50 protein-coding genes and 1 pseudogene (2 of these 51 running past the window's edge) are annotated in these 56,579 nt (G+C 72.0%); 33 read left to right on the top strand and 18 right to left on the bottom strand.

Annotated features, from left to right (window positions below; genetic code table 11):
- The 11 genes and pseudogenes from ABT034_RS12775 to ABT034_RS12725 form a co-directional block, all read left to right on the top strand.
- Positions 1-508: the 3' portion of an MlaE family ABC transporter permease gene (locus ABT034_RS12775; protein WP_189801008.1), read on the top strand. Its footprint begins 299 nt before the window's first position; only the last 508 of its 807 coding nucleotides appear in the window; its start codon lies beyond the left edge, outside the window; it ends in the stop codon at positions 506-508.
- 1 nt (position 509) lies between these two features.
- Positions 510-1,763, top strand: coding sequence for an MCE family protein (locus ABT034_RS12770; RefSeq protein ID WP_351214224.1), 1,254 nt, complete (start codon positions 510-512; stop codon positions 1,761-1,763).
- Positions 1,760-2,815, top strand: coding sequence for an MCE family protein (locus ABT034_RS12765; RefSeq protein ID WP_351214222.1), 1,056 nt, complete (start codon positions 1,760-1,762; stop codon positions 2,813-2,815). Before ABT034_RS12770 ends, ABT034_RS12765 begins: the two co-directional genes overlap by 4 nt.
- On the top strand, positions 2,812-3,870 hold the full coding sequence (locus ABT034_RS12760; protein WP_351214220.1) for an MCE family protein: 1,059 nt from the start codon (positions 2,812-2,814) through the stop codon (positions 3,868-3,870). The genes ABT034_RS12765 and ABT034_RS12760 overlap by 4 nt, the downstream gene beginning before the upstream one ends.
- The gene (locus tag ABT034_RS12755) at positions 3,867-4,895 is read left to right on the top strand and encodes an MCE family protein (protein WP_351214218.1); all 1,029 of its coding nucleotides are present in this window, start codon (positions 3,867-3,869) and stop codon (positions 4,893-4,895) included. Before ABT034_RS12760 ends, ABT034_RS12755 begins: the two co-directional genes overlap by 4 nt.
- On the top strand, positions 4,892-6,127 hold the full coding sequence (locus ABT034_RS12750) for an MCE family protein (RefSeq protein ID WP_351214216.1): 1,236 nt from the start codon (positions 4,892-4,894) through the stop codon (positions 6,125-6,127). Before ABT034_RS12755 ends, ABT034_RS12750 begins: the two co-directional genes overlap by 4 nt.
- Positions 6,124-7,398, top strand: coding sequence for an MCE family protein (locus ABT034_RS12745; protein ID WP_351214214.1), 1,275 nt, complete (start codon positions 6,124-6,126; stop codon positions 7,396-7,398). The genes ABT034_RS12750 and ABT034_RS12745 overlap by 4 nt, the downstream gene beginning before the upstream one ends.
- Positions 7,395-7,922: a hypothetical protein gene (locus ABT034_RS12740; protein ID WP_351214212.1), complete on the top strand. Its 528-nt coding sequence runs from the start codon at positions 7,395-7,397 to the stop codon at positions 7,920-7,922. Before ABT034_RS12745 ends, ABT034_RS12740 begins: the two co-directional genes overlap by 4 nt.
- A 317-nt stretch (positions 7,923-8,239) precedes the next feature.
- Positions 8,240-8,881 (top strand): annotated as a pseudogene (locus ABT034_RS12735) (hypothetical protein); the annotation flags it as partial.
- A gap of 26 nt (positions 8,882-8,907) precedes the next feature.
- Positions 8,908-9,462: an Rv1363c family protein gene (locus ABT034_RS12730; protein ID WP_351214210.1), complete on the top strand. Its 555-nt coding sequence runs from the start codon at positions 8,908-8,910 to the stop codon at positions 9,460-9,462.
- Between the two features lie 47 nt (positions 9,463-9,509).
- Positions 9,510-10,229: a hypothetical protein gene (locus tag ABT034_RS12725; RefSeq protein ID WP_351214208.1), complete on the top strand. Its 720-nt coding sequence runs from the start codon at positions 9,510-9,512 to the stop codon at positions 10,227-10,229.
- 52 nt (positions 10,230-10,281) lie between these two features.
- Here ABT034_RS12725 and ABT034_RS12720 read toward each other — a convergent pair whose 3' ends face one another.
- The 3 genes from ABT034_RS12720 to ABT034_RS12710 form a co-directional block, all read right to left on the bottom strand.
- On the bottom strand, positions 10,282-10,926 hold the full coding sequence (locus tag ABT034_RS12720) for a DNA alkylation repair protein (RefSeq protein ID WP_351214266.1): 645 nt from the start codon (positions 10,924-10,926) through the stop codon (positions 10,282-10,284).
- 104 nt (positions 10,927-11,030) lie between these two features.
- Positions 11,031-11,321, bottom strand: a complete 291-nt coding sequence (locus ABT034_RS12715) for a hypothetical protein (RefSeq protein WP_351214206.1) — start codon at positions 11,319-11,321, stop codon at positions 11,031-11,033.
- Positions 11,322-11,423: 102 nt separating this feature from the next.
- Complete coding sequence (locus ABT034_RS12710) at positions 11,424-12,323, bottom strand: NAD(P)-dependent oxidoreductase (protein WP_351214204.1); 900 nt, start codon at positions 12,321-12,323, stop codon at positions 11,424-11,426.
- 63 nt (positions 12,324-12,386) lie between these two features.
- Between ABT034_RS12710 and ABT034_RS12705 the strand changes: the two genes are divergently transcribed.
- Complete coding sequence (locus tag ABT034_RS12705) at positions 12,387-12,737, top strand: winged helix-turn-helix transcriptional regulator (RefSeq protein ID WP_351214202.1); 351 nt, start codon at positions 12,387-12,389, stop codon at positions 12,735-12,737.
- A 117-nt stretch (positions 12,738-12,854) separates the two neighbouring features.
- On the opposite strand, the gene meaB is transcribed toward ABT034_RS12705, so the two are convergent.
- The 3 genes from meaB to ABT034_RS12690 are packed head-to-tail and all read right to left on the bottom strand — an operon-like array spanning position 12,855 to position 17,820.
- Positions 12,855-13,838, bottom strand: a complete 984-nt coding sequence (meaB, locus tag ABT034_RS12700) for a methylmalonyl Co-A mutase-associated GTPase MeaB (RefSeq protein WP_351214200.1) — start codon at positions 13,836-13,838, stop codon at positions 12,855-12,857.
- On the bottom strand, positions 13,835-16,009 hold the full coding sequence (gene scpA, locus ABT034_RS12695; protein WP_351214199.1) for a methylmalonyl-CoA mutase: 2,175 nt from the start codon (positions 16,007-16,009) through the stop codon (positions 13,835-13,837). Before scpA ends, meaB begins: the two co-directional genes overlap by 4 nt.
- Positions 16,009-17,820 carry a methylmalonyl-CoA mutase family protein gene (locus tag ABT034_RS12690; RefSeq protein WP_351214197.1) on the bottom strand — a complete coding sequence of 604 codons (1,812 nt, stop codon included), beginning with the start codon at positions 17,818-17,820 and terminating at the stop codon, positions 16,009-16,011. The genes scpA and ABT034_RS12690 overlap by 1 nt, the downstream gene beginning before the upstream one ends.
- A 141-nt stretch (positions 17,821-17,961) precedes the next feature.
- Between ABT034_RS12690 and ABT034_RS12685 the strand changes: the two genes are divergently transcribed.
- Positions 17,962-18,237: a hypothetical protein gene (locus tag ABT034_RS12685; protein ID WP_351214264.1), complete on the top strand. Its 276-nt coding sequence runs from the start codon at positions 17,962-17,964 to the stop codon at positions 18,235-18,237.
- Positions 18,238-18,243: 6 nt separating this feature from the next.
- Here the strand turns inward: ABT034_RS12685 and ABT034_RS12680 are convergent, their stop codons facing one another.
- Both ABT034_RS12680 and ABT034_RS12675 read right to left on the bottom strand, forming a co-directional pair.
- On the bottom strand, positions 18,244-18,711 hold the full coding sequence (locus tag ABT034_RS12680) for a hypothetical protein (RefSeq protein WP_351214195.1): 468 nt from the start codon (positions 18,709-18,711) through the stop codon (positions 18,244-18,246).
- Between the two features lie 92 nt (positions 18,712-18,803).
- Positions 18,804-20,135, bottom strand: a complete 1,332-nt coding sequence (locus ABT034_RS12675; RefSeq protein ID WP_351214193.1) for a phage baseplate protein — start codon at positions 20,133-20,135, stop codon at positions 18,804-18,806.
- Between the two features lie 177 nt (positions 20,136-20,312).
- On the opposite strand from ABT034_RS12675, the gene ABT034_RS12670 reads away from it, so the two are divergent.
- From ABT034_RS12670 to ABT034_RS12655, 4 genes are read left to right on the top strand one after another with little or no spacing between them, the layout of a single operon-like run.
- Positions 20,313-21,017, top strand: coding sequence for a DUF2470 domain-containing protein (locus ABT034_RS12670; protein ID WP_351214191.1), 705 nt, complete (start codon positions 20,313-20,315; stop codon positions 21,015-21,017).
- 32 nt (positions 21,018-21,049) lie between these two features.
- Positions 21,050-21,553 carry an HD domain-containing protein gene (locus ABT034_RS12665; protein ID WP_351214189.1) on the top strand — a complete coding sequence of 168 codons (504 nt, stop codon included), beginning with the start codon at positions 21,050-21,052 and terminating at the stop codon, positions 21,551-21,553.
- 45 nt (positions 21,554-21,598) lie between these two features.
- Positions 21,599-22,306: an RNA polymerase sigma factor gene (locus tag ABT034_RS12660; protein ID WP_351214187.1), complete on the top strand. Its 708-nt coding sequence runs from the start codon at positions 21,599-21,601 to the stop codon at positions 22,304-22,306.
- A complete protein-coding gene (locus tag ABT034_RS12655; RefSeq protein ID WP_351214185.1) occupies positions 22,303-23,361 on the top strand; it encodes a CU044_5270 family protein in 1,059 nt (352 codons plus the stop codon). The genes ABT034_RS12660 and ABT034_RS12655 overlap by 4 nt, the downstream gene beginning before the upstream one ends.
- A gap of 19 nt (positions 23,362-23,380) precedes the next feature.
- Here the strand turns inward: ABT034_RS12655 and ABT034_RS12650 are convergent, their stop codons facing one another.
- Entirely contained in the window at positions 23,381-24,328 is a 948-nt protein-coding gene (locus ABT034_RS12650) for a glycerophosphodiester phosphodiesterase (protein WP_351214183.1), read from the bottom strand.
- A 215-nt stretch (positions 24,329-24,543) separates the two neighbouring features.
- On the opposite strand from ABT034_RS12650, the gene ABT034_RS12645 reads away from it, so the two are divergent.
- Positions 24,544-25,209 (top strand): IclR family transcriptional regulator, encoded by a 666-nt coding sequence (locus ABT034_RS12645; protein ID WP_351214181.1) that lies wholly within the window; start codon positions 24,544-24,546, stop codon positions 25,207-25,209.
- A gap of 166 nt (positions 25,210-25,375) precedes the next feature.
- On the top strand, positions 25,376-25,846 hold the full coding sequence (locus ABT034_RS12640; protein ID WP_351214179.1) for a hypothetical protein: 471 nt from the start codon (positions 25,376-25,378) through the stop codon (positions 25,844-25,846).
- Positions 25,847-25,920: 74 nt separating this feature from the next.
- Here the strand turns inward: ABT034_RS12640 and ABT034_RS12635 are convergent, their stop codons facing one another.
- From ABT034_RS12635 to ABT034_RS12620, 4 genes are all read right to left on the bottom strand, one after another.
- The gene (locus tag ABT034_RS12635) at positions 25,921-27,354 is read right to left on the bottom strand and encodes a GH1 family beta-glucosidase (RefSeq protein WP_351214177.1); all 1,434 of its coding nucleotides are present in this window, start codon (positions 27,352-27,354) and stop codon (positions 25,921-25,923) included.
- Positions 27,355-27,422: 68 nt separating this feature from the next.
- Positions 27,423-28,349: a carbohydrate ABC transporter permease gene (locus tag ABT034_RS12630; protein ID WP_351214175.1), complete on the bottom strand. Its 927-nt coding sequence runs from the start codon at positions 28,347-28,349 to the stop codon at positions 27,423-27,425.
- A 4-nt stretch (positions 28,350-28,353) separates the two neighbouring features.
- On the bottom strand, positions 28,354-29,358 hold the full coding sequence (locus tag ABT034_RS12625) for a carbohydrate ABC transporter permease (protein ID WP_351214173.1): 1,005 nt from the start codon (positions 29,356-29,358) through the stop codon (positions 28,354-28,356).
- Positions 29,359-29,457: 99 nt separating this feature from the next.
- Positions 29,458-30,807, bottom strand: a complete 1,350-nt coding sequence (locus ABT034_RS12620) for an ABC transporter substrate-binding protein (protein ID WP_351214171.1) — start codon at positions 30,805-30,807, stop codon at positions 29,458-29,460.
- A 368-nt stretch (positions 30,808-31,175) separates the two neighbouring features.
- On the opposite strand from ABT034_RS12620, the gene ABT034_RS12615 reads away from it, so the two are divergent.
- Positions 31,176-32,216 (top strand): LacI family DNA-binding transcriptional regulator, encoded by a 1,041-nt coding sequence (locus ABT034_RS12615; protein ID WP_351214169.1) that lies wholly within the window; start codon positions 31,176-31,178, stop codon positions 32,214-32,216.
- A gap of 113 nt (positions 32,217-32,329) precedes the next feature.
- Here the strand turns inward: ABT034_RS12615 and ABT034_RS12610 are convergent, their stop codons facing one another.
- From ABT034_RS12610 to ABT034_RS12600, 3 genes are all read right to left on the bottom strand, one after another.
- Complete coding sequence (locus ABT034_RS12610) at positions 32,330-33,079, bottom strand: D-Ala-D-Ala carboxypeptidase family metallohydrolase (RefSeq protein WP_351214262.1); 750 nt, start codon at positions 33,077-33,079, stop codon at positions 32,330-32,332.
- A 191-nt stretch (positions 33,080-33,270) separates the two neighbouring features.
- Positions 33,271-35,019: a glycoside hydrolase family 6 protein gene (locus ABT034_RS12605; protein ID WP_351214167.1), complete on the bottom strand. Its 1,749-nt coding sequence runs from the start codon at positions 35,017-35,019 to the stop codon at positions 33,271-33,273.
- 17 nt (positions 35,020-35,036) lie between these two features.
- Complete coding sequence (locus ABT034_RS12600) at positions 35,037-36,602, bottom strand: cellulase family glycosylhydrolase (protein WP_351214165.1); 1,566 nt, start codon at positions 36,600-36,602, stop codon at positions 35,037-35,039.
- Positions 36,603-36,878: 276 nt separating this feature from the next.
- On the opposite strand from ABT034_RS12600, the gene ABT034_RS12595 reads away from it, so the two are divergent.
- The 9 genes from ABT034_RS12595 (at position 36,879) to ABT034_RS12555 (ending at position 50,330) form a co-directional block, all read left to right on the top strand.
- Positions 36,879-39,803 (top strand): glycoside hydrolase family 48 protein, encoded by a 2,925-nt coding sequence (locus tag ABT034_RS12595; protein ID WP_351214163.1) that lies wholly within the window; start codon positions 36,879-36,881, stop codon positions 39,801-39,803.
- 253 nt (positions 39,804-40,056) lie between these two features.
- The gene (gene arfA / locus ABT034_RS12590; RefSeq protein ID WP_351214161.1) at positions 40,057-41,580 is read left to right on the top strand and encodes an arabinosylfuranosidase ArfA; all 1,524 of its coding nucleotides are present in this window, start codon (positions 40,057-40,059) and stop codon (positions 41,578-41,580) included.
- Between the two features lie 171 nt (positions 41,581-41,751).
- Positions 41,752-43,035, top strand: coding sequence for an ABC transporter substrate-binding protein (locus ABT034_RS12585; RefSeq protein WP_351214159.1), 1,284 nt, complete (start codon positions 41,752-41,754; stop codon positions 43,033-43,035).
- A complete protein-coding gene (locus ABT034_RS12580) occupies positions 43,035-44,048 on the top strand; it encodes a carbohydrate ABC transporter permease (protein WP_351214157.1) in 1,014 nt (337 codons plus the stop codon). The genes ABT034_RS12585 and ABT034_RS12580 overlap by 1 nt, the downstream gene beginning before the upstream one ends.
- Positions 44,045-44,914, top strand: a complete 870-nt coding sequence (locus ABT034_RS12575; protein ID WP_351214155.1) for a carbohydrate ABC transporter permease — start codon at positions 44,045-44,047, stop codon at positions 44,912-44,914. Before ABT034_RS12580 ends, ABT034_RS12575 begins: the two co-directional genes overlap by 4 nt.
- A complete protein-coding gene (locus ABT034_RS12570) occupies positions 44,911-45,498 on the top strand; it encodes a hypothetical protein (protein WP_351214153.1) in 588 nt (195 codons plus the stop codon). Before ABT034_RS12575 ends, ABT034_RS12570 begins: the two co-directional genes overlap by 4 nt.
- Positions 45,499-45,797: 299 nt before the next feature.
- Positions 45,798-48,527, top strand: coding sequence for an exo-rhamnogalacturonan lyase family protein (locus ABT034_RS12565; RefSeq protein ID WP_351214151.1), 2,730 nt, complete (start codon positions 45,798-45,800; stop codon positions 48,525-48,527).
- A gap of 17 nt (positions 48,528-48,544) precedes the next feature.
- Entirely contained in the window at positions 48,545-49,612 is a 1,068-nt protein-coding gene (locus tag ABT034_RS12560) for a rhamnogalacturonan acetylesterase (protein WP_351214149.1), read from the top strand.
- Between the two features lie 118 nt (positions 49,613-49,730).
- Positions 49,731-50,330 (top strand): DUF4328 domain-containing protein, encoded by a 600-nt coding sequence (locus tag ABT034_RS12555; protein WP_351214147.1) that lies wholly within the window; start codon positions 49,731-49,733, stop codon positions 50,328-50,330.
- 35 nt (positions 50,331-50,365) lie between these two features.
- Here ABT034_RS12555 and ABT034_RS12550 read toward each other — a convergent pair whose 3' ends face one another.
- On the bottom strand, positions 50,366-53,239 hold the full coding sequence (locus tag ABT034_RS12550; protein ID WP_351214145.1) for a glycoside hydrolase family 2 TIM barrel-domain containing protein: 2,874 nt from the start codon (positions 53,237-53,239) through the stop codon (positions 50,366-50,368).
- A 246-nt stretch (positions 53,240-53,485) separates the two neighbouring features.
- On the opposite strand from ABT034_RS12550, the gene ABT034_RS12545 reads away from it, so the two are divergent.
- Genes ABT034_RS12545 through ABT034_RS12535 form a run of 3 tightly spaced genes read left to right on the top strand, consistent with a single transcriptional unit; the run spans position 53,486 to position 55,756 of the window.
- Entirely contained in the window at positions 53,486-54,568 is a 1,083-nt protein-coding gene (locus ABT034_RS12545) for a LacI family DNA-binding transcriptional regulator (protein WP_351214143.1), read from the top strand.
- Positions 54,549-55,088 carry a SigE family RNA polymerase sigma factor gene (locus ABT034_RS12540; protein WP_351214141.1) on the top strand — a complete coding sequence of 180 codons (540 nt, stop codon included), beginning with the start codon at positions 54,549-54,551 and terminating at the stop codon, positions 55,086-55,088. Before ABT034_RS12545 ends, ABT034_RS12540 begins: the two co-directional genes overlap by 20 nt.
- Positions 55,088-55,756 (top strand): hypothetical protein, encoded by a 669-nt coding sequence (locus ABT034_RS12535; protein ID WP_351214139.1) that lies wholly within the window; start codon positions 55,088-55,090, stop codon positions 55,754-55,756. The genes ABT034_RS12540 and ABT034_RS12535 overlap by 1 nt, the downstream gene beginning before the upstream one ends.
- Positions 55,757-55,781: 25 nt before the next feature.
- On the opposite strand, the gene ABT034_RS12530 is transcribed toward ABT034_RS12535, so the two are convergent.
- Positions 55,782-56,261 carry a DUF2786 domain-containing protein gene (locus tag ABT034_RS12530; RefSeq protein ID WP_351214137.1) on the bottom strand — a complete coding sequence of 160 codons (480 nt, stop codon included), beginning with the start codon at positions 56,259-56,261 and terminating at the stop codon, positions 55,782-55,784.
- A 98-nt stretch (positions 56,262-56,359) separates the two neighbouring features.
- On the opposite strand from ABT034_RS12530, the gene ABT034_RS12525 reads away from it, so the two are divergent.
- On the top strand, positions 56,360-56,579 hold the 5' portion of the coding sequence (locus ABT034_RS12525) for a PadR family transcriptional regulator (protein ID WP_351214135.1). Its footprint extends 125 nt past the window's final position; 220 of the gene's 345 nt are visible here — the first part of the coding sequence; the start codon lies at positions 56,360-56,362; its stop codon lies beyond the right edge, outside the window.

Here is a 56,579-nt window from a genome sequence, read left to right as displayed (position 1 = left end):
CGCCCCGCTCGTCGCCGGACTCGCCCTCTCCGCGACCGTCGGCGCCGGCTTCACCGCCCAGCTCGGCGCCATGCGCATCAACGAGGAGGTCGACGCCCTCGAAGGCATGGGCATCCGCTCCATGCCGTACCTGGTCACCACCCGCATCATCGCGGGCGTCGTCGCCATCGTCCCGCTCTACGCGATCGGCCTGCTCTCCTCCTACCTGGCCTCCCGCTACGTGACGGTCCTCTTCAACGGCCAGTCCCAGGGGACGTACGACCACTACTTCAACCTCTTCCTGTCACCGACGGACGTCCTCCTGTCGGTGCTGAAAGTGCTGATCTTCAGCGTGATGGTGATCATCGCCCACTGCTACTACGGCTTCCGGGCCTCCGGCGGCCCCGCGGGCGTCGGCATCGCCGTCGGCCGTTCCGTACGCAACGCCATCGTGCTGATCAGCGTCACCGACTTCTTCCTGTCGCTTGCCCTCTGGGGCGCGACCACGACCGTGAAGGTGGCGGGGTGAGATGAGCGACCCAACGGCCGAGACCCTGCGCCGCCGGTCCGCCGGCGTCGTGTTCCTCCTTGTGCCCGCCCTGCTCGCCTGGCTGGCGGTCGCCGTCTACGACAAGCGCTTCACCGACTCCGACCCGGTCGTCGTCGAGACCGGCAGCATCGGCAACGAGATGCACCTCGGAGCCGAGGTGAAACTGCGCGGGGTCGTCATCGGCGAGGTCCGCGCCATCGACGCCACCGACGGCGGAGCCCGGCTCACCCTCGCCATGCGGCCCGGCACCCTGCGCCACGTCCCCTCCGACGTCCGCGCGCAGATGCTGCCCACGACGCTCTTCGGCGAACGGTTCGTCGCCCTCGTCCCGCCCGGCAACGCCTCGGCGCGGCCCCTCGGCCCCGGCGCCGTCATCCCCGAGGACCGGTCGAGCAACGCCGTCGAACTCCAGCAGGTCCTCGACAACGTCCTGCCGATGCTCACCGCCGTCCAGCCGCAGAAGCTGTCGGCGACCCTGTCGGCCGTCTCCCAGGCCCTCGAAGGACGCGGCGACAAGCTCGGCGAGACCCTCGCCCGGCTCGACGCCCACCTGCGGAAGTTCAACCCCCAACTGCCCACCCTCAACCGCGACCTGAAAGAACTCGTGAAGGTCAGCCACCTCTACGCCGACGCCGCCCCGGACATCGTCACGGCGCTCACCGACTTCACCACCACCAGCGGCACCCTCGCCGAGAAGGAGGGCGAGCTGGCCGGCACCCTCGGCGTCACCACCCGCACGGCCGAGGACCTGACCGCCTTCCTGCGGCAGAACAAGGACAACATCATCCGGCTCAGCGCCGCCGGCAGGCCCACCCTGGAACTGCTCGCCGCGTACTCCCCGTCCTTCCCCTGCACCCTGCGCACCCTGGCCCAGTTCGTCCCCGCCATGGACAAGGCACTCGGCAAGGGCACCGACCGGCCAGGACTGCACGTGAACGTGACCACCGTGCCCGCGCGCGGTGCTTACGTCCCCGGCCGCGACACCCCCTCCTACGGCTCCGGCGGCGGCCCGCGCTGCTACCCGGTGCCCTACCCCGGCGTCCCGGCCGCACCCGCCGCCCGGGCGTCCGCCGCCGCCGACCAGCACCTCGGACCCGCCAACTCCCCCCAGGAGAACGACCTCGTCAACGAACTCCTCGCCCCCGCCGCGAAGAAGCTGCCCGGCGACCTGCCGGACTGGAGCAGCCTCCTCGCGGGACCCGCGTTCCGCGGCGCGGAGGTGACCCTCCGATGACGACCCGACCCACCCACACGCGACGACGCGGCCTGACCGGGACCCTGCTCAAGTCCTTCGCGTTCGTCCTGGTCACCGCCCTCGCCACCACCGTGCTCGGCTTCAGCATCGCCAACACCGGCGTCGGCTCCGCCACCCGCACCTACAAGGCCCTCTTCACCGACGTCACCGGGCTCGTCAACGGCGACTCCGTGCGCATCGCCGGAGTGAAGGTGGGCGAGGTGACCGACGTACGCGTCGTCGAACGGCGCACCGCGCAGGTCACCTTCACCGTCCGCGAGGACCGCTCCCTGCCCCGGTCGGCCACCGCCGCCGTCAAGTACCTCAACATGGTCGGGCAGCGCTACGTCTCCCTCGGCCGGGGCAGCGGCGACCTCACCGGCACCCTGGGCGCCGGGGAGACCATCCCGCTCGACCGCACCACCCCCGCCCTCGACCTGACCCTGCTCTTCAACGGGTTCAAGCCGCTCTTCGAAGGCCTCTCGCCCGGCGACGTCAACGATCTCGCCGGCTCGCTCGTCCAGGTCCTCCAGGGCGAGAGCGGAACGGTCGACAGCCTCATGCGGCACATCGGCTCCCTCACGAAGACCGTGGCCGCCAAGGACGAGGTCATCGGCCAGGTCGTCACCCACCTCAACACCGTCCTCACCACCCTCAACAACCGCGAGGCCGCGTTCGGCGACCTCGTCGTCACCCTCCAGAAACTCGTCACCGGCTTCAACACCGACCGCAAGCCCCTCGGCGAGGCCGTCAAGGCCATCGGTGACCTCACCACGACGACCGCCGGGCTCTTCCAGGAAGGCCGCGCCCCCCTCAAGAAGGACATCCGCGAACTGGGCCGGCTCTCCGGGACCCTCGGCGACCACACCCCCGCCATCGAGAGGTTCCTCGCCAACACCCCCGCCAAGATGACGGCCCTCGCCCGGCTCTCCTCGTACGGCTCGTGGTTCAACCTCTACCTCTGCGAGGCGCGCGTGAGCGGCGTGGAAAACTCCGACGGCTCCAAGCCGCCGACCGGCATCGCCGTGACCGAACCGAGGTGCCGAGGATGAGCGCCCGCCCCGGCTCCCGCCCCCGGATCAAGCCGGTCAAGGAACGCAACCCCGTCGCCGTCGCCGTCGTCGGACTCATGGTCCTCGCCCTCCTCGCCGCCCTCGCGTACAACGTGGAACGGCTCCCCCTCGTCGGCGGCGACACCGCCTACAGCGCCGACTTCACCGAGGCCGCCGGGCTCGACGCCGGCGACGAGGTACGCATCGCCGGGGTCAAGGTCGGCAAGGTCACCGACGTCACCCTCGACGGACCCAAGGTCAAGGTGACGTTCGAGGTCGGCGACGCCTGGATCGGAGACCGGTCGACCGCCGCCATCGCCATCAAGACCCTCCTCGGCGAGAAGTACCTCGCGCTCGACCCGCTGGGCTCCGCCCCGCAGGACCCCGGAGCCCGCATCCCGCAGTCCCGCACCACCTCCCCGTACGACGTGACGCAGGCCTTCCAGGACCTCAGCGGCACCGTCGACGCCCTCGACACCGGGAAACTCGCGGAGAGCTTCCGGACGATCTCCGACACCTTCAAGAACTCGCCGCCGCACGTGCGCAACGCCGCCACCGGCCTCTCCGAACTGTCCAAATCCGTCTCCAAACGCGACACCGAACTCGCCAGACTCCTGCGGAACAGCGACAAGTTCACCAAGACCCTGGAGAACAAGAAGTCCAGCTTCGAGACGCTCATCGAGGACGGCGGCTCCCTGCTCGGCGAGCTGAAGAAGCGCCGCGACGCCATCCGCGCCCTGCTCAAGGGCAGCCGCGACCTCGGCACCCAGCTCAGCGGCCTCGTCGGCGACAACGACCGGCAGCTCGGCCCCACCCTGAAGGCCCTCAGCCGGGTCACCGGCGTCCTGGAGAAGAACAGCGGCCAACTCGACAAGACGCTCGCGCTCATCGGCCCGTACTACCGGCTCGTCGGCAACACCCTCGGCACCGGCCGCTGGTTCGACAGCTACCTGTGCGGCGTCGTACCCCGTACCTATCTGCCCGAGGCCTCGCAGCCCAAGACCGGATGCCAGCCGCCGAAACAGAAGGCGACGGCCAAGGGGAGCGGTGAATGAAGACCAGGACCAGAAAACCCCTCGTCGCCGGCCTCGCCCTCGCGGTGCTCGCCGCCTGCGGCCTCGTCGCCGTACGCGTCCTCGACACCGGAGGCATCCGCGTCACCGCCTACTTCGACCGCGCGGTCGGCATCTACGCCGGATCCGACCTGCGCGTCCTCGGGGTCAGGATCGGAGAGGTCGAGTCCGTGGAGCCGCAGGGCACCCGCGTACGCGTCGGACTCCGCCTCGACGAGGGCGTACGCGTCCCCGCCGACGCGCGGGCCCTCGTCGTCGCCCCGAGCATCGTCGCCGACCGGTACGTGCAGCTCAGCCCCGCCTACACCACAGGACCCGCCCTCGCCGACGGCGCCCAGCTGCCCGCCTCCCGCAACCGCACCCCCGTCGAGATCGACCAGCTCTACGCCTCCATCACCGACCTGAGCCGCGCACTCGGCCCCGAAGGCGCCAACGCGACCGGAGCCCTCTCCGAACTCCTCGACACCGGCGCGAAGAACCTCAAGGGCAACGGCACGGCCATCGGCACCTCCATCGCGGAGTTCGGCAAGGCCGCCAAGACCCTCGACGGCAGCAGCGACCACCTGTTCGCGACCCTCACCCAGCTCCAGACCTTCACCACCATGCTCAAGAACAAGGACGGCGACGTCCGCACCGCGCAGGAACGCCTCGACGAGGTCGTCGGCTACTTCGCCGAGAACAGGGACGACCTCGCCGGCGCGCTCAAGGAACTCGGCAAGGCCCTCGCCCAGGTCAAGACGTTCATCAAGGACAACCGCGGCGAACTGAAGAAGAACATCGACCGGCTCGTGCCCCTCACCCAGAGCCTCGTCGACCAGCGCGCCTCCCTCGCCGAAGCGCTCGACGTCGCCCCGCTCGCCGCGGGCAACCTCGTCGACGCGTACGACAAGGACAGCCGCACCATCCACGGCCGCGCCAACCTCAACGAGATCAGCATGGGCGGACCGCTCCTCCCGCTGCCGGTGACCGGAGGCTCCGCGGCGGGCACCGGAAAGGAGGAGCGGTGAGACGCGGAACCCTGCCCTCGGGGAAGGCCGTCGGCGCGGGCGCCACCGGACTGGTCGCGCTCGGCCTCGGCCTCGCCGTCGTCCTCGGCGCCCTCCCCGCCGTCCCCGTCCGGTTCGACGGCATCGAGGACCTGCCGCTGCCCGGCGGCGCCGACCTCGGCGCCAACCCCTACACGGTCACCGCCGAACTCGACGACGTCCTCAGCCTCGTGCCGCAGTCCGCGGTCAAGGTCAACGACGTCGCCGTCGGCCGCGTCACCGCCATCGAGCTCGGCACCGGCACCTGGTCCGCCCGCGTCACCCTGGAGATCAACGGCGACGTCCGGCTGCCCGCCGACGCCGGCGCCCGCCTGGAACAGTCGAGCCTCCTCGGCGAGAAGTACATCCAGCTCGTCGCCCCACGGAAGGACAGCGGCACCCGGCTCACCGAAGGCAGCGTCATCCCCCTGGCCCGCACCAGCCGCAACACCGAGGTCGAGGAGGTGTTCGGCGCGCTGTCCCTGCTGCTCAACGGCGGCGGCGTCAACCAGCTCAAGACCATCACCCGGGAACTCAACTCGGCGCTCGGCGGACGCGAGCCCGAGGTCCGCTCCATGCTGAAGCGCGTCAACACGCTCGTGGCGAACCTGGACGCCCACCGCGGCGACATCACCCGCGCCCTCGACGGCGTCAACCGGCTCGCCGCCACCCTCGCCGGCCGCAAGAAGGACGTCGACACCGTCCTCACCGGCCTCTCGCCCGGCCTGAAGACGTTGGAGAACCAGCGAGGCTCCCTCCTGACCATGCTGCGCGCCCTGGACACCCTGTCCGGTGTCGCCGTCAGCACCATCGACGCCAGCAAGAAGGACATGGTCGCCGACCTCAAGGCCCTCGCGCCGACCCTGACGGCACTCGCGGACGCCGGCGCCGACCTCCCCGCATCGCTCCAGGTCCTCCTCACGTATCCCTTCACCGACGAGGTGATGCGGGGCATCAAGGGCGACTACCTCAACACCTATCTGCACCTCGCCGCCGCCCCGGGGACCCAGGTGATCCCGCCCCTGATCCCCAAGGCCGAACCGACGCCCACCCCTTCCGCCACGACCCCGACCCCGGACCCGGCCGCCCGTGAGCGCGCGGGGACGAGCGGCGCCGCCCGGAGCCCGGACACGGCCCTGCCGCTGCCACCCGTCCCGACGGCCACCCGGCCGGCGCCCGCCCTCACACCGAAGGACGGAGGCGAGAACCGGTGATCACCCGCACCGTACGGCTGAAGAACCTCGCGTTCCTCGTCATCGCCGTGCTCGTCCTCGGCTTCGTCGGCGTCCGCTACGCCGACCTCGGCCGCTACGCAGGCGTCGCCGACCACTACACCGTCCGGGTCCAACTCGCCCGAACCGGCGGCCTGTTCACCCACTCCGACGTCACCTACCGGGGCGTCTCCGTGGGACGCGTCGGAGACATCGACCTCACCGCCGACGGGGTCGTGGCCGAACTGCGCATCAAGAAGTCCGCCCCCCGCATCCCCGCCGACGCGCGGGCCGTCGTCGCCGGACTCTCCGCCGTCGGCGAGCAGTACATCGACCTGCGCCCCGAGAGCGACGGCGGCCCCTACCTCGCCGACGGCTCCCGCATCGAACAGTCCGACACCCAGGTACCGGCACCCGTCACCGACGTGCTCGCCGGCATGAACGACCTCGCGGGCTCCGTACCCCTGGAGTCCCTGCGCACGGTCGTCGACGAACTCGGCAAGGCCTTCGAGGGACACGGTGACGACCTCCAGGTCCTCCTCGACCACGGCAGCGGCTTCGTCGAGGCGGCCGACAGGTCGCTGCCCGCCACCACCCGGCTCATCCGCGACGGAGAGGTCGTCCTGCGCACCCAGGCCGAAGAGAGCCGCGCCATCCGGGACTTCGCCACCGGCGCGCGCGACCTCGCCGCCACCCTCAAGGGCTCCGACGCCGACCTGCGCCGGCTCCTAGCCGTCACCCCCGACGCCGCCGGACAGGTCAGCGGCCTCCTGCGCGACCTCGACCCCAGCCTGAGCGTCGTCCTCGCCAACCTCCTCACCACGTCGGAGCTCGCCGTCACCCGGCAGCGCGGCACCGAGGAACTCCTCGTGAAACTCCCCGCGGCCGTCTCCGCGGGAGCCACCGCCGTCGACGGAGGACGCGTGAACATCGGCCTCGCCGTCACCTTCTTCAAGCCGCTGCCCTGCACCTCCGGATACGGCGGTACGCGCTACCGCAACGGACTCGACCTCGGGACCGCGCCCGCCCTCAACACCGGAGCAGCCTGTACGGGCTCCGCCGCGGCCGGCGTCAACGTACGCGGCTCGGCCCACGCCCCGAAGGGCGGCCCCCTGCCCGCACCCGCCAAGCCCGGCTCCCTGCCCTCGGGCGGCGCGCGCCCCGCGACCGGACCGCAGGTGGCACTGCCCGGCGCGCTCGCGCTGCCGTCCCCGCCCGGCGGGCCGACGGACATGGCCGGACTGCTCGGCCTGAACCCCGGGAGCGCACGGTGAGGCGGGCGAGGATCCTCGGCACCGCCGCCCTCGTCGTCGCCCTCGGTTTCTGCGGCACCGGCGCGTGGACCTACGCGCAGGCCCGCACCGACCAGGAGCTCGCCTTCAGCCGTGAACGGGACACCGCGCTCGCCGAGGGCCGGCAGGGCCTCACCGTCCTGCACACCCTCGACGCCTCGACCCGCGAGCGCGCCGAAGCGGGCATCCGGGCCTGGCGCGACGCGTCCACCGGACCGCTCCGCACCGAACTCGGGCGCACCGAACCCGCGGTGGGCGCCTCGGCGCGCGCCACGGTCACCGAGGCCGCGCTCACCGCGCTCGACGCGAGAGCCGGTACGGCGAAACTCATCGCGACCGTCCGCGTCGACGTCACCCCGCGCGGGACCGGCACGGCGACCACCGACCGCAAGCGCCTGGAAGCCGTCCTGACGCGCACCGGCGAGAACACCTGGAGGGTCGCGGCCCTGAGCGCGGTCCCCGTAGCGGGAGCCGAGAAGACCGAGAGCGAGGGCGGGGGCGAGTGACGCGACTGCTGCGCAAGGCGACCGACCGGGCACCCGAACCGGACGAGGCGGGCCCGGCCGAGCCCCCGGCCGGAACGGCCCGGGACGCGGTCCGGCTCACGGAGGACGCGCGGGAGACCACGGCCAAGGACAAGGGCGGGGCGAGTCCCGCCGCCGGCGACCGGGCAGAGCCCGCGCGCGGCGGCGGGGCAGAGGCCGCCGACGGCGAAGGGCCGGGGCCCGCCGACGATGACGGGCCAGGTCTCGCCGACGGTGATGGGTCGGGGCCCGCCGACGGTGATGGGTCGGGGCCCGCCGACGGTGATGGGTCGGGGCCCGCCGACGGTGAAGGGTCGGGGCCCACCGACGGTGACGGGTCGGGACCCGCCGACGGCGAAGGGTCGGGGCCCGCCGACGGCGACGGGCCAGGGCTCGCCGACGACGGGACGGAGTCCCCGCCTCGCGGCGGAGGCCGTTCGCTCGTCCGCTGGCGCAGGGGCGTCCTCGCCGCTGCCGTCGTCGCGCTGCTCGTCGGCGGGGGCGGGTTCTTCCACGGGGCCCACCAGCTCCGGACCACCCCCACCGCGCGCAACCAGGCCCTCACCGACACCGCCGCCACCACCCGCGTCAGCGGCGACGTCGCCGAAGGGCTCGCCCGGATCTTCTCGTACGCCCCCGCCGGCGCCGACGCCGCCGAACGCTCCGCCCGCACGGTGCTCGCCGGGCGCGCCGCCCGCCAGTACGACGACCTCTTCGCCCAGGTCCGCGCGAGTCTCGTCGAGCAGCGGATCACGCTCACCACCCAGGCCGTCCGCACCGGAGTGATCGAGCTCGACGGGGACAGCGCGCGCCTCCTCGTCTTCCTCGACCAGACCTCGCGGCGGGACAGGGCCGCCGCCACCTCCGCCGCCGCCCAGCTCACCGTCACCGCGAAGTTCGAGGGCGACCGGTGGCTGATCGTCGACATCAAGGCCCGCTGACCATGAGCGGGAGACGGGAGCACCCCATGACACGCCTGGTCCGCACCCCGGTCCGCACCCCGGCGGGCATCCGGCCGGCCCTGGCCGTGGCCCTCGTACTCACCCTCGTCGCGGGCGCCTTCGCGGCCTGGGCCGGCCGGGACTGGTACGCCGCGGCGCACGACGACTCCGCCGCGTACGCCGTGCAGCGTGACCGGGCGCTCGCGGCGGGGGAGCAGGCCGTGCAGAACCTCAACACGCTCGACCACCGGCGCGTGGAGCAGGGGCTCGACCTCTGGGAATCCTCCACGACCGGTGACCTGCACAAGCAACTCACCGAGGGCCGCGAGGAGTTCACCAGTCAGGTGCGGACCGCGAAGACGGTGACCACGGCCCGCGTGCTGTCCGGCGCCGTCACCGAACTCGACGACCGGGCGGGCCGCGCCCGGGTGCTCGTCGCCCTGCGCATCACGGTCACGACGCCCGACAGCAAGAGCACGGACAAGGACAGCCGCATGCTCGGCGAACTCACCCGCGCCGACGGCCACTGGAAGCTCAGTGCGCTGGGGCAGGCCCCCGTGGGCGGCACGGCGGCCGGCTGACCGGGCCGTACCCGCGACAGCCGCCCGCACCCGAAAGGACACGCACGATGCCGACCACCCGCCACCACCTCAACCGCCAGCGCCGCCGCCAGGCCCTCGCGGGCCCGCCGGCCGAGCCCGCCGCCGTAGGGACCAGGCAGCGACCGGCGGCGACGCCCGTACGGGAGACGGCCGCGGCGCCGAAGCGGGAAGCCGCCGCCGGGGAGCCGGCACGGCAGCCGCGCCACCTCGTCCCGCTCGTGGTCCTGTGCGTCCTGACGCTCCTCCTCGGCGGCTTCGCGGGGTGGGCGTACGGCAGGGCGGGGGAGCTCCGTGACGATCCCGCGCGCGGCAACACGGCCCTCACCGACCTCGCCCGTACCAGTGAGATCAAGGGGCAGACCGCGGCGGCCGTCGCCGCGCTCTTCTCCTACGACCACGCCGACACGGCACCCTTCGAGCAGGCGGGGAAGACCCTCCTCACGGGCAAGGCCGTCGCCCAGCACCGGACGCTGCTCGGCGGGGTGCTCGCGCAGGCCGCCCAGCAGAAGACGGTGATCACCACGACGGTCACCGAGAGCGCGGTCGAGCGGATCGACGGCGACCGCGCCCGGGTCCTGGTCTACGCCGACCAGAGCAGCGTCAGCACGGCCGGCGCCGGCGGCAAGCAGAAGACGAAGGCCCAGGCCCAGGACCAGGGGGTCTACGCGGGCGCCATGTTCGCCGTGGACGTCGTGCACCGCGACGGGCGCTGGATCGTCGAGAACCTCGACACCTTCGGCCGCTGAACCCGCTGAACCCGCTGAACCCGCTGAGCCCGCCGGGCCCCCTCCGGCAGCCTTACGAAGCCTGCTGCCTGCGCACCATCTCGTTGATCCACACCGGCGCGAACGGAGACGTGCAGCCCGGGGACGTCGGATAGTCCTTGAGCACCTCGAGGCGCTCGCCGATGTCCAGGGCGCGGGCGCGGTGCTCGGCGTGCTCGATCCCGATCTGCGCCAGGCAGTGGTTCATCGCCCACTGGAGGCGGTCCGGGGCGTCCTTCATCTCCGCCTCGACCACGTCGAGCAGCCCCGCGAGGTCCAGGCCCTCGGGCTTCTTCGCCACGCGCTCCGTGGTCAGCGCCCAGCCGGCGCTCGCGACCACCGGATCCGGGTCCGCGGACCAGGCCAGGCGGAGCTCCTCGGCGTGCGGGCTCTTCTTCACCACGTAGTTCACGAGCCAGTCGTGGACCTTGGGCGTGCGGGCCTCGCGCACCATGGCGTCCAGCTCGTCACGGCCGAAGGCCTTGGGACGGCAGACCAGGAGCGCGAGGAGCCGGGCCGCGGTGTCGCCCGTCTCCCAGAGCCGGTGCGCGAGGTCCTGCTGCGTCTTCAGCCGTTTCGCGAGCGCCCGCAGCTTGCCGAGGTTCACCCCGTGGTCGTCACCGTGCCGCTCGTTCACCTCGCGGGCCTTCGGGTCCTCCAGCGCGGCCAGCTCGGCCATCACCTCGGCCACCGTCGGCACTGCCACCGTCGATCCCGCCGCCGTCGCCTCGGCCACCCAGGCCTCCTCCTCCGTCGCGTACGGGCTTCAGCCTACGGCTGCCGTCAGCCGCCGAGCCCTGGGACCCAGTGGTTGTGCACCTGAAGGACACGCGGTTGGCCCGGTGTCTCCGGCCAGCCGAGTTCGGTCGCGACCGGCATCATGCGTTCGGCGAACGCCTCCATCTTCTGCTGGGACTCCCAGACGTCGAGGATCTCCAGACCGTCGTCCGTCACGGCGCACGCGTGGGACACACAGCCGTCGAAGATGTCGGGCGTCTCCTGGAGTCTGGCGTTGAGGGCGTCGTACTGCTCGGTGGTGATACCCGAGAGGACGGCGTGGACGAAGATCGCCATGGCGGACTCCTCCTGATGAGGTGGGGCATCCCCCTACCCGCCAGCACATCACGCCCGGCCGGGGACGGCATCCGAGGAGCCCGTCCCCGGCCGGGCTGCGGATCAGCGCCGTCCCAGGACCTCGGAGACCCGGGTGAAGCCCTCCGCGCCGTGGCCGAGGCCCACCGTGCGGCGGGCCAGGCCCTCGGCGGCCCGCATCACGCTCGCGTCGATGCCGTGTGCCTCGGACGCGTGCACGATGTGCGCCATCGTCGAGACCGCCGAGGTGAGCGGATTCCCCTCGCCGGAGTACGCGCCGCTCTCGATGTCCTCGGCCAGCTCCTCGAACAGCGGCGGCAGGATCGCGCCGATGCCCTGGGCGAAGGGCGCCAGCTCACGGGGGGTGATCCCCTCGGCGCGCGCCACCGCGACGGCGTGCGCGTAGCCTGCCATCGAGGTCCAGAAGATGTCGAGCAGCGCGATGTCGTACGCCGCCGCCCGGCTGATCTCCTCCCCGAGGTGGGTGTGGGTGCCGCCGAGGGCGTCCAGCACCGGGCGGTGCTCGGCGTAGAGGGCCTCGGGGCCGCTGTGGAGGAACACGGCGTCGGGCTTCCCGATGGTCGGGGTCGGGGTCATGATGGCGCCGTCGAGGTAGCCGATGCCGTGCTCGCCGGCCCAGCGCCCGGTGTCCCTGGCCCGCTCGGGGGTGTCGGCGCTCAGGTTCACGACCGTCCGCCCCTTCAGCGCACGCGTCACGGCGTCCTGCCGCAGGACGGAGTCGGTGGCGTCGTAGTTGACCAGGCAGACCACGGTCAGCGGGCTCGCCGCGACCGCCTCCTCGGCGCTCACGGCCGGGACTGCACCGCCGGCGACGAGTTCCCCGTCCCGGCCGGGCGTGCGGTTCCACACGGTGGTGCGTACCCCCGCCTCCACGAACGCGGTGGCCAGCGCCCGGCCCATGGGACCGAGACCGAGAACCGTGACAGCACGCTGCCCGGACGAGGGCAGGGGGGAAGAAGACATGGGTGAACTCCCTTGTAGACATACGAGAGAAGGAAACGCCGGAGGAGAAGGAGAAGGACGCGGATGAATCGCGCCCGGGCCCAGGACACCAACGTCTGCGGAGTGAGTGCCGCGATCGTGGTCATCGAGGGCAAATGGAAGACGGCGTTGCTGTGGCTGCTTGAGACCGGCCCGCACCGCCCCGGTGAAATGCGCCGGAAGCTCCCCGAGATCAGCGAGAGGGTGCTGACCCAGGCGCTGCGCGAGATGGAGGACGACGGCCTCGTGCACCGCGAGGTGTACGACGTCGTGCCCCCGAAGACCGTCTACTCGCTGACCGGCTTCGGACTCGAACTCTGCGAGGCCCTCGCCCCGTTGGGCGCCTGGGGATACCGGCGCCTGGACCGGCTCACGGCCGTGTCCACCGCTTCCTGAGGCCCCGTCCTGCTTCCTGCTCCCTTCCTCCGGGCCGCTCTCAGCTTCGCCCGGGGGGCGCACCCCCGTCGAGTACGCACAAAAAAGTGGGTATGCGGGGGTGCGCCGGGGGAGTGGTCAGTCGCTCCGCTCGCCGAAGGCGTGCAGGATGCGCTCGGCGGCCAGGGTCGCCGTCAGCTCCCCGGCGCGGACCCGCCGCTCCAGGGCGGGCGCGAGGTCCCGTACCGCCGGGTCCGTGTGGAGGCGGCGCAGGAGTTCGTCGCGGACCATGACCCAGGTCCAGTCGACCTGCTGGTCCTGGCGCTTGGCCGTGAGACGGCCGGTGGAGTCGAGCAGGGCGCGGTGCTGCTCGAGCCGCCCCCAGACCTCGTCGAGGCCGGCCGACTCCCGGGCGCTGCAGCTGAGGACCGGCGGCGTCCAGAAGGAGTCGGCGCCGTGCATCAGCCGCAGGGCGCCCGCGAGTTCACGGGCCGCGGCGCGGGCGTCGCGCTCGTGCGGGCCGTCGGCCTTGTTGACCGCGACGACGTCGGCGAGTTCGAGGACGCCCTTCTTGATGCCCTGGAGCTGGTCGCCGGTGCGGGCCAGGGTGAGCAGCAGGAAGGAGTCGACCATGTCGGCGACGGCGGTCTCGGACTGCCCGACGCCCACCGTCTCGACGAGTACCACGTCGTAGCCGGCGGCCTCCATGACGACGATCGACTCCCGGGTCGCCTTCGCGACGCCGCCGAGCGTGCCGGCGGTGGGGGAGGGGCGCACGAAGGCGGCGGGGTCGACGGCGAGGCGTTCCATCCGGGTCTTGTCACCGAGGATGGAGCCGCCCGTACGGTTCGACGAGGGGTCGACGGCGAGGACCGCGACCCGGTGGCCGAGCCCCGTCAGCATCGTCCCGAACGCGTCGATGAACGTCGACTTGCCGACACCGGGCACACCGCTGATCCCGATCCGCACGGCGTTCCCGCTGTGCGGAAGGAGTTCCGTCAGGAGCTCCTGGGCGAGTGCCCGGTGCTGCGGGCGGGTCGACTCGACGAGGGTGATCGCGCGGGCGACGAGCGCCCGCTTCCCCTCGCGTACACCCCGTACGTACGTGTCGAGATCGATCACCGCTCGTGCCCGAGGTCGGCGGACAGGCGCGTCACCAGGTCGTGGGCCGCGTCGGGGATCACCGTGCCCGGCGGGAACACGGCCGCCGCGCCCATCTCCAGGAGCGTCGCCACGTCCTGCGGAGGAATCACCCCGCCGACCACGATCATGATGTCCTCGCGGCCCTCGGCGGCCAGTTCCTCGCGGAGCGCCGGGACGAGGGTGAGGTGCCCGGCGGCGAGCGACGAGACCCCGACGATGTGCACGTCCGCCTCGACGGCCTGGCGGGCCACCTCGGCCGGGGTCTGGAACAGCGGGCCGACGTCGACGTCGAAGCCCAGGTCGGCGAAGGCGGTGGCGATGACCTTCTGGCCGCGGTCGTGGCCGTCCTGGCCCATCTTGGCGACCAGGATGCGCGGCCGGCGCCCCTCGGCCTCACCGAAGGCGTCGACCAGGGCCCGGGTGCGGTCCACGGAGGGGGACTCGCCGGCTTCGTTGCGGTACACACCGGAGATCGTACGGATCTGCCCCGCGTGCCGGCCGTACACCTTCTCCAGGGCGTCGGAGATCTCGCCGACCGTCGCCATCGCGCGGGCGGCGTTCACGGCGAGCTCCAGGAGGTTGCCGTCACCACCGGCGGCCCGGGTGAGCGCGTCGAGCGCGTCCTGGCAGGCCTGCCCGTCGCGCTCCTCGCGCAGCCGCTTCAGCTTGGCGATCTGCTGGGCGCGCACGGAGGAGTTGTCGACCTTGAGGACGTCGATCTGCTCGTCGGTCGCCACCCGGTACTTGTTGACACCGATCACCGGCTGCCGTCCGGAGTCGATCCGGGCCTGGGTACGGGCCGCCGCCTCCTCCACCCGCAGCTTGGGGATGCCGGCGTCGATCGCCTTCGCCATGCCGCCGGCCTGCTCGACCTCCTGGATGTGCTTCCAGGCGCGGCGCGCGAGGTCGTGGGTGAGGCGCTCCACGTACGCGCTGCCGCCCCACGGGTCGATGGTCCGGCAGGTGCCCGACTCCTGCTGGATGAGCAGCTGGGTGTTGCGGGCGATCCGGGCCGAGAAGTCGGTGGGCAGGGCGAGCGCCTCGTCGAGGGCGTTGGTGTGCAGCGACTGCGTGTGTCCCTGGGTGGCGGCCATCGCCTCGACGCAGGTGCGGGTGACGTTGTTGAACACGTCCTGCGCGGTGAGCGACCAGCCGGAGGTCTGCGAATGGGTCCGCAGGGAGAGGGACTTGGCGTTCTGCGGGTCGAACTGCTTGACCAGCTTGGCCCAGAGCAGCCGGGCGGCGCGCAGTTTCGCGATCTCCATGAAGAAGTTCATGCCGATCGCCCAGAAGAACGACAGGCGCGGCGCGAACGCGTCGACGTCGAGCCCGGCCTCCCGGCCCGCGCGGATGTACTCCACCCCGTCGGCGAGGGTGTACGCCAGCTCCAGATCGGCCGTCGCACCCGCCTCCTGGATGTGGTAGCCGGAGATGGAGATGGAGTTGTAGCGCGGCATCCGCTGCGAGGTGTAGGCGAAGATGTCGGAGATGATCCGCATCGACGGCCCCGGCGGATAGATGTACGTGTTGCGGACCATGAACTCCTTGAGGATGTCGTTCTGGATGGTCCCGGCCAGCTTCTCGGGCGGTACGCCCTGCTCCTCGGCCGCCACGATGTACAGCGCGAGCACCGGGAGCACGGCGCCGTTCATCGTCATCGACACCGACATCCGGTCCAGCGGGATGCCGTCGAACAACTGCCGCATGTCGTAGATCGAGTCGATGGCCACGCCGGCCATGCCGACGTCACCGGTGACGCGCGGGTGGTCGCTGTCGTAGCCGCGGTGGGTCGGCAGGTCGAAGGCGACCGACAGACCCTTCTGCCCCGCGGCCAGGTTGCGCCGGTAGAAGGCGTTCGACTCCTCGGCGGTGGAGAAGCCCGCGTACTGCCGGATCGTCCACGGCTGGTTGACGTACATCGTCGGGTACGGGCCGCGCAGGTACGGGGCGACGCCGGGGTACGTGCCCAGGAAGTCCAGGCCCTCCAGGTCCTGCCCGGTGTAGAGCGGCTTGACGCCGATGCCCTCCGGGGTCTCCCAGAGCGGTTCGTCCCCGCCCGTCGCCTTCTTGACCGCCGTACGCCAGGCGTCGGGGTCGCCGTCGGCGGTCGGCGTCCCGAGCTCGATCCCGGAGAAGTCGGGGATGGACATCAGGAGACTCCCATGCGGTCGAGGGTGGTGGAGAGCAGGGTCACGGCGTCGCAGCCGGCGAAGGCGTACGTGTCGACACCGGCGTACGACCCGGGGCGGCCGGCGAGGAACACATGCCGCGCGCCCGCAGCCCGCAGGTCCCGGGCGGTGTCCTCGGCCCGCTCCTCGTACACCGTGTCACTGGAGCACAGGCACACCTCCTGGGCGCCGCTCTCCTCGAACCCGCCGCCGGTGACCGGCTCGATGCCGCCCGTCCGGAACAGGTTGTCGGCGAAGGCGAGACGCGCCGAGTGCGCGGCCGCGGGGCCGAGCGCCGCCAGATAGACACGGGGTCGCGCGCCGGTCGCCGCCAGGTGGGCGTCGGAGCGGGCGCGGAGCGCCTCGAAGGCCTCGTCGCGCCGGACCCGGGGGAGACCGCCGGTCGGCGGCTCGGGCGCCGGGGCGCGGTCGACGGGCTTCTCGTCGAGGTGCGGGAACTCGCTGACGCCGGTGATCGGTTCGCGGCGGGTGGCGAGCTTCGCGCTGCGCGCCGACCAGGTCTCGGCGAGGCGTTCGCCGACGGTCCCGGACCGCAGCGCGGCCTGCTGGCCGCCCGCCCGCTCGATGCCCTGGAAGAACTCCCAGGCCGCGTGCGCCAGTTCGTCGGTCAGCCGCTCCACGTACCAGGAGCCGCCCGCAGGGTCGATCACCCGGGAGAGGTGCGACTCCTCGATGAGGACGGTGGAGGTGTTGCGGGCGATCCGGCGGGCGAACGCGTCCGGCAGACCGAGCGCCTCGTCGAAGGGCAGCACGGTGACGCTGTCGGCGCCGCCCACCCCGGCGGCGAGCGTCGCCACCGTGGTGCGCAGCATGTTCACCCACGGGTCGCGGCGCGTCATCATCACCGGCGAGGTCACCGCGTGCTGCCGCTGCGCGCCCGCGTCGCGGGCGCCGCAGACCTCGGCCACCCGGGCCCACAGCCGGCGGGCCGCGCGAAGCTTCGCGATCGTCAGGAACTGGTCGGCGGTCGCCGCGTACCGGAACTCCAGCTGCGCGCACGCCTCGGCGGTGCTCAGCCCGGCCTCGGTCAGACCGCGCAGATAGGCCACGCCCGTCGCGAGCGAACAGCCCAGCTCCTGCGCCGCCGAGCCACCGGCCTCGTGGTACGGCAGCGCGTCGACGGTCAGGGCGCGCAGGCCCGGGTACCGGTCGGCGCAGCGCCGCGCGAGACCGGCGACGGACGCGAGGTCGTACGCCGGGCGGCCGGTGCGGGCCTCGTGGCCCAGGGGGTCCGCGCCCAGGTTGCCCAGGGCCGCGTCGGCGGCGACGCCCCGCTCCTCGTACAGCCGGAGGAGCCGCTCGGCGGCCGGCTGCGTCTCGTCGCCCGCGTCGAGGACGACGGGCGCGAGGTCGAGGTAGACGCCGTCGAGGACCTTGTCCAGGGAGGCGACCGGGATGCCGGTGCCGCCGACGCCGAGCCACAGGGACGTGACGCCGTTCTCCAGGTCGGAGAGGACGGCGTCGCCGTCGGCCGAGAGGTGGCGCTGGCGTACGTCCCAGCCGCCGGAGGTGTTGCCCTCGGCGCGGCCGCCGCGCACGAAGGGTGCGAAGCCGGGGAGTCCGGCGTCGGGGGCGGTATCGCGCGCCGTGTACAGGGGCCGGGTGTCGAGGCCGTCCTCCAGGAGCGTGGACAGGGCGTCCTCGGCGGCGTCGCCGGTGACCTCCTTGCCGGACTTGCGCAGGACACCTGCCACGAGGTGTTGCCACTGCTCGTGTGGCGCGTCGGGGAATTCGGACGCCAGGGGGAGCCCGTCGTCAGGCAGGACCGTCATGCTCGGATGCTAGGGGAGATCGTCAAAGGAGCAGGAGGGCGTACGACTGTGACCTTCTTCTCGTCGACCTGCGGCGTTCCGTGTGGTGGGGGGTCTTCCACGGCGTTGTCAGTGGTGGCTGGGACGCTGGTCCTCATGGACATGGACAGGGACGAGGAGCTGTTGAGAGGCCGGGTCTACGGCCAGGACCACGACGACCCGAGACCGGGCCCGCGGCCCGGCCGGGTCTACGCCGAGCTGGTCGGCGGGCCGCTCGACGGTCTGCTCCTCGACGTCACCGACCGGCCGCCGGCCGCGGTGCCCGAGGGTGTCTCCCTGGAGACGGAGCTCGGCCGGTACGGGGCCGACGGCCGGTCGCTCTACGACCCGCGTCCGGGTGACGCGGGTCGCTACGACTGGTCGGGCGACGCGCCCTGACCGGTCTCAGCCGAGGACGGAGGAGAAGTTGTCCAGCTGGATCCAGGTCACCTTGTTCGTCGCCTGCGGACCGAAGACGTTGACCGCGCCGGCCGTGTTGGCCTCGATGCGGATCGCGTTGATGCCCTGGCTGTTGTTGCGGGGGCAGACGCCACGGGTCAGCTTGGGCGGACGGATGGTGGCGGGCAGCGTGCCGAGCCGGCCGTCGGCGGTGAACGCGCAGGTGAGCGTGCCGCGCAGCTGGAGGAACTCCGTTCCGGCCAGCCGTATGACACGGGCCTCGGCGGGCGCGCCGGCCACGTTCTCCACGGCCGGGTCCAGGATGATCGCCGTCCAGTCGACGACGGTCTGGCAGCCGTCCACGGGGTTGGCGGCGGCCGGGGTGGCCGTGAGCAGCGGGGCGCCGACGGCGACGGCGGGGGCGGCGAGCGCCGCGGCGAGCAGGGAGCGGCGGCTGGTGGTGTGCTGGGTCATGCTCGATCCTCCGGATCGGGTGGTGCGGGACGGTGGGGGGACGGACTCGGCGGCTCCGGGGCGGCCGGTGATCACGGGCGCCGGGAGGTCGTTCATCGCCAGGCGACGGTGACGCCGTCGAGGTCGATCCAGGTGGTGGCGTTGTCGCTGGTGGCGCCGTACGCCCACAGCGCGCCGGTGACGTCCGCCTCGATCCGGCAGACGCAGCGGCCGGTGTTGTTGTTGCGGGGCACGTTCTGGCGGGTCGGGTGGGTCGGGCGCAGCCGGTGCGGGAGGGTTCCGATCCTGCTGTCGGCGGTCAGGCCGGGGGAGCAGGTGACGGTGCCGCGCAGCTGGAGGTAGGTGGTGCCGGCGAGGGCGATGAGCCGGCCGCGCGGGGGCTGGGCGCCGGGGGAGACGCCGGCTTCGAGGGCGAGGTCCTCCCAGTCGGCGAGCACCTTGATGCCGTCCACCGCGGGCTTCGTCGGGTACCAGCCGATGGTGACGTCACGCGAACCCGTGGTGCCGGGGACGGTGTTGCTGAAGCCGAAGAGGAGACGGGCCTCCGTGGTCGCGGGGTCGACCTCGACGGCGACGCCCTCGGGCTCGCGCCAGGTGAGGCCGTCGGCGTTGGTGACGACCTGCCGGTCCAGGCGCGCGCCGGTCGTCCACGAGTACGAGGTGAGGAAGGCGATCCCCGGGTACGCGCTGGGGATCGTCGGGTGGTTGACCTTGTCGTACGGCGCCCACTGGTACGCGTAGAGGACGTCCCCGAGCACGGTGTAGCCCTGGGAGACGAGCGTCTTCTCGAGCGGATAGGGCGACGGCACGTCGGGAGTGACGTCCTCACCGGACGGCATGACGAAGGTGGTGCCCACCGGGATCCAGGAGCCCGCGGCGGCCTCGGCCGGGTCGTAACGGTCGAAGTGGCGCTTGCCGTCCTTGTGGTACATGACGCCGAGCAGGTTGTTCACCGGGTCGAGGAAGGGACCGGTGCCCGAAGTGCTGCCGGGCGGCGTGAACTTCCGCTGCTGCGGGATGAGGTTCCCGTCGAGGACCGTGCCGGACTCGAACCGGAACCGGGTGACGGCCTTGCCGAAGGTGGCCTTGACCTCGCCGTCCTTCATGGTGGTGTGCAGCGGGCCGACCTCGGTCCAGAGGTAGGTGTCGGTGCCGACGGGCTCGGCGCCCATCGAGAGCCCGTGCCCGAAGCCCTTCAACTGCATCGAGCCGGTGACCTTTCCGGTCAGGCGGTCGATGCGGTTGAGGTACATGTTGCCCTGGGGAATGGTCGCCGCGCTCTCCACCTGGAGTACGAAGACATGCCCGTTGACCGTGTCGGTGGCGATGGCCTGGGGTGCCGGGTTCTTCACCAGGTCGACCGTCTGGATGAGCCTGCCGGTGACGCCGGACAGGTCGACGCCGTTGGCGTCCGTGTAAGCCATGTTCTCTCCCCGTGGATCCGCGAGGGATCCATTTGATGAAGAGCAGATCATCACATGGAGTGTCGGACGCCGTGTCAGGCGGTGGCCCCGCCTTCCGTACCCGTGCGGGATAAGTTAGCTTAGGCTTACCTAAGTAGCTGGCCAATAGTCACCGCCACCTGTCCCGGGAGAACTCGGATGCGACCCTTCAGCCCCCGCGCCACGCGGCCCACCCCCGCCGAGCGCGTGCGATCGATCCTCGCGGCCGCCCACTCGATGACCGTCGTCTCCGACGGGGTCCACCAGGAGGTCCACCTCCTCGACGGGACCGGGCCGATGGGCCACATCCACCTGCACGACCCGTCCGAGGAGAGCCACGCCGGACAGTCGGCGCGGATCCCCGTACGCCTGGAGTTCACGGACATCGCCCCCACTCCCGTACGCGAACGGCTGCGGGCGCGCGTCACCCTGACCGGACTCCTCGCCGCGCCCTACGAACCGGAGGCGAGCGCCAGCATCTGCATGGAGTTCGGCCAGGCCCTCCTGGAGGACGCCGAGGGCCGGACGTACATCACCCTCGAAGCGCTCCACGCGACCGACATCGACCCGATGGCCTCCTGCGAGGCGTCCATGCTGACCCACCTCGTCGACGGCCACGCCGAACTCGTACCCCTGCTACTGCGCCTCGTCCGGCCCCGCCCCGAACGGGACATGGTCCGCGCCCTCCCCGTCGCCCTGGACCGGTACGGCATCACCCTGCGGCTCGAACACCCCGAAGGGCACCAGGACGTCCGGCTGCCCTTCCCCACCCCCGTCACCGACATCGACCAGGCCGGCCCCCGGATCCACGCCCTCCTCGCCGCGGCCCGCCGCTCCTCCCACCCCAACCGGCTCCTGACCTGACCCCGGCGGCCGCGCCCCGCGATGATGGGGCGATGAAGACTCTCGCCGAGGTGGACGCGCTCGCCGACCGGGCGCACGCCGGACAGACCGACAAGATCGGTGTCCCGTACGTCGAGCACGTCCGCGCGGTCGCCGCGGGCCTGGAACCGTTCGGCCCGCACCTGGCCATGGCCGGGCTGCTCCACGACGTCATCGAGGACACCGGGTGGACCGCGGACGGCCTGCGCGCCGCCGGGGTCCCCGACCGCGTCGTCGCCGTCGTCGAGGCCGTCACCCACCGGTCCGGCACCTCCTACGAGGAGATGGTCCGCCGCATCACGGAGGACCCCGACGCCACCCTCGTGAAGATCGCCGACAACGCGCACAACAGCCGGCAGGACCGGGCCGCCGGGCTGCCGCCCGAACGGCGGACGCGGCTCGCCGCCAAGTACCGGGCGGCACGAGAGGTGTTGTGGGCGGCGGCCGACCCCGAACACGTCGCGACGATCCTGCGCGTGGTCAATCCCGACCTCCTGGACGAGCTCGCCCCGGAGTGACCGGGGTCACAGGAACCCGCCCCGGGGGCCGGACAGACCAGAGACGTGAACACTGACACGCGCACACGCATCCGGGACGGAGACCCTTCGGCCTTCGCCGAACTCTTCGACTCCTACGCCCGGAGCGTCTACAACCACGCCTTCCGGCTGACCGGCGACTGGTCGGTCGCCGAGGACGTGATGGCGGCCACCTTCCTGGAGGCCTGGCGGCTGCGCCGGAAGGTGGATCCCGAAGGGGGCTCGCTCCGGCCCTGGCTGCTCGGCGTCGCCACCAACGTCGCCCGCAACCACTGCCGGGGCAACCGCCGCTACCGGGCGGCCGCCGCCGCGTACGCCGAAGCCGGCCCGGCCGGGGCCTCGGTACCCGACCACGCCGCCGAGGTCGCCGGACGGATCGACGACCGCCGCCGCATCGCGGCCACCCTCCGGGCACTCGGCACGCTCCGCCGCACCGAACGCGAAGTCCTCGTGCTCTGCCTCTGGGAGGGCCTCGCCTACACCGAGGTCGCCCAGGCCCTGCGTGTCCCCGTCGGCACCGTCCGCTCCCGGCTCTCCCGCGCCCGCGCCAGGCTCCGCACCGGCGCCGAAGCCGAACTCGCCCGCGACGCCCGGGATCCCGCCCGCGACGCCCGGGACCCCACCCGCGACGCACGGGAACTCGTGCGGGAAAAACGGGAACCCGCCCCCCGCACCCGACAGACAACAGGTGATCGCGTGAACGCGGTCCGGCCCGCGCAGGAAGGAATCCGATGAACCCCGACCCGAACCAGCCCCGTACGGCGAACCGGCACGAGAGCGGAGACCTCCCGGCGACCGAGGAGCACGACCTTCCTCCGGGCCGCCACCAGTTCCACAAGGAGCGCCTGATGAGCCAGATCCACGACGACCGCCGCACCGCCTCCGCCCGCAACCCCTTCCTGCGGAAGGCGTTCCTCCTGCCGGCCGCGACCGCGCTCGCCGGCGCCCTCGCCGCCGGTGTCCTCGTCCTCACCCCCGGCGGGGCCCAGGACGGCCCTCGCGAACTCGCCACGGGACCCGCCCTCACCACCGCCATCGGCACCGTCGACGCCCACGGCGCACCCCGCCTCCTCGACCGGATCTCGCTGGCCGCGGCCGGGGCGGACGCCCCGAAGGGCCGCGCCGGCCAGTACGTCTACATCGAGTCGCGGACCGCGACCACGTACGTGAAGACCGTCGACGGCGTGAGCAGCCTCGTCAGCCGGCCCCTGCACACCCGGCAGTCATGGCGGTCGCCCGACGGCCTGAGGGGCTGGCTGATCGAGCCCGGCACCACCGGCCCCGAGGGCATCACCCTCGAAGGCACCGACGAGAAGGGCCAGGTGCCGAAGCCGCACCTCGGCGCGCCCTCGCACGACTACCTCGCCGCCCTCCCCACGGACCCCGACGCACTGCTGCGGAAGATCTACGAGGAGACCGAGGGGCAGGGCAACGGCAAGGACCAGCAGGCCTTCACCACCATCGGGGACCTGCTGACCGAGAGCTGGCCGACCCCCCGGCTCACGGCGGCGCTCTACCGGGCCGCCGCGAAGATCCCCGGCGTCGTCCTGGTGGACAGCGCCACCGACGCCGCCGGCCGCAAGGGCGTCGCGGTCGCCCGGCTCGACGAGACCAGCGGCACGCGCACCGAATGGATCTTCGACAGCAAGACCCTCGCCTTCCTGGGGGAGCGCACCGTCCAGGTGAAGGGCAGCGGCGGCGAGGGCGGCCTCATCAAGCCCGGCACCGTCGTCTTCACCCACGCGATCATGGCCAGGGCCTTCGTCGACGACATCAAGGTCACGCCGTAGGGGCACGGCCGAGGGCCGCTCAGGCCGTGCGTCCCGCCGACCAGCCGCCGAGCTCGGTGGGGCGGTTGGTGATGATGCCGTCCACACCGAGGTCGTCCAGGACCTTCCAGCGGGCCGGCCTGTCCACCGTCCAGACGTGGACGGCCACACCCGCCGCGTGCAGTTCGGGGACAAGCTCCGGACGGGTGGACAGCGCCTTGTCCGAGACGTTGTACGAGGTGAGGTCCAGCTCCTCCGCGACCGCGACCGGGTCCGCGTCCAGGGTGTCGCGCAGCAGGCCCAGCGGCAGTTCGGGGGCGAGCTCACGGGTGTACCGCAGCGAGGAGACGTCGAAGCTCTGGACGAAGACCCGGTCCGTCATGTCCTGGTCCCGGACCTCCTGGACGATCCTGGCCACCTCGGCCCGGCCGTGCTGGCCCTTGATCTCCAGGAGCAGGTTCCCGCCGCGCTCCCGGAGGTCCGCCAGCTGGGCGGCCAGGGTCGGGACCCGCGTCCCCGCGTAGGCGGGGGCGAACCACGAGCCGGCGTCCAGGACGTCCAGCTGCGCGGACGTCAGGGAACGGATCGGGCCCGTGCCGTCGGTCGTACGGTCCACGGTCCGGTCGTGGAGGACGTACGGCACACCGTCCTTGCTGGGCTGCACGTCGTTCTCGATCCATACGGCTCCACCCCGCCGGGCCACCTCGCCGGCGATCAGGGTGTTCTCGGGGGCGGCCGAGGACGCGCCCCGGTGGGCGATCACCGTCGGCGGCGCTCCCGGCGCGCGCAGCCAGGGGCTCGCCGCCACCGCGGCCTCCGGAGCCGGGCGGGGCGCGGACCAGGAGGGCGGGGCGGCGGCCGCGGTCGCCTGGGGGGCGGCGGCGACCACGGTCGTGAGGCCCGCCACGGCGGTGGTCAGTGCGACGGCGACCAGGCCGGCGGTCCTGCGCCGACGGGGCCGGGAGGCGAGCGGCTGAGGGTCTCTCATATCCCGACACGATAGGGGGCCTTGCCCCCGCGACACGACGGCCGACGCGAGCCCTTCGCCGGAATCGTCCCCTCTGCTGCATGGTGGGGGTCGTGCCCGGAGCCGTGCCGTCGGGGCCCGCGGCCGGGCGTGCGGAGTCGGGGGGACTCATGGAAACCGGTAAGGGACGAGGACCTGGCAGAGACGGCGGCGACGATCTCGGCCGGGAGCGGGCCGTGCGCGGTCGCGGTGTGCTCGAAGGGGCGTTCGCGCTGCTCGACGCCCTGCGCCGGAGCGGTGACGAAGCCGGGGTGACCGAACTGGCGCTGGTCTGCGGGGTCCCCAAGGGCAGCGTCCACCGGCTCCTCGACCAGCTCGTCACACTCGGCGCCGTCGAACGCAAGGGCAACCGCTACCGGGTCGGACCCCAGCTGTACCGCCTCGGCCAGGCCTGGGAGCCGCACCCCGGCCTGAGGCCCGCCGCCCGGCTGCCGCTCCAGCGGCTCCGGGCCGCCACCGGCGCGAGCGTGGTCCTCGCCGTGCTGCGCGAGGACATGGCGATCACGATCGGTTCGGTGCCGGGAGACCTGGAACCGCTGTTCCCGGTACGGGACGGCCTCGCGTTCCGGCTCGACACCGCCGCAGGAAAGGCCCTGCGGGGGCCGCTCCGGGGCGGTGCGGTCCTCGACCGGGAGGACGTGATGGACGGGGTGTGCTGCGCCTCGCTGCCCGTCCGCACCCCGGACGGGCGTACCGTCGCGGCCCTCGCCGGCATGGTCCCGGCCGGCCGGCCGCTCGACACGCTCGCGCGTGGCGTCGCCGACGCGGGCGCCGCGATCAGCCGCGCCCTCGCCCGCGGCGGCCCGCGAAGCACCGTCCCGGCGGCCGCCCCCGTGCTCTGACCCGCCGTCGAGCGGCGTTGTTCCGTCCAGCGGAACGCGCGTAGAACCGGGCGGGGAGGACGGGCACAGTAGGTGACGTGCCGAGGGGAACGGCACACCGGCCCCGCCGAGAAGAGGCGGACCGGAACCACTGTCACGCGAGTGACCCGATGTGTGGGGGGACCACATGCGCAAGAACCGATTCGTCCGAACGGCCGCCACCGCCCTCCTCGGACTCGGCAGCGTCGGCGTCTTCGCCGGCACCGCCCAGGCCGAGCCGATCGACTACGTGAAGATCGAGCTGTTCGAACTGCACTGCCAGAAGAACAGCGAGGGCGACCACGACGAGGCGTACCTCAAGATCACCGACGCCAACGGCAACGCCGTCAAGGTCTGGCCCGGCAACGGCATCAAGTACCAGACCATGGGCAGCGGTTACGTCCGCTCCATGGCCGACGGCAACGGCAACGCGGCCCTCATCCTCGGCAAGGAGCAGGCCCGCACGATGACCCTGTGGGACGTCGACACGTTCGGCGGTGACGACAAGCTCGGCGCCACCCTCGTCACCGGCAGCGAGGTCGGCGCCGAGACCCAGTGGCGCACCGTCGAGGGCTCCGGCGGCGTCTACGTGATCGGCTACCGCGTCATCGACATCTGACCGGCGCCCACCCCGTGAGAGAGGAGAAGGCCGTGCCGGTGGCCCCGGCACGGCCTTCTCCTCGTGCCCCGTGATCAGGGGGCGTGCAGCTCACCCGTACGCGCCACCCGCGCGTACCAGCGGGCGCTCGACTTCGGCGTCCGCTCCAGGGTGTCGTAGTCCACCCGGACCGCGCCGAACCGCTTCGCGTAGCCGTACGCCCACTCGAAGTTGTCGAGCAGCGACCACAGGAAGTACCCGCGTACGTCCACCCCGTCGCCGATCGCCCGGTGTACGGCCTCCAGATGCGCGTGCACGTACGCGGCGCGCTCCGGGTCGTGCACCGAACCGTCCGGGGCCACCACGTCCTCGTACGCCGCCCCGTTCTCGCTGATCACCAGCGGGAGCTGCGGGTACGCGTCGGACACCCGGGTGAGCAGGTCGTACAGGGCGCTCGCGTCGACCGGCCAGCCCATCGCCGTCCGCTCGCCCGGCGCCCGGTGGAAGGCGACCGAGTCCGCGCCGGGCCACGGCGAGTGGTCGCTGTTCCCGTGCCCGTCGTCCTGCGGCTTCTCCGCCCCCTCCGGCACATGCGAGACGAGGGTCGGCGCGTAGAAGTTGATCGCCAGCAGATCCAGCGGCTGACGGATCGCCGCGGTGTCCCCGTCCTTGACGAAGGACCAGTCGGTCAGCTGCGCCGTGTCGAGGATCAGGTCCTCGGGGTAGGCGCCGTCCAGCATGGGGCCAAGCCAGATCCGGTTGCCGACCGCGTCGATCCGGCGGACCGCGTCCCGGTCCTCGGCGGAGGCGGTCAGCGGCCGCACCTCGTGCAGATTGAGCGACACCGAGATCTGCCGGTCCTCGGGCAGCGAGGCACGCAGGGCCTGGACCGCGAGGCCGTGCCCGAGGTTGAGGTGGTGGGCGGCCCGCAGGGACGCCACCGGGTCGGTGCGGCCCGGGGCGTGCACCCCGGAGCCGTACCCGAGGAAGGCGCTGCACCAGGGCTCGTTGAGCGTGGTCCAGCGGTTCACCCGGTCGCCGAGCGCGTCGGCGACGATCCCCGCGTACTCGGCGAACCGCTCGGCGGTCGCCCGCGCGGGCCAGCCGCCGGCGTCCTCCAGCTCCTGCGGCAGGTCCCAGTGGTAGAGGGTGAGGGCCGGCTCGATGCCGGCGGCGAGCAGCTCGTCGACGAGCGCCCGGTAGAAGTCCAGGCCCTTCTGGACGGCGGGTCCCCGGCCGGTGGGCTGCACCCGGGACCAGGAGACGGAGAACCGGTAGGCGTTCAGGCCGAGTTCGGACATGATGCCGACGTCCTCGCGGAACCGGTGGTAGTGGTCCACGGCGACATCGCCGGTGTGGCCCTCGAAGACCTTGCCGGGGGTGTGCGAGAAGGTGTCCCAGATGGACGGGGTACGGCCGTCCTCCGCCGCCGCTCCCTCGATCTGGTACGCGGCGGTGGCCGCGCCCCAGAGGAAGTCGGACGGGAACGAGCGGGTGGCGGTGAGCGGCCGGGTTTCGGACGCGGTCATAGGAGGGCGCTCCCAAGGTCGTGGCGTGCGATGTGTGCGATGTGTGCGATACGGGGAGGGGCGGGCGGTCAGCTCTTGACGGCGCCGGCCGTGATGCCGCCCACGATGTGCTTGCCGAGGAAGGCGAAGACGAGCAGGAGCGGCACGGTGGATATCAGGGCGCCGGTCAGCACCACGGCGTGGTCCACCGTGTGGTTGCCCGCGCCCAGTCCGGCGAGCGCCACCTGGAGGGTGGGACTGCCGTCCGGGGTGAGGGCGATGAACGGCCAGAAGAAGTCGTTCCACGCCTGGACGAAGACCAGCATGCCGAGCACGGCCATGGCGGGGCGCGCCACCGGGAAGACCACGTGCCAGATGATCCGGAGACTGTGCGCGCCGTCCATCCTGGCCGCCTCCACCAGCTCCATCGGCAGCGCCTCCACCAGGAACTGGCGCATGAAGAACACACCGAAGGCGGCGACGAGCGAGGGCAGGACGACCGACTGGAGCTGGTCGAACCAGCCGAGGTCGGTGATGATCTGGTAGAGCGGGATGACGCTGAGCTGCGGCGGGATGGTCATGGTGGCGACCACCAGGGAGAGCATCATGCCCCGGCCGCGGAAGGGCAGCTTGGCGAAGGCGAACCCGGCGAGCGTGGAGAACAGGACGGTGGACAGCGCCACCAGGCTCGCCACGACCGTGGTGTTGATCAGCGCCTCGCCCATGTCGACCTGGTTCCAGGCGAAGCTGAGGTTGTCCAGGAGCCGGTTGCCCGGCAGCAGCGGGGCCGGGGCCTCCACGACCCGCTCGCCGGTGTGCGAGGCGGCGACGACGTTCCAGTACAGCGGGAAGAGCGAGACGAAAGCGGCCCCGATCAGCAGGACGTAGGTGAGCGGTCCCGCGTGGTGCTGCTTGCCGGCCGACTGCCGGAAGCGGCGCCCCGGCCGGGCCGCCGCCGGAGCATCGGCCTTGACCTCGGCCTCGGCCGGCGGTGTCGTGTCGAGTGTGCGGGCCATGAGGTCAGCCCCCCAGCTTCTTGCGGTTGTGGCGGGAGACGAGCGCCTGGACGCCGCCGACGAGCAGCAGGAGCAGCAGCATGACCCAGGCGATGGCCGAGGCCTGGCCCAGCGCGCCGGTGACCCACCCCTTCTCGTACATCAGCAGGCTCAGCGTCTGGAACTGGTTGCCGCTGCCGCCGCTGATGCCGACGCTGCCGCCGAAGAGCATCGGTTCACCGAAGAGCTGGGTGGCGCCGATGGTGGAGACGACGATCGTGAAGAGGATGGTCGGCCGGATGGACGGGATCGTGACGCTGAGGAACTGGCGCCAGCGCGAGGCCCCGTCGAGCGAGGCCGCCTCGTACAGGTCCTGTGGCACGGCCTGCATGGCGGCCAGGTAGATCAGCGCGTTGTAGCCGGTCCAGCGCCAGGTGACGATCACCGAGATCGCGATCTGCGCCGGCCACTTGGACGACTCCCAGTTCACCGGATCGAACCCGACCCAGCCGAGGACGCCGTTGATCATCCCGTAGTCGGTGTTGAACAGCTGGGCGAAGACCAGGGTCGCCGCCGCGATCGAGGTGGCGTACGGGGCGAGGATCGCGACCCGGAGGAAGCCCCGGCCGCGGAGCTTGTAGTTGAGCAGGTGCGCCAGGCCGAGGGCCATGAGCAGCTGCGGGACGGTCGAGATCACCCCGATGGTGAAGGTGTTGAAGAGCGCGTTCCAGAAGAACTCGCTGGTCGCGAGGTCGGTGTAGTTCTCGAAGCCCTTCCAGGTCGGGTCACCGCCGAGTTCGACCCGGTTCAGCGAGAGCCAGCCGGTGTAGATCAGCGGGAAGAGCCCGAAGGCGGCGAAGGTGAGGAAGAAGGGGGCGATGAAGACGTACGGGATCGCCTTGAGGTCCCAGCGGTAGAGCGTGCTGCGCCAGCCGCCCGGGGCGGAGCGGCGGCCGCGCGGGCCGGGGGAGGAGGGCGGTGCGGCGGGCGGCGGGGAGCCGTCAGGCCTCGCCCGAACGGAGGTGGCCACGAGGGGCGTCCTTCCAGGTCGATGCGTGCGGTGGTGCGGACGGTGCCGGTCCGCCGCCGCCGCCCGCGAGCGGCGGCGGCGGACCGGCAGGCGCCCCCGCTACTGGTCGATCTTGTCGTCGACCAGCTTCTTGACGTTCTCCCAGGCCTTGGCCGGGTCGGTGCCGCGCTGCTCGATGTCGAGGATGCCGTTGTCGGTGAGGAAGGTCTTCACCTGGCCGTCGTAGCGGCTGATCACGGCGGGGGTGATGCCGGCCGCCGCGCTGGAGAAGATCTTGCCGACCGGGGTCTCACCGAAGTACGGCAGCTTCGCCTCTTGGACCGCCGAGGAGGCGAGGGTGTCCTTGGACGAGGGGATGTTGCCGTTGACCGCGAACACCTTGGCGTGCTGCTCGGGCGCGGTCAGCCAGGCCGCGAGCTCGGCGGCCTCCTTGGTGTGCTTGCCGGCCTTGGGCACGGCGAGGAAGGAGCCGCCCCAGTTGCCGGCGACCGGCGGTGCGGCGATGTCCCACTTGCCCTGGTTGGCGGGGCCCGCCTGGTCCTTGATGATGCCGGTCATCCAGCTGGGGCAGGCGACGGTGGCGAACTTGCCGTTCTTGAAGGCCGCGTTCCAGGTGCCCTTCTCGTCGAACTGGCGCAGCTTGGCGGTGAGGCCGCCCTGGGCGGCCTTGACGGCGGTGTCCCAGGCCTTCTTCACACCGGGGCTGTTCTCCCAGTCGAGCTCGCCGCTGGTGTTGGCGTACTGCACGGGGTCGCTGGAGACGACGGCGTTGAAGAGGCCGCTCGCCGAGTCGTGGAAGGCGGTGCCCGCGGGCGCCGCCGCCTTGTACTTCTCACCGGTCTCGATGAACTTGGCCCAGTCGCCGGACCACAGCTTGGCGACGGCGTCGCGCTCGGTGGGCAGCTTGGCCTTGGCGAAGAGGTCCTTGTTGTAGCAGACGGCCATGGGGCCGATGTCGGTGCCGAGGGCGACGAGCTTGCCGTCGGCGGTCGTCGCCTGCTTGACCTTCCAGTCGAGGAAGTCCTCGGTCTTGGCGCCGCCCTCCTTGCCCAGGTCGACCCACTTGCCGGCCATGGCCGGGCCGGTCGCCTCGGCGATGTAGCCCACCTCGACGGCCTGGATGTCGGCGACACCGCTGTTCTGGGAGAGGCGCAGCTTCAGGGTGTCCCAGTACTTCTGACCGTCGGAGACGTTCGACTCCTCGATCTTGATGTTCGGGTGGAGCCGCTCGTACTCGGCGTAGAGCTTGGCGCCGGTCTTGTTGTCGTAGCCGAAGGAACCGAAGGTCCCGATCCGCAGCGTGATCTTCTCGCCGGCCTTGGTGCCGCTGCCGCCCTTGCCGCTGTCGTCGTCGCTGCCGCAACCGGTGAGCAGGATCGTGCCGGTCACGACGGTGGCGACCGCCGCGATCGCCGCACGGCGTCCGCGTCTGCTGCTGGAAGTGCGCATTCCACTCTCCTCGTCCAAGGTGGTGCTCGTTGTGCGCCAAGAGGCCCGGCCGGCTGATCGCGGCTCGGCGGCGCCCGCCAGACCTGATGCAAGGCTGTACGCGTCCCGGATGGGAGCGCTCCCACGTCGTTGCCGGAAGGTTGCTGCCTGGCGGGTGCGGGTGTCAAGACATGAACGCGGATTCGTTACCGGAAGGTTTTCTAGGGGTTTCGCCGTACGGGGGACGGGTGTTCGTGTCATCTCCTGAACGCACGCGCGTGGCGCGGGGCGCCGCCGTGGACTACGGTGGGAGCGCTCCCATCGCTGCTTTCGTTCCCGACGGGCCTGTGGAGAGCTGCGCGTTGTCCTACGAAGGGAGTTCGGGAGTTGTGAGCGGACGGCAGAGCGGCAGACCCACCCTGGAGCAGGTGGCCGCCAGGGCAGGCGTCGGCCGGGGCACGGTCTCCCGGGTGATCAACGGCTCCCCCCGGGTGAGCGAGCAGACCAGGACGGCCGTCGCCCGAGCCGTCGCCGAACTCGGCTACGTACCCAACCAGGCCGCCCGCGCCCTGGCCGGCAGCCGTACGGACGCGATCGCGCTCGTCATCCCCGAGGCCGAGGCCCGGCTCTTCGCCGAACCCTATTTCCTCGACCTCATCCGCGGGGTCAGCGCCGAACTCGCCGAGGCCGACAAGCAGTTGCTGCTCACACTGGTCCGCAGCGAGCAGGAGCGGCAGCGCTTCGAGCAGTATCTCGCCGCCCAGCGCGTCGACGGCGTGCTGCTCGCCTCCGTCCACGGCGACGACCCGCTGCCCGACCGGATCAGGGAGCTGGGCCTCCCGGTCGTCATGAACGGACGCCGCGCGGAGGCCGAACCCGTGCCGTACGTCGACTCCGACAACATCGGGGCCGGACGGGCAGCCGTCGCGCACCTCGTGGGCCGCGGCCGGAGCAGGATCGCGACCGTCACAGGGCCGCTCGACATGTACGTGGCACGCGCCCGGCTCGGCGGCTACCGGGCGGGACTCGCGGAGGCCGGGATCGGGCCGGACGAGGCGCTGGTGTCGACGGGGGACTTCACCGAGGAGGGCGGCCGGCGGGCCATGCGGCTGCTCCTCGACCGCAGGCCGGACCTGGACGCCGTCTTCGCCGCGTCCGACGTGATGGCGGCGGGGGCGCGCGGAGCGCTGCGGGAGGCGGGGCGCCGGGTGCCCGAGGACGTGGCCCTGGTCGGCGTCGACGACTCGGCGGTGGCGCGGCTGATGGACCCGCCGCTGACGAGCGTGCGGCAGCCCATCGAGGAGATGGGCCGCACGATGGCGCGGATGCTGATCCGGGAGATCGCGGCGGACCCGGAGACCGCGGCGGCCCCGGAGGAGCCCCGCCGGCACGTACTGCCGACGGAGCTGATCGTCCGGGAGTCCTGCTGAGATGGGGTGCGGGGGCCGGGCCGCCGGAGGTGGCTGTCGTCGATCGGGCGGCGCGTCCGGGCGACGGCTCGCGATCCGTCCGGCGCGCTCGGCGGCCCGTCCTCAGGACCCCGTCAGATGCCGCAGCTGGAGGCGGACCAGTAGCGGGTGTCGCGGTGGTCGAGGTGGGTGTGGTCGCCGTGGCCCGGGTAGCCGGGGCCGAGGATGCCGTTGAAGCCGTGGTTCCGGGCCTGCTGGGCGAGCCGGCACAGCGTGTGCGGGCCCGCGCCGAGGTCGGCGGCGTCGCCGTACAGGTGGCGGCTCGACGAGGCGCCGCCGACCGCGTCGTTGCAGGCGTGGCTGCGGAAGCCGCTGGTGACCCGGAGGGGCTCGTCGCCGAGGGCGTGCCGGAGCGCCTCCAGCTTCCACATGGTGCGCAGGGCGTTGGACTTGGCGGTGGCCGCGGTCACCGCGCCTCCGGCCCAGGTGCTGTTGCAGTCGTTGAGTTCGGCGTAGGAGAAGTGGATCGGGGTGCAGTCGTCGTCCTGGAGAGCGTAGATCTTCGAGAAGGTGGCGGGTCCGGCGACGCCGTCGGCGCCGAGGCCGTACGCGGTCTGGAACCGCTTCACGGCGGCGACGGTGGCGGGCCCGTAGGACCCGTCGATCGCGAGCACGCCGGCGTAACCGGGGTATCCGGCGACCCGGATCTGGAGCTGGGTCACATCGGCGCCTGAAGCTCCCTGGGACAGGGTGCGCGACCAGGTGTAGCAGCCGTCCGCCCGGGCGGTCCCGGCGGTGGCGACGACGCCCGCCAGGCCGGTGACCAGCAAGGCGAAGGTGAGGAGAAATCTCGGAAGGAGTGAACTGAGAGCGCGTCCGTGCATCGTGCGGGCCTCCATCAGTCGATTGATGTGCACCTGCCACGGGCAGAGTGGACGCTCGGGTCGACGCGCGTCAACCGTGCCGGGGAACCGCCAGTTGTCCGACCAATGACGGGCCGCCGAACGCGCGACGGTGCCGCACCCGTCCCGCCGGACGGATGCGGCACCGCGTGGGCCCGTGAACCCCGGTCCGCCTACAGCGCCGGGTGGGCGTTCTTCATGAGCTCCTGGAACTGGGCGGAGAACCAGGCGCCCGCGAGCGGGGAGTCCGGCAGCGCGCCCGACATGCTGTTCCCGTTGCGGACGTTGCCCGTGTACGTCGGGTCGCACATCCGGTCGAAGCCCTTGCCCTCGGTGTTCGGGATCTCCTTGGAGGCGCCGTCGGACTCGCCCGGGGGCTTCATCCAGACGTACGCGTCGATGCCCGCGGCAGGGGCCGCCTGGGGCCGTTCGCCGAGGCCCGCGCCGGACTGGTTGCACCAGTTGCCGAGGTGGATGCGGCGGTCGTACTTGCCTCCGTTGACATACGTGTCGACGCTGGTCAGCGCCCCCGGGCCGGTGGGCCGCTGGGTGCCGCCCCAGCCGTTGCGGGAGGTGTCGACCAGCATGCCGAGGTTGCTGTTGAAGCCGATCGAGACCAGCTTGTCGCGCATCGCCTGGGCGTACGACAGCTCGTCGGTGTACTGGTTCCAGTCGATCCACTTCGACGTGCGCACCGAGGTGCCGTTGACGGAGTCCCCGATCTTGAAGTGGTCCTCCTTCAGGGCGCTGTAGTTGGCGGTGTTGACGATGAAGCCGTGCACCTTGTCGACCGTGGATCCCTCGGCCGTGGCGGCCGTCTTGAACAGCTCGGCGGAGGGACCGAAGTTGCTGTCCCAGCCCAGCCAGCCGTGGTGGCCGGCGTCGACGTAGTTGTAGACGTTGCCGATCGAGCCCAGCTTGTTGAGGGCGTAGCCGACACCGGTGATGTAGTTGCCGTTGGCCTTCATGACGTCGCAGTTGGCGGTGGCCGTCGGACGGCCGGAGACGTTGGTGACCAGGTTCGGCAGCGAGTCGATCTCGACCGCGTTGACGATCCGCAGGCCCGCGTACTTGGGGTCGGCGAGGATCGCGGCGATCGGGTCGATGTACTCGGTCTTGTAGCGGCCGATCTCCGTGGCGCCGAGCTCGCCGTTGGAGGCGAGCGCCGCGCAGTCGCGGCCCGGCAGGTTGTAGATGACCAGCTGGACGACGAGCTCTCCGGTGCCCTTCTGCCTCAGGGCCTCGTCGAGATGGGCGCGCAGGCCCCTGGCGCCGGGGGTGCCGTTGACGGCGGCGATCCGGTCCATCCATACGCCGGTGGGCTGGTTGGCGATCCTGCTGCCGCCGGGTTCCGCGGCGGCCTTCGCGCTCCAGTCGGGGTTCACGTACACCTTGGCGCCGGCGTACGGGTTGTCGACCTTGCTGCCGGCCGGCGGCGGGGTCGTCGGAGGCGTGGTCGGGGGAGTGGTGGGCGGGGTGGTCGGGGGCTGGGTGGCGCCGTTGCAGACGACCCCGTTCAGCTTGAAGGTGGCGGGCACGGCGTTGGTGCCGCTGTACGAGCCGTTGAAGCCGAAGGAGGTCGAACCGCCGGTCGTCAGCGTGCCGTTGTAGGACACGTTCTTCGCGGTGACGGCGGCGCCGGACTGGGTGATGGTGGCGTTCCAGCCCTGGGTGACCTGCTGGTTCCCGGCGTAGGACCACTCCAGGGTCCAGGCGGAGACCGGGTCACCGGTGTTGGTGACGGTCACGTTGGAGCCGAAGCCGGTGCTCCACTGGTTGGTGATCTGGTAGTCGACCTTGCAGCCGGGGGCGGCGGCGCCGGCGGTGGCGGTGCCGAAGACGGTGGCGGTGGCGCCGGTGGCCGTGATGAGGCCGAGGGCCGCCAGGAGGGCGGTGCGGCTGGTGCGAGGAGTGCGGCTCATGCGGGTGGGGGTTCCCTTCAGGAGGTGAGGGCGCGCAGATGGTCGCGCAGCCCGATGCCGAATGCGGTGGGAGTGCCGTCGTACGAACTGATCAGCGCGGGACCCGAGGTGCAGTTCCAGGTGTTCCAGGTCCAGCCCAGGTACGAGAGACCGCGGTCGTCGAACCACTTCATGACGCGGTCGATGAACGCGTGTCCGCAGGTGTTCTCACCGATCTCGCCCGCGAGCAGAGGTACCTGTGCGGCTACCGGGGCGAGGGTCTCGTTCCAGCAGGTCTCGGTGGAACAGGTGTTGAAGTTGTAGACGTGCCAGGCGGCGCCCAGATTCGCCGCCGGGTCCGCGGGGCGGTGCTGGAGCCATTGGCTCAGGTCGTTGGAGTACGCGATGCCCGGGACGAGGACGAGGTTCTTCGCCCCCGTGGCGCGGACCGCGTCCAGGAGGTCCTGCATGCCGGCGACCTGGTAGCCGATGCCGGGGCAGGTGCCGCCGTCGCGCCAGCAGGACCAGGCCTGTGCCGCGGTGGAGGTCGCCCGGTCCGGGTAGGGCTCGTTGAACAGGTCGAAGACGACCCGCTCGTCGTTCTTGAAGGTGTTCGCCACCGAGGTCCAGAACCCCGGGGTGTACTGGGCGTTCGGCATCGGCTTCTGGCAGGTGGCGTGCACGTCGGGGCAGCCCGAGGAGTTGCCGGTGTACTGGCCGTACGTCCAGTGCAGCTCGAGCACCGGGGTCATGCCGTGGGCGAGGACCTTGGTCACCAGATCCCTGACCGCGTTGACGTAGTTCGTGCCCCGGTACTCGGGCTTGATGTTGTCCAGGCCGAGCCAGCACTCCTCGTTGAGGGGGATGCGGACCGTGTTGGCCTTCCAGTCGGCGATCGCCCTGACCGAGGCGTCGTCGACGGGACCGTCCCAGATGCCGTGGCCCTGGACGCACATGAACTCGCCGCCGGAGCGGTTGACGCCGAGCAGGCGGCGCACCGCGCCGTTCTGGTCGACGAACTTGTTGCCGGCGACGCCCAGTTCGGGCGCGCCGGAGACCGGAGTCGGCGGCGGACTGGTCGGGGGAGTGGTCGGAGGGGTCGTCGGAGGAGTGGTCGGGGGAGTGGTGGGCGGGACCGTCGGCGGAGTGGTCGGGGCCGTCGGGGTCGGGGTCGGGGTGGTTCCGTTCGTGGCGCAGGCCGTGCCGTTGAGCGTGAACGCGGTGGGGGCCGTGTTGGTCCCCGTCCACGAGGCGATGAAGCCCGCCGTCACCTTCGCGCCCGTGCCGAGCGCGGCGTTCCAGCTCTCGTTCACGACCGAGACGTTCGTGCCGGACTGGGACCACTTGCCGCCCCAGCCCTGACTGACGACCTGGCCGGCCGGGAGGCCGAAGCCGAGGCTCCAGCCGTTCAGCGCGGCACTGCCGTTGGTGACGGTGACGGCACCTTGGAAGCCCCCGGCCCACTGGTTCGAGACCGAGTACTCCACCGTGCAGTCGGGTGCGGCCGCCGCTCCAGAGGCCGTACCCATGAGGGCGAGCGCGGTGCTCGCCATCGTGAGCGCTGCTCCTGCGAGCAGCGCGGACAGACGTGGGGGATGTCGCATGAGCGAGTCCTCGCAGCGAGGGCACACCCTGACGGGGTGCCGACTGGGATGGAAGCGCTCCCACTGGGTCGGGGCAGACCGTAGCCGCAACTGGCGCCAAGCAAAAGAGGAGTCGGGTAAATTCCCCGGCTTTTGGCTTCGACTTCCTCACACATCTTGACGGCGTTGCGCCCCAACTGCACAGTGGGAGCGCTCCCACTGGTTCAAAGCTTGACTGTCGAACGTTTCAGCTCTTCGCTTCCCCGCCCTCCCGAGCCGCGAGGAGAACCAACCCGCATGCCACGCCTACGAACGAGAACGAGCCCACGCCGGCCGCTGACCGCCCTCGCCGCGGCGCTCTCCCTCCCCCTCGGCCTGCTCGCCTTCGGCGCCACCACCGGCCAGGCCACCGCCCAGGCCACCGCCGTCCAGTGCAGCGTCGACTACCGGACGAACGACTGGGGTTCGGGCTTCACCGCCGAACTCACGCTCACCAACCGGTCCACCACGGCACTCAACGGCTGGACGCTGACCTACTCCTACGCCGGTGACCAGAAGCTCACCAACGGCTGGAGCGGCACCTGGTCCCAGACCGGCAGAAACGTCACGGTGGCCAACGCGTCCTGGAACGGCACCCTCGCCCCGGGCGCCGCCACCACCACCGGTGCCCAGTTCACCTACAGCGGGGCCAACGCCGCCCCGACCGCCTTCGCGGTCAACGGCACCCCCTGCGCCGGCGCCCAGCAACCCCCGGTCGCCGTCCTGACCAGCCCCACCGCCGGAGCCGTCTACACCCGGGGCGACGCGGTGCCGCTCGCCGCCACCGCCGCGGCGGCCGACAGCGCGACCGTGAGCAAGGTGGAGTTCTACAGCGACACCACGCTCCTCGGAACGGACACCACCGCGCCCTACACCCACAGCGCGACCGGCCTCGCCGCCGGCGCCCACTCCCTCTACGCCAAGGCCTACGACAGCCGCGGCGCCTCCGCCGAGTCCGCCCCCGTCGGCATCACCGTCGCCGCCGGAGCCGCGCTCGTCGCCTCCCCGAGCCAGCTCGGGGTACGCCAGGGCGCCACCGGCACCTTCGACCTGAAGCTGTCGACCGCCCCCACCTCGAACGTCACGGTGAGCGTCGCCCGTACCTCCGGCAACACCCAGCTCACCGCGACCCCGGCCGCGCTCACCTTCACCCCGGCGAACTGGAACACCGCCCAGAAGGTGACCGTCGCCGCCGCGGCCACCGGCACCGGCTCCGCCGTCTTCACCGCGACCGCCCCCGGCCACACCAAGGCCGAGGTCACCGTCGCCCAGCTGGCCGCGAACTCCACGTACGACGCCCGCTTCCTCGACCTCCACGGGAAGATCACCAACCCGGCCAACGGCTACTTCTCGCCCGAGGGCATCCCGTACCACTCGGTCGAGACCCTGATCGTCGAGGCCCCCGACCACGGGCACGAGACGACCTCGGAGGCGTACAGCTACCTCATCTGGCTCCAGGCCATGTACGGCAAGATCACCGGCGACTGGACCAAGTTCAACGGCGCCTGGGACATCATGGAGAAGTTCATGATCCCCACGCATGCCGACACACCCACCACCGGCTCCTACAACGCCTCCAAGCCGGCGACGTACGCCCCCGAGTGGGACCTGCCCTCGCAGTACCCGGCCCGGCTCGACTCCGGCGTGACCTCCGGCTCCGACCCGATCGCCGCCGAGCTCAAGAGCGCCTACGGCACCGACGACATCTACGGCATGCACTGGATCCAGGACGTCGACAACGTCTACGGCTTCGGCAACGAGCCCGGGAAGTGCTCCGCAGGACCGACGGCGACAGGACCCTCGTACATCAACACCTTCCAGCGCGGCCCGCAGGAGTCCGTCTGGGAGACCGTCACCCACCCGACCTGCGACAACTTCTCCTACGGCGGTAGGAACGGCTACCTGGACCTCTTCACGGGGGACGCCTCCTACGCCAAGCAGTGGAAGTTCACCAACGCGCCCGACGCCGACGCCCGCGCCGTCCAGGCCGCCTACTGGGCCGACCTCTGGGCCAAGCAGCAGGGCAAGGGCACGCAGGTCTCCGCGACCGTCGGCAAGGCCGCCAAGATGGGCGACTACCTGCGGTACGCGATGTTCGACAAGTACTTCAAGAAGGCCGGGAACTGCGTCGGCCCGACCGCCTGCCCGGCCGGCACCGGCAAGGACAGCGCCCACTACCTGATGTCCTGGTACTACGCCTGGGGCGGCGCCACCGACGCCTCGGCCGGCTGGTCCTGGCGCATCGGCTCCAGCCACGCCCACGGCGGCTACCAGAACCCCCTCGCCGCCTACGCGCTCAGTGAGTACGCCCCGCTCAAGCCCAAGTCGGCCACGGGGCAGGCGGACTGGGCGACCAGCCTCGACCGGCAGCTGGAGTTCTACCGCTGGCTCCAGTCCGACGAGGGCGCCATCGCGGGCGGCGCCACCAACAGCTGGCAGGGCCGCTACGCCACCCCGCCGGCCGGCACCCCCACCTTCCACGGCCTGTACTACGACGAGAAGCCCGTCTACCACGACCCGGCGTCCAACCAGTGGTTCGGCTTCCAGGCCTGGTCCATGGAGCGGGTCGCCGAGTACTACCAGCAGACCGGTGACACCGGGGCGAAGACCGTCCTCGACAAGTGGGTCTCCTGGGCGCTGTCCAAGACCACGATCAACCCGGACGGCACCTACCGCATCCCCTCCACCCTCCAGTGGTCCGGCAAGCCCGACACCTGGAACGCGGCGAACCCCGGCGCCAACGCCGGACTCCACGTCACCGTCGCCGACTACACCAACGACGTCGGCGTGGCCGCCGCCTACGCCAAGACCCTCACCTACTACGCGGCCAAATCCGGCCACGCCGAGGCCAAGCGGGTCGCCAAGGCGCTGCTCGACGGCATGTGGGACCACCACCAGGACCCGCTGGGCATCGCCGTCGAGGAGACCCGCGCCGACTACAACCGCTTCGACGACCCCGTGTACGTGCCGAGCGGCTGGACCGGCACCATGCCGAACGGCGACACGGTGAACAACTCCTCCACCTTCGCCTCGATCCGCTCCTTCTACCAGGACGACCCGGCCTGGCCGAAGATCGAGGCCTACCTGGCGGGCGGCGCCGCCCCCGTCTTCACGTACCACCGGTTCTGGGCCCAGGCGGACATCGCCCTGGCCATGGGCTCGTACGCGGAGCTGCTCGAATAGCAGCCGCCCCGCACAGAGATGCTCCGCGTACGACGAGACCGGGCGGACCCCGCGAGGGGCCCGCCCGGTCTTCGGGCGTTCCAGGGGGTCCATTGACGACCGCCGACTCCGCTCCTACGTTCGCGTTCGGACATACGGCCGTTGGTCGAAATCTCGAACGTACGTGACGCAGGCACCACATCGACCACATCGACCGCATCGACCGCTTCGACCGCTTCGACCGCTTCGACCGCTTCGAACGAGAGGGACTCCCGTGTCGCACCCCGAACCCGCCGCGCCCACCGCCCGCTTCACCCTCGACCCCGACTTCACCGTCGGCCCGGTCGACCCACGCCTCTTCGGCTCCTTCGTCGAGCACCTCGGGCGCTGCGTCTACACCGGGATCCACGAGCCCGGACACCCCGCCGCCGACGAGGACGGGCTGCGCACCGACGTCCTGGAGCTCGTGCGAGAGCTGGGCGTCACCGCGGTCCGCTACCCCGGCGGCAACTTCGTCTCCGGCCACCGCTGGGAGGACGGCGTCGGCCCCGTCGACGAGCGCCCGCGCCGCCTCGACGCCGCCTGGCGCTCCACCGAGACCAACCGCTTCGGCCTGAGCGAGTTCATCGCCTTCCTGCGGAAGGTCGGCCCCCAGACGGAGCCCATGATGGCGCTCAACCTCGGGACCCGGGGCGTCACCGAGGCGATGGACCTCGTCGAGTACGCCAACCACCCCGGCGGCACCGCGCTCTCCGACCGGCGCATCGCCCACGGCGACAAGGACCCGTTCGGCATCCGCATCTGGTGTCTGGGCAACGAGCTGGACGGCACCTGGCAGACCGGGCAGAAGACGGCGGAGGAGTACGGCCGGCTCGCCGCGCAGACCGCCCGCGCCCTGCGCCAGATCGACCCCGGTCTCGAACTCGTCGCCTGCGGCAGCTCGGCGCGCGGACTGCCGACCTTCGCCGCCTGGGAGGCGACCGTCCTCGCGGAGACGTACGACGTCGTCGACCACGTCTCGCTGCACGCCTACTACGAGGAGGTGGACGGCGACCGCGACTCCTTCCTCGCCTCCGCCGTCGACATGGAGGCCTTCATCGAGGAGGTCGTCGCCACCTGCGACCACGTCGGCGCCCGGCTGAAGTCGGCGACGAAGCTCACCCTGTCCTTCGACGAGTGGAACGTCTGGTACCAGCGCCGGCCCAACCCGCATCCGGTGGAGGACTGGCAGGAGGCCCCGCGGCTCCTGGAGGACGTCTACACCGTCACCGACGCCGTCGTCTTCGGCACGCTCCTGATCGCCCTGCTCCGCCACGCCGACCGGGTCGCCGTGGCCTGTCTCGCCCAGCTCGTCAACGTGATCGCCCCGATCATGACCGAGCCCGGCGGCCCCGCCTGGCGCCAGACCACCTTCTTCCCCTTCGCGCAGGCCTCGCGGTACGGCCGGGGGACGGTCCTCGACGTGCGCGTCGACGCGCCGACGTACCCCACGGAGCGCTACGGGGACGTGCCGCTGCTGCACGCCACGGCCGTGCGCGGCGAGGACGGCGGTGTGACCGTCTTCGCCGTCAACCGCGGTCGGGACTCGTCGCTGCCGCTCACGGTGGCGCTGCGCGGTCTCGATCTGAGCCGGGTCGTCGAGCACAGCGTCCTCGCCGACGCGGACCCGGAGGCGCGCAACACGCTCGACGAGCCGGAGCGGGTCGCGCCGCACGCGGGGGAGGGCGCGACGCTGGTGGACGGTACGCTGCGGGCCGTCCTGGAGCCGATGTCCTGGAACGTCGTCAGGCTGGCCTGACGGCCGCTGCCCGGGCCCCTCGTTGAATCCTTTCACACGACTCGTGGCGGCTCCCGTTTCGAAGCGCTTCGAAAGTTCCTGTCCGAAGCGTTGACGTGGCTGACGAGCGACCCTACTTTGTCCCAGCAAGCGCTTTCCTGAAACGTTCTAATAACGCGCGGAGGACGAACTGTGCGTACGCGAAGCACTGTTGACCGTCGAGGTCTGCTCAAGCTCGCCGGAGGGTCCGTCGCGGCCCTCGGGCTGACCGCGGCGGGGTGCGGCACCGGCTCCGGATCCGGAGACGGCACCGTCACCATCCGATACGCGTGGTGGGGCTCCGACGACCGGGCCAAGCGGATCAACCAGTCGATCGCCCTCTTCGAGAAGAAGTATCCGAAGATCAAGGTCAAGACCGACTTCCAGCCCTACGCCGACTTCTGGAAGAAGTTCAACACCCAGGCGTCCGGCGGCAATCCGCCGGACGTCTTCCAGAACGCCATCGGCTTCCTGCGCAAGTACGACGAGAAGAACGTCCTCCTCGACCTGCGCGAGCAGGCCGAGGCCGGAAACCTCCGCCTCGAAGGGTTCCGGGCCGGTCTCGAGAAGTTCGGCGAGGTCGACGGCAAGCTGCTCGGCGTCCCCGTCGGCAGCAACTCGATGGCCCTCGTCGTCGACCGGACCGTCTTCACCAAGGCCGGGGTCGCCCCCAGGCCCGGCTGGACCTGGGACGAGTACCACGCGGCCCTCGCGAAGATCCAGGACAGCCAGGGCCGGGCCGGCGACGCGGGCCCGTACGGGATCATGTACCTGTACGACCTCTACCTCCGCCAGCACGGCAAGGCCTTCTTCACCACCTCCGGACTCGGCTTCACCGAGGCGGACCTGACCGACTGGTGGACCAAGGGGTTCGAGCGGGTGAGGTCCGGCGTCTACGCCGACCCGAGGAAGACCATCCAGGCCAAGCCCAAGTCGGCCGTCACCGCCGAACTCGCCGCCTGCGAGTTCACCTGGGACAACTTCACCGTCCGCTACGCCTCCGAGGGCAAGAGCCAGTACGGCCTCGCCCCCATCCCCACCACCGACGGCCGCAAGACCGGGCAGTACCTCGGCTCGCTCATGCTCAGCGGCTCCCGGCGCACCAAGCACCCGAAGGAGGTCGCCCAGTTCATCGACTTCATGGTCCACGACCCCGAGGTCGGGAAGATCATGGGGTACGACCGCGGAGTTCCGGCCACCAACGCCCAGTACGAGGCGTACGTGCCCGCGGACGAGGTCGGCAAGCAGATCGCCGCGTACGAGAAGCAGCTGGTGGAGTCGCGGGTCCTGGAGCCGATCACACCGCACCCGGCCGGAGCGGACGTGTGCGAGGCCGCCTTCCTGCGCCTCGCCGAGGAGATGTCCCTGGGCAAGCGGCCCGTCGCGGACGCGGTGAAGCAGTACTTCACCGAGGTGTCGACGGCGTTCGCCTCCTGATGGGCGCTGCCGTGACCACCGCGCACACGCCGGCGGCCCGCCCGGACACGGAGACCGCACCCGCGGACTCCGCGTCCGGCGGGCGCCCGCCCCGGGACCCGGGCGGCACCGCCCGGTCCCGCAGGGCCCGGCGCGAGAACCTCGCCGGCTACCTCTTCATGTCCCCCTGGATCGCGGGCTTCCTCCTGCTCACCGCGGGGCCCATGGTCGCCTCCCTGTACTTCGCCTTCACCGACTACGACCTCTTCGACGCCCCGAAGTGGATCGGCCTCGGCAACTTCACCGAGATGTTCGGCGACCCCCGCTGGCGCACCTCCGTGGAGGTGACCGGCTGGTACGTGGTGATCGGCACCCCGCTCAAGCTGGCCGCGGCGCTCGGTGTGGCCCTGCTGCTCAACCAGAGCCGACGCGGACAGGGCTTCTACCGGGCCGCGTTCTACGCGCCGTCGCTCATCGGGGCCAGCGTCTCGGTCGCCATCGTCTGGCGTGCGATCTTCTCCGACGGCGCCGCCGTCGACCGTGCGCAGCAGGTCTTCGGCATGGACGCCGGAGGCTGGATCGGCGACCCCGACCGCATCATCTACGCCCTGGTCGCGCTGACCGTCTGGCAGTTCGGCGCCCCCATGGTCATCTTCCTCGCCGGACTCAAGCAGGTGCCGCGCGAGCTGTACGAGGCGGCGGAGGTCGACGGCGCGAGCCCGCTGCGGAGGTTCTGGCACATCACCCTGCCGATGATCTCCCCCGTGCTGTTCTTCAACGTGCTCCTGGAGACCATCCACTCCTTCCAGATCTTCGGATCCGCCTACATCATCGGCAGCCAGGGCAACGCCTGCGGGCCGGCCGACGGAACGCTCGTCTACACCTGCTACCTGTACATCCAGGGCTTCGAGAACAGCCGCATGGGCCTGGCCTCCGCGATGGCCTGGATGCTGCTGCTCGCCGTCGGTCTCGTCACCGCGGTCCTGTTCTGGTCCCAGCGCCGCTGGGTGCACTACGAGGAGGCGGGCCGATGAGCCTCGCACGTACGCGCGAGCGGTCCCTGAGGCCGCGGACGGCGGCATCGATCGCCTGGCACCTCGGCGCCCTGCTCGTCCTCGCGGTCGTCCTCTACCCCGTGCTGTGGGTGATCGGCAGCTCCTTCAAACCGAACGACGAGATCGTCGGCAGCCTGGAGCTCTTCCCCACCGAACCCCTCACCGACAACTACCGGCGCCTCGCCGACGGCATCGCCGACATCCCCATCTCCACCTTCTTCGGCAACTCCCTCTTCCTCGCCGTCGGTTCGGTCATCGGCGTGGTGGTCTCCAGCTCGCTCGCCGCCTACGCCTTCGCCCGGATCGGCTTCGCCGGGCGGGGAGTCCTCTTCACCCTGATGATCGGCACCCTGCTGCTGCCGTACCACGTGCTGCTCATCCCGCAGTACGTGCTGTTCCAGAAGCTCGAACTCATCAACACCTACACGCCGTTGCTGCTCGGCAAGTACCTGGCGACGGACGCCTTCTTCGTCTTCCTGATGCTCCAGTTCATGCGCGGGCTGCCGAAGGAGCTCGACGAGGCGGCGCGGCTCGACGGCTGCGGGCACCTGCGGACGTACTGGTCGATCGTGCTGCCGCTGTGCCGTCCCGCGCTCATCACCAGCGCGATCTTCACGTTCATCAACGCGTGGAACGACTTCATGGGTCCGCTGATCTACCTCAACGAACCCGAGAAGTACACGGTCTCGCTCGGCCTGAAGATGTTCGTCGACCAGGACGGCATCGCCAACTACGGCGGCATGATCGCCATGTCGCTCGTGGCGCTCCTGCCGGTGGTCGCCTTCTTCCTCGCCTTCCAGCGGTACCTCATCGACGGCATGGCGACCTCGGGCCTCAAGGGATGAGCGGCCGTCCGCAGGGCCGCTTCCTGGCCCGGTTCGGGGTCTTCGCCGAATGCCTGCTCGTGGGGGTGTGGATCGCCGTCGCCGCGCTCCCGCTGGTGACGTTCCCGGCGGCGCTCGCCGCCGGCGCGGCGCACCTGCGGCGCTGGACGGGGGACGAGGAGAGCGGACTGGGGTTCTTCGTCGCCGACGTGCGTACGGCACTGAAGGGCGGGGGCCTGTCGGCGGGCCTCGGCTACGGCGCCGTGCTCGCCCTGGTGGCCGCCGATCTCGCGTTCGTACGGGCGCTGCCGGTGCCCGGCGGGCGGGCCGTGGGCGCCCTCGCGATCCTGGCCGCGCTGTGGTTGACGGTCGCCCTCCTGCGGGCGGCCACGGCCTGGCGCCCGGACCTGCGCTGGCGCGCCCTCCTCGGCCCGGCGGCCCGCCGCGCGCTGCGCGACCCGGCGGGCTCCCTCCTGGTCGTCTGCGGCCTCGCGGTGATCGTCGCGTCAGCCTGGTTCTCCGCCCCACTGGCCCTGCCGGCCCTGGGCATCCTGGTCGCGGCGACGCTGGCGACGGAACGCCGAGGCGCCCTAACGGGCGCCTGAACCCCCCGTTGCGGGCATTCGTTCCGCCAGCCCGGAGCCCACCCGCCGGGGACGGCGCCCCCTGCCGGGCCTTGGCTTCCGCGCCTGAACCCGCACCACAGGTGCGGCGCACAGGGGGGTGCGGGCCCAGGCACAAGGGGCGGAGGCGCCGCCAAGGGCGCCGTCCCGTGTGCCCACCCGTCCCGCCCCGCGGGACGGCTGCCCACACGGAGTGGGCGGCGGCCGACCGACGTGGCCCCGTCCCCCATACCTTCCGCTTCCGCACGCATGCCATCCGCATGCCCACGAAAGGAGTTCCCGTGTCCTCCCTCCCCCGCCGCTCCCTCCTCAAGGCCGCCGCCGTCGCCGGCGCCGCCGCGCAGTTCAGTTGGGTCCTCGGGCGCGAGCAGGCGCAGGCCGCCCCGGCCGCCCCGCCCGCCGAGGGGCGGCCCGCGACCGTCACCTGGCTGGAGCCCGGCGGGCTAGGCGCCGCCGGCGGTTCGACGTTCGGCGCCGCCTGGCCCAAGGGAGCCCACCCCGGCGACCAGGCCTTCGCGCTCACCGCCGCGGACGGCACGCCCGTCCCCGTACAGACCTGGACCACCGCCCGCTGGCCCGACGGCTCCCTCAAGTGGACCGCGCACGCCGTCGGGCCGGACGCCGCCGGGACCGAGCGCTTCACCCTGGCGCCCGGCGCCCCCGCCGCCCCCGCGAAGACCGTCTCCGTCACCGAGACCGGCCGCCGCATCACCGTCGACACCGGCACCGTCCGGGCCGTCGTCTCCAAGGACGGCGGGAAGCTCGTCGAGTCCGTCACCCGCGACGGAGTGAAGATCGCCACCGACGGACGGCTCGTCCTGCTCCGCCAGAGCGACCTCGACGACGGCGACCAGGGCAACGCCAAGTGGGAGCGGTTCGACGGCGAGATCTCCGGCGCCGTCGTCGAACAGACCGGCCCCGTCCGCGCCGTGGTCCGCATCGACGGCAAGCACCGCAAGGGCAGCCGCAGCTGGCTGCCGTTCTCCGTCCGCCTCTACTTCCACGCGGGCTCCGAGTCCTTCCGCATGGTCCACACCATCACCTACGACGGCGACCAGCAGAAGGACTTCATCCGCGGCCTCGGCGTCCGCTTCACCGTCCCCATGCGCGACGCCGCCTACGACCGGCACGTCCGCATCGCCGGCGAGGGCGCCGGATTCCTCACCGAGGCCGTCCAGGGCGTCACGGGACTGCGCCGCGACCCCGGTGCCGCCGTCCGCACCGCGCAGGTCAAGGGCGAGAAGCTGCCCGACCCCGCCACCTGGGACCAGCGCGTCACCACCCGCATGCAGTACGTCCCCACCTGGGGCGACTACACCCTCGCCCAGCTCTCCGCCGACGGCTTCGCCCTCCGCAAGCGCACCAAGCCCGGCCACGGCTGGATCCCCGCCGGCGGCGGCCGCCGCGCGAGCGGCTTCGGTTACGTCGGGGGCGTCACCGGCGGACTCTCCTTCGGGCTCCGCGACTTCTGGCAGAAGCACCCCGCCCAGCTCGACATCAGGAACGCGGCCGGCGACGAGGCCGAGGTCACCCTCTGGCTCTGGTCGCCCGAGGCCCAGCCCATGGACCTGCGCTTCTATCACGACGGCATGGGCCAGGACGCCTTCCCCGAGCAGCTCGAAGGCCTCAACATCACCTACGAGGACTACGAACCCGGCTTCGGCACCCCCTACGGCATCGCCCGTACCAGCGAGCTGGTGTTCTGGGCCAACGCCGCCACCCCCACCGCCGCCGCCCTCGTCGCCCAGGCCGCCGCCGTCCGCACCCCGCCGCAGTTGGCCGTCAGCCCCGAGGACCTCGTCCGCGCCCGGGTGTTCGGCGGGCTCTTCTCCCCGGTCGACCGCTCCACCCCCGCCAAGGCGAAGATCGAGGACCACCTCGACTACCTCTTCACCTACTACAAGGACCAGGCCGAACAGCGCCGTTGGTACGGCTTCTGGGACTACGGCGACATCATGCACACCTACGACGAGGACCGGCACCAGTGGCGGTACGACGTCGGCGGCTACGCCTGGGACAACTCCGAACTCTCGCCCGACCTGTGGCTCTGGTACGCGTATCTCCGCTCCGGCCGCGCCGACGTCTTCCGCTTCGCCGAGGCCATGACCCGCCACACCGGCGAGGTCGACGTCTACCACCTCGGCCAGTGGGCCGGCCTCGGCACCCGCCACGGCGTCCAGCACTTCGCGTGCAGTGCCAAGCAGCAGCGCATCTCCACCGCCGTCTACCGCAGGCCCTACTACTTCCTCACCGCCGACGAACGCGTCGGCGACCTCATGCACGACCTCGTCGACTCCGACGAGACCTTCCTCGTCCTCGACCCCATCCGCAAGATCCGCACCGAGCCCTACACCCCCGACCGCAACGCCCTCTCCATCGGCTTCGGCACCGACTGGAGCGGCCTCGCCGCCGCCTGGCTCACCGAGTGGGAGCGCGGCGGCCCCAAGGCCGCCAAGGCCGAGGCCCGGCTGCGCTCCACCATGGAGACCATCGCGGCCCAGCCCAACGGCTTCGTGCAGGGCACCGGCCTCTACGACCTCGACACCGGCCGTTTCGCCGTCGCGTCCGAACCCGTCGTCGGCGTCTCCCACCTCTCCGCCATGTTCGGTCTGGTCGAGATGTGCGCCGAACTCATCGACCTCGTCGACCTGCCGGACTTCAAGGCGGCCTGGCTCGACTACTGCCGCTACTTCAACGCCTCCAAGACCGAACAGGCCGCCCGGTACGGCAAGAACTTCGGCACCCTCCTCCTCTTCCAGGGGCACTCCCGCCAGGACGCCTACGCCGCCGCCCAGCTGAACGACACCAAGCTCGCCCAGCGCGCCTGGGCCAAGTTCGACAGGAGCGACGGCTACACCGCCGCTATGGTCTGGGACAAGACCCCCGTCCAGGGCTCCGCCGCCCTCGAACCGGGCTACGAGCACCTGTGGATCAGCACCAACACCACGGCCCTCTACGGCCTGGCCGCCATCCAGAACCTCGCCCTCGTCGGCGACCACCTGCCCGCGTGACCACCGGAGGCCCCACGATGAGAAGGACCGCACTCCTCGCCGCCGCGGCGACCCTGCTCGGCACTCTCGCAGCCGCCCCCACCGCCCACGCGGACAGCCCGAACGGCTCCTACGGCTCCTACGGGCAAGGTCTCGACCAGTGCGCGCCCGCCGCCGGCGGGACCCTCGCCTGCCACTTCGACGTGGCCCCCGGCACGTACGAAGTCTCTGTAGTCCTCGGTGGTGACGAAGTCGGGTCCACCGCCGTCGCCGGTGAGACCCGGCGCGCCCTGGTGGCCGAGACCGCGACCGGGGCCGGGCAGCGGGTCCGCCGTACGTTCACCGTGGACGTACGGAATCCGGAGGGCGAGCCCACCGGGCCCACCGGAAACCCCGGCCTCGACCTGGTCCTCGGGGGCTCCGCCCCGCGCGTGACCTCGCTCCGGGTCACCCCCGCCCCCGGGGCCCGGCGGCTCTTCCTCGTCGGCGACTCGACGGTCTGCGACCAGCCCGGCGACCCGTACACCGGCTGGGGGCAGCTGCTCCCCGTCCATCTGAAGCAGGGGATCGCGGTCGCCAACCACGCCGACTCCGGCGAGAGCACCGTCACCTTCCTGGCGAACCCGGCCCTCTTCGACCGGGTCGAGACCGCGATCCGGCCCGGCGACCCCGTCCTGATCCAGCTCGCCCACAACGACAAGCAGACGGACGCGGCCACCTACCGGGCCAATCTGACGACCCTGGTCGAGCGGGTACGGGCCCGGGGCGGCGAACCGGTCCTCGTCACCCCGATCGTCCGCCGCTGGTTCAACGCCGACGGCACCCTGAACAACGGCACCGCCCTGCTCGTCAACGGCCTCGGCGTGGACCACCCCGCCGAGATCCGCGCCCTCGCCGGCTCCCTCGGCACCCCGCTGATCGACCTCACGGCCCTCACCAAGGCACGGGTCGAGCAGCTGGGCGCCGAGGCGTCCAAGGCGCTGTACCTGACGGCGGAGAAACGGGACAACACCCACACCTCGGTCCGCGGGGCCACGGAGTACGCGGCCCTCGTCGCGGCGGAGTTGCGGGCCCGAGGAATCGTCTCCGAGCGTCTGCTCCGGTAGGCCGAGGGACCGGGGAGTGTCCTTCATGGACGCCCTGGCCGGAACCCACCTACCATGCCGGTGATCACCGCCGCCGTGACGCTCCACGGCGGCGTCACCGTATCCCGGGGGGGATGTCATGGACGCCTACAACGTGCCGGTCGGACCGGCAGCCGTGCGGGGCCCGCGCTTCAGGTTCCGCAACCCGATCGGACCTGCGCTCGTCGTCCAGTCGCTGATAGCCACCCAGGCCCTCACCGACGTCTACATCATGGCGAGCGGCGGCGAGGACTCGCCCTGGCTCGCCGAGGACATGGTCCCGTTTCCGGCCGTGCTCCAGGTGTCGTGCTGGATCGCGTTCATCGTCTGGTTCTTCCGCGTCCGCAGCAACGCCGAGGTCCTCGCCCCGGGCAGCCACAAGTACCCGGTGGGCTTCGCCATCGGCGCCTGGGCCATCCCGCTCGCCATGTGGTGGCTGCCGCGCCGCATCACCCTCGACATCCACCGGGCCGGCGGCCCGTCCCGCGACGCCTGGCTGATCAACGCCTGGTGGCTCGTCTGGCTCGCCGACGGCCCGCTCTCGGTCGCCTTCCACTTCCTGGTCCTCGACCACTTCGACTACCGCAACCCGGTCGACCAGAGCCTCAACATCCTCGCCGCGATCCTCGCGATCGCGGTCATCCGCCGGGTGACCGCCGCGCAGCCGGCCGGGCCGCTGCCGTACTTCAACATGACCTGAGCCCCGGCCCCCCGCCGGAGGACCGGGGCACACCGTCAGCCGAGCGGGGTAAAGGCGAGGGAGAAGGCGGCCGGTGCCGCGTCGAGCCGGTGCCCGGGCAGCACGCCAGGTCCGCAGGACTGGGAGCCGATGCCGTGCTGGGCGTGGTCCAGGTTCAGCCACAAGGTGTCCCCCGGCACCAGGTCGGGGCGGTGCGCCGCCGCGTCCAGCTGCTCGGTGGTCCAGCGGCGGGCGGTGAACCAGAAGGCCGGCTCGCCCCCGATCCGTACCCCCGCGCTCCCGTCGGAGAGTTCCAGCCACCTCGTGTCGATCCGGGCGCCGTTCTCCTGCGGACGCACGTACGGCGTCTGGAGCCCGGCGACGGTCGACTCCCACCGGCCCAGCCGGGCGGCCGCCCTCGTGTCCGGGTACGCCTCACCGGGCCCACCCCCGTACCAGACCACCCGGTCGAGGGCGGCGGGCAGACCGAGCCTGACCCCGAGCCGGGGGAGCGGCACCGGCCACCCGCCCTCGGGGACCACCTCGACGTCGAGGCGCAGCGCCGTGCCGTCCGAGGTCCAGCGGTACGTGACGCCCAGGCCGAAGTCCCGGGCCGCGGGCGCCACCCGCGACCGTACGGTCAGGGTGTCCCCGGCGGTGCTCACCCCGTCGGTGCGGTGCCGCATCCGATGCAGGCCGAGCTCGCGCCAGAGCGGCCCGTACCGGACGTCGGGCTGCCAGGGCGCGCCCTCGTCGTTGTCGGTCGGCGCCCGCCAGACGTCGAGCCGGAGCCCGGTGACGGGCAGGGCGCCGAGGGTGAGCGGTTCGCCCGTGCGGGCGTCGAAGACACCGGGGCCGAGGGTGGTCCGGTCCGCCGCCGGGGCAGGACGGGCGCCGGTGAGGGCACGGAGCCGGGGCGCCGGGGCGGTGGTAGCCGGAATCTGCCCCCAGGCCACCTCGTGCCCGGCCGGCGCCCAGGCCGTGTCGTGGGCGAGGACGGCCCGTACCGTCCACACCGCCTCCGTGCCTGCCGGAGACGCGGGCGGCTCGGGCAGGTCGACCCGCGCGCTCTGCCCCGCGGCGAGCGCGGGCACCTCGAACGGGCCCTCGGCGAGGACCTCGCCGTCGGCCAGGAAGGACCAGGTGAAGGCGAGATGGGCGAGATCGGAGACATCATGGCCGTTGGTCACCGCGACCGTGCCCGGCTCCTCCCCGGGAGCGATCCGGACCGGCTCGATCACCTTCTTGTACTCGACGAGCCCCGGCGAAGGCGTCCGGTCGGGGAAGAGCAGCCCGTCGCAGACGAAGTTCCCGTCGTGCAGCTCCTCACCGAAGTCCCCGCCGTAACCGTGACCGTGGACGGGGTGGACGAGACCGTGGTCGATCCACTCCCAGACGAAACCGCCCTGGCAGCGCTCGTACCTCTCGAAGAGCCGCTGGTACGCGGCCAGTCCGCCGGGACCGTTGCCCATGGCGTGCGCGTACTCGCAGAGGACGAAGGGGAGTCGGCGCCGGGCCTCGGGGCCCTCGTCGGCACGCCGGCCGATCTCCTCGACCTCCGCGTGCGAGGGGTACATCCGCGAGTAGACGTCGGTGTCCGCGCAGGAGCGGTCGCCCTCGTAGTGCACGAGCCGGGACGGGTCGCGGTCGCGGATCCACTCCGCCATCGCGGTCAGTCCGGCGCCGGTGCCGCACTCGTTGCCCAGCGACCACAGGACGACCGAGGGGTGGTTCTTGTCCCGTTCGACGAGCCGGGCGGCCCGGTCGAGCAGGGCGGGGGTCCAGCGCGCGTCGTCGACCGGGTTGCCCCGCCACGCCAGCTCCTCGAAGCCGTGGGTCTCCAGGTCGCCCTCGTCGATCACCCAGAGCCCGTACGTGTCGCAGAGGTCGAGGAACGCGGGGTGCGGCGGGTAGTGGGAGGTGCGGACGGCGTTGATGTTGTGGCGCTTCATCAGCTCGACGTCCTCGCGCATGGTCGCGAGGTCGAGGGCGCGCCCGCGCTCCGGGTGGAACTCGTGCCGGTTCACGCCCCGGAAGAGGATCCGGCGCCCGTTGGCCTTGAGGACGCCGTCCTCGACGTACACCGAGCGGAAACCGATCCGCAGCGGGATCCGCTCGCCGCCGGCCGTGAGTTCGCCCTCGTACAGACGGGGGACCTCGGCGCTCCACGGCTCGACCGGGACGGTGGCGCTCTCGCCGGTCGCGAGGTCGAGCCCCAGCTCCGGCACGCGCACCCGGCCCGGCACGTCGCAGTCGACGCGCAGACCGCCCGTGCCCGGGACGTGGTCGTACGAGGCGTGGACGAAGAAGTCGCCGGGAGCGCCCTCCGGCCGGTGCAGCAGCGTCACGTCACGGAAGACGCCCGGCAGCCACCACTGGTCCTGGTCCTCCAGGTAGGAGCCGGAGGACCACTGGTGGACGCGGAGGGCGAGGACGTTGTCCCGTGCCTCCAGGAGGTGCCCGACGGCGAACTCGTGGGCGAGCCGGGAGCCCTTGAAGTCGCCCAGCTCCGTGCCGTTGAGCCAGACCCGGGCGCAGGACTCGACGCCGTCGAGGCGGAGCACCGCCCCGCCCTCCGCCGGCCAGTCGGCGGGCAGGTCGAAGCGGCGCAGATGGTCGCCGGTCGGGTTCTCGGCGGGGACGCGGGGCGGGTCGACGGGGAAGGGGTAGAGCACGTTGGTGTAGGCGGGGCCGCCGAACTCCTTGCCCTGGAGCACCCAGTGGCCCGGTACCGCGACCGTTCCCCAGCCGCTCGCGTCGAAGTCCGCGGCGGCGAAGGACTCGTCCTCGGCGCCGGCGGTGGGGGAGAGGCGGAAGGCCCAGTCGCCGTTCAGGGAGAGGGCGGGGGCGTCGGAGCGGGCGTACCAGGCGCGGGGCGGGAGCGTGCCGCGGTCGGGGGAGACGTCTTCGTACCAGGGCAGGGCGGACATGGTCCTCCTGTCGGAGAGGGTGGGGGCAAGGAGAGAGAGGGACGCTCGACGGCGCCGAAAGCGCTTGCCGCTCGCTGTTCATCCCAGCGCGCGGGACGGCCCCGCACAACCCCGCCCGGGCACCGGACCCTTGGACTCTTCACGGCCCACCTGGACAGCCCGACGAGCGGCCGCTTAGGGTCGGGGTCCGCATCACCGACGGGCACCGGACGCCCGGAACACCGGGAACAGCCGAGGAGCGCGCACGTGGTCACCCTCGCCGATGTCGCCCGCCACGCCGGGGTCTCGGCCAGCACCGTCAGCTACGTGCTGAGCGGCAAACGCTCCATATCCGCGCCCACCCGCGAGCGGATCCAGCACAGCATCGACACCCTCGGCTACCGGCCGCACGCCGGCGCCCGCGCGCTGGCCAGTAGCCGGACCGGCATCATCGCCCTGATGATGCCGCTCCGCACCGGCCTCTACGTGCCGGTCCTGATGGAGATTGCGATGGCCGTCACCACCACGGCCCGCGCCCACGGCCACGACGTCCTGCTGCTCACCGGCGAGGAAGGCCCCGAGGCCGTCCGCCGCGTCGAGGGCAGCGCCATCGCCGACGCCATGATCGTCATGGACGTCGGGATCGACGACCCCCGGCTCCCCTGCCTCCGGGCGGCCGAGCGGCCCTCCGTCCTCATCGGACTCCCCGGCGAAACGGCGGAAGCCGCCCAAGCCGTCGACGGAGCCGCCGGACTCGACTGCGTCGACCTCGACTTCGAGGCCGCCGGAGCCCGCTGCGTCGACCACCTCGCCGGCCTCGGCCACACCCGGATCGCCGTCCTCGGCGAACCACCCGCCGTCTACGCACGCGGTACGGGCTTCGCCGCCCGCACGCTCACCGGACTGCGCGCCGCCGCCGAAGCCCACGGCGCCGGGCTGCTCCACCGGCCCGTCGAAGGCACCTACGCGGCCGTCGCCGCCGCCGTCACCCGGATCTTCGAGGAGCGGCCCGGCACCACGGGCCTCGTCGTCCAGAACGAGGCCGCCGTCGAACCGCTGCTCGCGTTCCTGCGCCACCGGCGCCTCGCCGTCCCCGAGGACGTCTCCGTCGTCGCCATCTGCCCCGACCAGGTCGCGGTCCACGCCTCCGTACCGCTCACCGCCGTCGCCGTACCCGCGCGGGAGATGGGGCGGCTGGCCGTCGAGCGCCTCGTCCGACGGCTCGCGGGGAACGGCCCGGGAGGTACGGAGCTCATCGCGCCCCACCTCACCGCGCGCGCCAGCACGGGCCCCGCCTCCTCTCCCCGCACCCCCTTCACCGAGGACCGTCGTGGTCACGGCGGACACTGAACCCGGCGACAGCGCGGCGGAGTTCCGGGCCTTCTTCGAGCGCCACTACGCCGAACTCGCCCGCCTCGCCCATCTGCTGACCGGCGAGACCGACGCCGCCGACGACCTGGCCGCCGACGCCATGCTCGCCCTCTGGCACCGCTGGGACCGGGTCCGGGCCGCCGACCACCCCGCCGCCTACGCCCGGGGCGTCGTCGCCAACCTCGTCCGCACCCGGATCCGGGGCACCGTCCGCGAGCGGCGCCGGATCGCCGCCTTCTGGGACCGGCGGCCCGACCACACCGAGGACCCCGACGTCCCCGCCGTCGTCGACGTCCGGGTGGCGCTGCGCGCCCTGCCGTTCCGCAAGCGCGCCTGTGTCGTCCTCCGGCACGCCTTCGACCTCTCCGAACGCGACACCGCCCTCGCCCTCGGCGTCTCCGTCGGTACGGTCAAGAGCCAGACCGCCAAGGGCATGGCGGAACTCCAGCGGTTGCTCGGCCCCCGGGCCGCCTCCGAACTCGCCGCGGGAAGGCGCTGATGGACGAGACACGGCTCCGCCGCGAGCTGCGGGAGGCGGCGCTCGCGCACCGGCCCGACCACGCCCGGATCCTCGCCCGGGTGGAACGCGGCCTCGCCGTGCCCGGTCCTGCGACCCGGCCGCCCCGGCCGGCGGGCCGGTGGAGCGGCCGGCGTTGGACGGCGGTCGTGGCCGTGACCGCGGCCGTCGCCGCGGTGGTCGGCCTCGGTGGGCTCGCGGCGACCACCCTGGGGGAGCGCCCGGCCGGGCCCGCCACCACGGTGCCCGCGCCCGGCCCGACGGCGCGGGTGACCGCGTCGATCGACCCCGGCAGCAACCGCTGGTGGGCGCAGAACGATCTCGCCCTGACGACGGACACCCCGGTCGGCGGGCTCACCGTCGAACTGCGGATCGCCCGCACCCCCGGGGTGGTGAGCACGGGCCACTGGCGCACCCGCCCCGCCGAGGACTTCACCGTGACGGCGACCGAGGAGACCGGCGCCCTGGTCTACCGCTGGACCCTGAAGCCGGGCCGTACGGTCCCGCCGGGCCCCCATGTCTTCGCGGGCCAGTACAACCACGCCGAAGGGGTACGGGACGCCTCGGCCGACACGTACACCATCGTCCTGACCGGCCCCGACGGCGGCCGGACCACGCTGCGGGGCGGCTTCGGGGCGGCCGCGAAGTGAGCGGCCGGGCGCGGACGCGGGGCCGTCACGCCCCCGTCGTGGAGCCGGGCCGGACGATCATCAGGACGACGACGACCGCCCAGAGGACGTTGAAGACGCCGGTGAGCATCGCGAGACGGGACGCCGTGGGCCGCGCCTCCTCCTCCGTCGACGTGCCCTCGGCCAGGGCGAGCAGGCGCCGCTGGCCGGGCAGGACGGCGAGCCCGAGGAGGGCCGCGGCGACCGTCGTCAGGACGAGCGAGGCGATCAGCCAGGCGTCGGTCAGGACGCCGAGCTGGGCGCCCGTGGCGATCCCGAACACCGGCACGACGACCCCCGCGACGGCGTAGACGGAGCAGACGCGGTGCAGGAGGACGGCCGTCCCGAGTCCCTCGGGGCGGCCGTCCGGCGTCCCGCCGCGGCAGGCCCTCAGCGCGTGGCGCGGGAACATCGACGCGGCCACGGCGATCGACCCCACGGTGAGGATCGCCACGAGGACGTGGACGGACAGCAGGAACTTGGTCACGGCGAGAAGCCTCCAGCTCGGCCCGATATGTTGGCTGCCAATACGTACAGCGCCAATACATACACTGCCTACCGGTCTTGTGGGTAGGCTGCCTACCCATGAAGGCGGACGCGGTGCGAGGGCACCTGGACGGACTGTTGCTCGCGGTGCTCGAACAGGGACCGCTGCACGGCTACGCGATCATCGCCGCGGTGCAGAGCCGCAGCGGCGGCGTGCTCGAACTGCGCACCGGCACGATCTACCCGGCCCTCAACCGGCTTGAGCGGACCGGCCTCCTGAGCAGCAGCTGGCAGTCCTCGGGCGAACGGCGGCGGCGGG

Origin of the sequence: Streptomyces sp. NPDC002773 (genome assembly GCF_040295605.1) — a bacterium.
Classification (GTDB): domain Bacteria; phylum Actinomycetota; class Actinomycetes; order Streptomycetales; family Streptomycetaceae; genus Streptomyces.
This window is presented reverse-complemented; position numbering and strand designations above follow the sequence as displayed.

What these genes read in the sequence shown, in the direction of transcription:
- ABT034_RS12770 (WP_351214224.1), top strand. Translation starts at nt 510, where the DNA reads ATGAGCGACCCAACGGCCGAGACCCTGCGCCGCCGGTCCGCCGGCGTC.
- ABT034_RS12685 (WP_351214264.1), top strand. Translation starts at nt 17,962, where the DNA reads ATGGACAGGGACGAGGAGCTGTTGAGAGGCCGGGTCTACGGCCAGGAC.
- ABT034_RS12725 (WP_351214208.1), top strand. Translation starts at nt 9,510, where the DNA reads ATGCCGACCACCCGCCACCACCTCAACCGCCAGCGCCGCCGCCAGGCC.
- ABT034_RS12665 (WP_351214189.1), top strand. Translation starts at nt 21,050, where the DNA reads ATGAAGACTCTCGCCGAGGTGGACGCGCTCGCCGACCGGGCGCACGCC.
- ABT034_RS12670 (WP_351214191.1), top strand. Translation starts at nt 20,313, where the DNA reads ATGCGACCCTTCAGCCCCCGCGCCACGCGGCCCACCCCCGCCGAGCGC.
- ABT034_RS12650 (WP_351214183.1), bottom strand. Translation starts at nt 24,328, where the DNA reads ATGAGAGACCCTCAGCCGCTCGCCTCCCGGCCCCGTCGGCGCAGGACC.
- ABT034_RS12705 (WP_351214202.1), top strand. Translation starts at nt 12,387, where the DNA reads ATGAATCGCGCCCGGGCCCAGGACACCAACGTCTGCGGAGTGAGTGCC.
- ABT034_RS12600 (WP_351214165.1), bottom strand. Translation starts at nt 36,602, where the DNA reads ATGCGACATCCCCCACGTCTGTCCGCGCTGCTCGCAGGAGCAGCGCTC.
- ABT034_RS12605 (WP_351214167.1), bottom strand. Translation starts at nt 35,019, where the DNA reads ATGAGCCGCACTCCTCGCACCAGCCGCACCGCCCTCCTGGCGGCCCTC.
- ABT034_RS12765 (WP_351214222.1), top strand. Translation starts at nt 1,760, where the DNA reads ATGACGACCCGACCCACCCACACGCGACGACGCGGCCTGACCGGGACC.
- ABT034_RS12550 (WP_351214145.1), bottom strand. Translation starts at nt 53,239, where the DNA reads ATGTCCGCCCTGCCCTGGTACGAAGACGTCTCCCCCGACCGCGGCACG.
- ABT034_RS12580 (WP_351214157.1), top strand. Translation starts at nt 43,035, where the DNA reads ATGGGCGCTGCCGTGACCACCGCGCACACGCCGGCGGCCCGCCCGGAC.
- ABT034_RS12715 (WP_351214206.1), bottom strand. Translation starts at nt 11,321, where the DNA reads ATGGCGATCTTCGTCCACGCCGTCCTCTCGGGTATCACCACCGAGCAG.
- ABT034_RS12730 (WP_351214210.1), top strand. Translation starts at nt 8,908, where the DNA reads ATGACACGCCTGGTCCGCACCCCGGTCCGCACCCCGGCGGGCATCCGG.
- ABT034_RS12675 (WP_351214193.1), bottom strand. Translation starts at nt 20,135, where the DNA reads ATGGCTTACACGGACGCCAACGGCGTCGACCTGTCCGGCGTCACCGGC.
- ABT034_RS12640 (WP_351214179.1), top strand. Translation starts at nt 25,376, where the DNA reads ATGCGCAAGAACCGATTCGTCCGAACGGCCGCCACCGCCCTCCTCGGA.
- ABT034_RS12755 (WP_351214218.1), top strand. Translation starts at nt 3,867, where the DNA reads ATGAAGACCAGGACCAGAAAACCCCTCGTCGCCGGCCTCGCCCTCGCG.
- ABT034_RS12575 (WP_351214155.1), top strand. Translation starts at nt 44,045, where the DNA reads ATGAGCCTCGCACGTACGCGCGAGCGGTCCCTGAGGCCGCGGACGGCG.
- ABT034_RS12680 (WP_351214195.1), bottom strand. Translation starts at nt 18,711, where the DNA reads ATGACCCAGCACACCACCAGCCGCCGCTCCCTGCTCGCCGCGGCGCTC.
- ABT034_RS12655 (WP_351214185.1), top strand. Translation starts at nt 22,303, where the DNA reads ATGAACCCCGACCCGAACCAGCCCCGTACGGCGAACCGGCACGAGAGC.
- ABT034_RS12570 (WP_351214153.1), top strand. Translation starts at nt 44,911, where the DNA reads ATGAGCGGCCGTCCGCAGGGCCGCTTCCTGGCCCGGTTCGGGGTCTTC.
- ABT034_RS12760 (WP_351214220.1), top strand. Translation starts at nt 2,812, where the DNA reads ATGAGCGCCCGCCCCGGCTCCCGCCCCCGGATCAAGCCGGTCAAGGAA.
- scpA (WP_351214199.1), bottom strand. Translation starts at nt 16,009, where the DNA reads ATGTCCATCCCCGACTTCTCCGGGATCGAGCTCGGGACGCCGACCGCC.
- ABT034_RS12535 (WP_351214139.1), top strand. Translation starts at nt 55,088, where the DNA reads ATGGACGAGACACGGCTCCGCCGCGAGCTGCGGGAGGCGGCGCTCGCG.
- ABT034_RS12630 (WP_351214175.1), bottom strand. Translation starts at nt 28,349, where the DNA reads ATGGCCCGCACACTCGACACGACACCGCCGGCCGAGGCCGAGGTCAAG.
- ABT034_RS12595 (WP_351214163.1), top strand. Translation starts at nt 36,879, where the DNA reads ATGCCACGCCTACGAACGAGAACGAGCCCACGCCGGCCGCTGACCGCC.
- ABT034_RS12635 (WP_351214177.1), bottom strand. Translation starts at nt 27,354, where the DNA reads ATGACCGCGTCCGAAACCCGGCCGCTCACCGCCACCCGCTCGTTCCCG.
- ABT034_RS12560 (WP_351214149.1), top strand. Translation starts at nt 48,545, where the DNA reads ATGAGAAGGACCGCACTCCTCGCCGCCGCGGCGACCCTGCTCGGCACT.
- ABT034_RS12610 (WP_351214262.1), bottom strand. Translation starts at nt 33,079, where the DNA reads ATGCACGGACGCGCTCTCAGTTCACTCCTTCCGAGATTTCTCCTCACC.
- ABT034_RS12690 (WP_351214197.1), bottom strand. Translation starts at nt 17,820, where the DNA reads ATGACGGTCCTGCCTGACGACGGGCTCCCCCTGGCGTCCGAATTCCCC.
- ABT034_RS12710 (WP_351214204.1), bottom strand. Translation starts at nt 12,323, where the DNA reads ATGTCTTCTTCCCCCCTGCCCTCGTCCGGGCAGCGTGCTGTCACGGTT.
- ABT034_RS12720 (WP_351214266.1), bottom strand. Translation starts at nt 10,926, where the DNA reads ATGGCCGAGCTGGCCGCGCTGGAGGACCCGAAGGCCCGCGAGGTGAAC.
- ABT034_RS12620 (WP_351214171.1), bottom strand. Translation starts at nt 30,807, where the DNA reads ATGCGCACTTCCAGCAGCAGACGCGGACGCCGTGCGGCGATCGCGGCG.
- ABT034_RS12555 (WP_351214147.1), top strand. Translation starts at nt 49,731, where the DNA reads ATGGACGCCTACAACGTGCCGGTCGGACCGGCAGCCGTGCGGGGCCCG.